At 38.7% G+C, this 57,671-nt stretch carries 49 protein-coding genes, 4 tRNA genes and 1 pseudogene (1 of these 54 running past the window's edge); 26 read left to right on the forward strand and 28 right to left on the reverse strand.

Annotation, left to right across the window (positions count from 1 at the left end):
* Positions 1 to 149 precede the first annotated feature (149 nt).
* The 7 genes from DO88_RS12505 to murB all read right to left on the reverse strand — a co-directional run bounded on the left by DO88_RS12505 (position 150) and on the right by murB (position 3,389).
* A tRNA-Thr gene (locus DO88_RS12505) sits at positions 150 to 225 on the reverse strand.
* 11 nt (positions 226 to 236) lie between these two features.
* Positions 237 to 311, reverse strand: a tRNA-Gly gene (locus DO88_RS12500).
* 44 nt (positions 312 to 355) lie between these two features.
* Positions 356 to 440 (reverse strand) — tRNA-Tyr (locus tag DO88_RS12495).
* A 40-nt stretch (positions 441 to 480) separates the two neighbouring features.
* A tRNA-Thr gene (locus DO88_RS12490) sits at positions 481 to 556 on the reverse strand.
* Positions 557 to 682: 126 nt separating this feature from the next.
* Entirely contained in the window at positions 683 to 1,393 is a 711-nt protein-coding gene (locus DO88_RS12485) for a type III pantothenate kinase (RefSeq protein WP_033038557.1), read from the reverse strand.
* Positions 1,390 to 2,382, reverse strand: a complete 993-nt coding sequence (gene birA / locus DO88_RS12480) for a bifunctional biotin--[acetyl-CoA-carboxylase] ligase/biotin operon repressor BirA (protein WP_033038559.1) — start codon at positions 2,380 to 2,382, stop codon at positions 1,390 to 1,392. Before birA ends, DO88_RS12485 begins: the two co-directional genes overlap by 4 nt.
* Positions 2,382 to 3,389: a UDP-N-acetylmuramate dehydrogenase gene (gene murB / locus DO88_RS12475; RefSeq protein WP_033038561.1), complete on the reverse strand. Its 1,008-nt coding sequence runs from the start codon at positions 3,387 to 3,389 to the stop codon at positions 2,382 to 2,384. Before murB ends, birA begins: the two co-directional genes overlap by 1 nt.
* Before the next feature lie 142 nt (positions 3,390 to 3,531).
* Between murB and DO88_RS12470 the strand changes: the two genes are divergently transcribed.
* Positions 3,532 to 5,373, forward strand: a complete 1,842-nt coding sequence (locus DO88_RS12470; protein WP_033038562.1) for a M1 family metallopeptidase — start codon at positions 3,532 to 3,534, stop codon at positions 5,371 to 5,373.
* A gap of 53 nt (positions 5,374 to 5,426) precedes the next feature.
* Here the strand turns inward: DO88_RS12470 and DO88_RS12465 are convergent, their stop codons facing one another.
* Positions 5,427 to 6,020, reverse strand: a complete 594-nt coding sequence (locus DO88_RS12465) for a DUF2057 domain-containing protein (RefSeq protein ID WP_007378046.1) — start codon at positions 6,018 to 6,020, stop codon at positions 5,427 to 5,429.
* A gap of 92 nt (positions 6,021 to 6,112) precedes the next feature.
* On the opposite strand from DO88_RS12465, the gene DO88_RS12460 reads away from it, so the two are divergent.
* The 3 genes from DO88_RS12460 (at position 6,113) to DO88_RS12450 (ending at position 9,611) form a co-directional block, all read left to right on the forward strand.
* Positions 6,113 to 6,484 carry a histidine triad nucleotide-binding protein gene (locus DO88_RS12460; protein WP_007378045.1) on the forward strand — a complete coding sequence of 124 codons (372 nt, stop codon included), beginning with the start codon at positions 6,113 to 6,115 and terminating at the stop codon, positions 6,482 to 6,484.
* Positions 6,485 to 6,703: 219 nt separating this feature from the next.
* A complete protein-coding gene (locus tag DO88_RS12455; RefSeq protein ID WP_007378044.1) occupies positions 6,704 to 7,360 on the forward strand; it encodes a helix-turn-helix transcriptional regulator in 657 nt (218 codons plus the stop codon).
* 94 nt (positions 7,361 to 7,454) lie between these two features.
* A complete protein-coding gene (locus tag DO88_RS12450; RefSeq protein ID WP_033038564.1) occupies positions 7,455 to 9,611 on the forward strand; it encodes a response regulator in 2,157 nt (718 codons plus the stop codon).
* Between the two features lie 40 nt (positions 9,612 to 9,651).
* Here the strand turns inward: DO88_RS12450 and DO88_RS12445 are convergent, their stop codons facing one another.
* The 6 genes and pseudogenes from DO88_RS12445 to DO88_RS12415 form a co-directional block, all read right to left on the reverse strand.
* Positions 9,652 to 10,227 (reverse strand): hypothetical protein, encoded by a 576-nt coding sequence (locus DO88_RS12445; RefSeq protein ID WP_033038567.1) that lies wholly within the window; start codon positions 10,225 to 10,227, stop codon positions 9,652 to 9,654.
* Entirely contained in the window at positions 10,227 to 10,655 is a 429-nt protein-coding gene (locus DO88_RS18550; protein WP_198022403.1) for an AHH domain-containing protein, read from the reverse strand. Before DO88_RS18550 ends, DO88_RS12445 begins: the two co-directional genes overlap by 1 nt.
* Positions 10,656 to 10,721: 66 nt before the next feature.
* Positions 10,722 to 10,904, reverse strand: coding sequence for a hypothetical protein (locus tag DO88_RS12440; RefSeq protein WP_033038569.1), 183 nt, complete (start codon positions 10,902 to 10,904; stop codon positions 10,722 to 10,724).
* A gap of 93 nt (positions 10,905 to 10,997) precedes the next feature.
* Positions 10,998 to 12,234, reverse strand: a pseudogene (locus DO88_RS19210) (sugar phosphate nucleotidyltransferase).
* A gap of 75 nt (positions 12,235 to 12,309) precedes the next feature.
* On the reverse strand, positions 12,310 to 13,083 hold the full coding sequence (locus DO88_RS12420) for an amidohydrolase (protein ID WP_033038576.1): 774 nt from the start codon (positions 13,081 to 13,083) through the stop codon (positions 12,310 to 12,312).
* Complete coding sequence (locus DO88_RS12415; RefSeq protein ID WP_033038578.1) at positions 13,071 to 14,213, reverse strand: methionine aminotransferase; 1,143 nt, start codon at positions 14,211 to 14,213, stop codon at positions 13,071 to 13,073. The genes DO88_RS12420 and DO88_RS12415 overlap by 13 nt, the downstream gene beginning before the upstream one ends.
* Before the next feature lie 108 nt (positions 14,214 to 14,321).
* Between DO88_RS12415 and DO88_RS12410 the strand changes: the two genes are divergently transcribed.
* Genes DO88_RS12410 through DO88_RS12400 form a run of 3 tightly spaced genes read left to right on the forward strand, consistent with a single transcriptional unit; the run spans position 14,322 to position 16,173 of the window.
* Positions 14,322 to 14,951 (forward strand): methylthioribulose 1-phosphate dehydratase, encoded by a 630-nt coding sequence (locus DO88_RS12410; RefSeq protein WP_033031169.1) that lies wholly within the window; start codon positions 14,322 to 14,324, stop codon positions 14,949 to 14,951.
* Positions 14,948 to 15,634, forward strand: a complete 687-nt coding sequence (mtnC, locus tag DO88_RS12405) for an acireductone synthase (protein WP_033031171.1) — start codon at positions 14,948 to 14,950, stop codon at positions 15,632 to 15,634. Before DO88_RS12410 ends, mtnC begins: the two co-directional genes overlap by 4 nt.
* Positions 15,631 to 16,173 carry a 1,2-dihydroxy-3-keto-5-methylthiopentene dioxygenase gene (locus DO88_RS12400; protein WP_008136549.1) on the forward strand — a complete coding sequence of 181 codons (543 nt, stop codon included), beginning with the start codon at positions 15,631 to 15,633 and terminating at the stop codon, positions 16,171 to 16,173. The genes mtnC and DO88_RS12400 overlap by 4 nt, the downstream gene beginning before the upstream one ends.
* A gap of 63 nt (positions 16,174 to 16,236) precedes the next feature.
* On the opposite strand, the gene mtnA is transcribed toward DO88_RS12400, so the two are convergent.
* A complete protein-coding gene (gene mtnA, locus DO88_RS12395; protein WP_033038580.1) occupies positions 16,237 to 17,262 on the reverse strand; it encodes an S-methyl-5-thioribose-1-phosphate isomerase in 1,026 nt (341 codons plus the stop codon).
* A gap of 129 nt (positions 17,263 to 17,391) precedes the next feature.
* Between mtnA and mtnK the strand changes: the two genes are divergently transcribed.
* Entirely contained in the window at positions 17,392 to 18,609 is a 1,218-nt protein-coding gene (mtnK, locus tag DO88_RS12390) for an S-methyl-5-thioribose kinase (protein WP_033038583.1), read from the forward strand.
* 45 nt (positions 18,610 to 18,654) lie between these two features.
* On the opposite strand, the gene DO88_RS12385 is transcribed toward mtnK, so the two are convergent.
* Both DO88_RS12385 and DO88_RS12380 read right to left on the reverse strand, forming a co-directional pair.
* A complete protein-coding gene (locus DO88_RS12385; RefSeq protein ID WP_033023783.1) occupies positions 18,655 to 20,136 on the reverse strand; it encodes an FMN-binding glutamate synthase family protein in 1,482 nt (493 codons plus the stop codon).
* A gap of 177 nt (positions 20,137 to 20,313) precedes the next feature.
* Positions 20,314 to 22,095 (reverse strand): DUF885 domain-containing protein, encoded by a 1,782-nt coding sequence (locus DO88_RS12380; protein WP_033038586.1) that lies wholly within the window; start codon positions 22,093 to 22,095, stop codon positions 20,314 to 20,316.
* A 356-nt stretch (positions 22,096 to 22,451) separates the two neighbouring features.
* On the opposite strand from DO88_RS12380, the gene DO88_RS12375 reads away from it, so the two are divergent.
* From DO88_RS12375 to mdoH, 14 genes are all read left to right on the forward strand, one after another.
* Positions 22,452 to 23,438 (forward strand): GGDEF domain-containing protein, encoded by a 987-nt coding sequence (locus DO88_RS12375; protein ID WP_033038588.1) that lies wholly within the window; start codon positions 22,452 to 22,454, stop codon positions 23,436 to 23,438.
* 83 nt (positions 23,439 to 23,521) lie between these two features.
* Positions 23,522 to 24,277, forward strand: coding sequence for a bifunctional demethylmenaquinone methyltransferase/2-methoxy-6-polyprenyl-1,4-benzoquinol methylase UbiE (gene ubiE / locus DO88_RS12370; protein WP_007378026.1), 756 nt, complete (start codon positions 23,522 to 23,524; stop codon positions 24,275 to 24,277).
* An 11-nt stretch (positions 24,278 to 24,288) separates the two neighbouring features.
* Positions 24,289 to 24,963, forward strand: a complete 675-nt coding sequence (locus DO88_RS12365) for a ubiquinone biosynthesis accessory factor UbiJ (protein WP_007378025.1) — start codon at positions 24,289 to 24,291, stop codon at positions 24,961 to 24,963.
* 9 nt (positions 24,964 to 24,972) lie between these two features.
* On the forward strand, positions 24,973 to 26,574 hold the full coding sequence (gene ubiB, locus DO88_RS12360) for a ubiquinone biosynthesis regulatory protein kinase UbiB (RefSeq protein WP_033038589.1): 1,602 nt from the start codon (positions 24,973 to 24,975) through the stop codon (positions 26,572 to 26,574).
* Between the two features lie 80 nt (positions 26,575 to 26,654).
* Positions 26,655 to 26,903 carry a Sec-independent protein translocase subunit TatA gene (gene tatA / locus DO88_RS12355; protein ID WP_033038590.1) on the forward strand — a complete coding sequence of 83 codons (249 nt, stop codon included), beginning with the start codon at positions 26,655 to 26,657 and terminating at the stop codon, positions 26,901 to 26,903.
* A gap of 5 nt (positions 26,904 to 26,908) precedes the next feature.
* Entirely contained in the window at positions 26,909 to 27,241 is a 333-nt protein-coding gene (gene tatB, locus DO88_RS12350; protein WP_007378022.1) for a Sec-independent protein translocase protein TatB, read from the forward strand.
* Positions 27,242 to 27,289: 48 nt separating this feature from the next.
* A complete protein-coding gene (gene tatC, locus DO88_RS12345) occupies positions 27,290 to 28,030 on the forward strand; it encodes a twin-arginine translocase subunit TatC (RefSeq protein WP_007378021.1) in 741 nt (246 codons plus the stop codon).
* Position 28,031: 1 nt separating this feature from the next.
* On the forward strand, positions 28,032 to 28,550 hold the full coding sequence (locus DO88_RS12340; protein WP_033038592.1) for a hypothetical protein: 519 nt from the start codon (positions 28,032 to 28,034) through the stop codon (positions 28,548 to 28,550).
* A complete protein-coding gene (locus DO88_RS12335; RefSeq protein ID WP_007378019.1) occupies positions 28,550 to 29,335 on the forward strand; it encodes a TatD family hydrolase in 786 nt (261 codons plus the stop codon). Before DO88_RS12340 ends, DO88_RS12335 begins: the two co-directional genes overlap by 1 nt.
* Complete coding sequence (locus DO88_RS12330; RefSeq protein WP_033038595.1) at positions 29,335 to 31,188, forward strand: diguanylate cyclase; 1,854 nt, start codon at positions 29,335 to 29,337, stop codon at positions 31,186 to 31,188. Before DO88_RS12335 ends, DO88_RS12330 begins: the two co-directional genes overlap by 1 nt.
* Positions 31,189 to 31,200: 12 nt before the next feature.
* Positions 31,201 to 32,211, forward strand: a complete 1,011-nt coding sequence (gene hemB, locus DO88_RS12325) for a porphobilinogen synthase (protein WP_007378017.1) — start codon at positions 31,201 to 31,203, stop codon at positions 32,209 to 32,211.
* Between the two features lie 128 nt (positions 32,212 to 32,339).
* Entirely contained in the window at positions 32,340 to 35,063 is a 2,724-nt protein-coding gene (locus DO88_RS12320; protein ID WP_033038597.1) for an ExeM/NucH family extracellular endonuclease, read from the forward strand.
* A gap of 307 nt (positions 35,064 to 35,370) precedes the next feature.
* Complete coding sequence (locus tag DO88_RS12315; protein WP_007378015.1) at positions 35,371 to 36,990, forward strand: glucan biosynthesis protein G; 1,620 nt, start codon at positions 35,371 to 35,373, stop codon at positions 36,988 to 36,990.
* Positions 36,962 to 38,923 carry a glucans biosynthesis glucosyltransferase MdoH gene (gene mdoH, locus DO88_RS12310; RefSeq protein WP_033038599.1) on the forward strand — a complete coding sequence of 654 codons (1,962 nt, stop codon included), beginning with the start codon at positions 36,962 to 36,964 and terminating at the stop codon, positions 38,921 to 38,923. Before DO88_RS12315 ends, mdoH begins: the two co-directional genes overlap by 29 nt.
* A gap of 369 nt (positions 38,924 to 39,292) precedes the next feature.
* On the opposite strand, the gene fusA is transcribed toward mdoH, so the two are convergent.
* The 9 genes from fusA to DO88_RS12270 form a co-directional block, all read right to left on the reverse strand.
* On the reverse strand, positions 39,293 to 41,377 hold the full coding sequence (fusA, locus tag DO88_RS12305; RefSeq protein ID WP_007378013.1) for an elongation factor G: 2,085 nt from the start codon (positions 41,375 to 41,377) through the stop codon (positions 39,293 to 39,295).
* A gap of 732 nt (positions 41,378 to 42,109) precedes the next feature.
* Positions 42,110 to 43,063 (reverse strand): ribosome biogenesis GTPase YlqF, encoded by a 954-nt coding sequence (gene ylqF / locus DO88_RS12300; RefSeq protein WP_033038601.1) that lies wholly within the window; start codon positions 43,061 to 43,063, stop codon positions 42,110 to 42,112.
* A 221-nt stretch (positions 43,064 to 43,284) separates the two neighbouring features.
* Positions 43,285 to 43,533 (reverse strand): hypothetical protein, encoded by a 249-nt coding sequence (locus DO88_RS12295; RefSeq protein WP_033038604.1) that lies wholly within the window; start codon positions 43,531 to 43,533, stop codon positions 43,285 to 43,287.
* 90 nt (positions 43,534 to 43,623) lie between these two features.
* Positions 43,624 to 45,168, reverse strand: coding sequence for a class I SAM-dependent DNA methyltransferase (locus tag DO88_RS12290; protein ID WP_033038606.1), 1,545 nt, complete (start codon positions 45,166 to 45,168; stop codon positions 43,624 to 43,626).
* A complete protein-coding gene (locus DO88_RS12285) occupies positions 45,165 to 46,247 on the reverse strand; it encodes a PDDEXK nuclease domain-containing protein (RefSeq protein WP_033038608.1) in 1,083 nt (360 codons plus the stop codon). The genes DO88_RS12290 and DO88_RS12285 overlap by 4 nt, the downstream gene beginning before the upstream one ends.
* Positions 46,247 to 47,305, reverse strand: a complete 1,059-nt coding sequence (locus tag DO88_RS12280; protein ID WP_033038610.1) for a hypothetical protein — start codon at positions 47,303 to 47,305, stop codon at positions 46,247 to 46,249. The genes DO88_RS12285 and DO88_RS12280 overlap by 1 nt, the downstream gene beginning before the upstream one ends.
* Complete coding sequence (locus tag DO88_RS12275) at positions 47,299 to 48,915, reverse strand: restriction system-associated AAA family ATPase (RefSeq protein WP_033038612.1); 1,617 nt, start codon at positions 48,913 to 48,915, stop codon at positions 47,299 to 47,301. Before DO88_RS12275 ends, DO88_RS12280 begins: the two co-directional genes overlap by 7 nt.
* Positions 48,912 to 50,660, reverse strand: a complete 1,749-nt coding sequence (locus DO88_RS18555; RefSeq protein ID WP_050482430.1) for a restriction endonuclease subunit S — start codon at positions 50,658 to 50,660, stop codon at positions 48,912 to 48,914. The genes DO88_RS12275 and DO88_RS18555 overlap by 4 nt, the downstream gene beginning before the upstream one ends.
* A gap of 1 nt (position 50,661) precedes the next feature.
* On the reverse strand, positions 50,662 to 50,904 hold the full coding sequence (locus DO88_RS12270; protein WP_033038615.1) for a type I restriction-modification enzyme R subunit C-terminal domain-containing protein: 243 nt from the start codon (positions 50,902 to 50,904) through the stop codon (positions 50,662 to 50,664).
* A gap of 508 nt (positions 50,905 to 51,412) precedes the next feature.
* On the opposite strand from DO88_RS12270, the gene DO88_RS12265 reads away from it, so the two are divergent.
* Entirely contained in the window at positions 51,413 to 51,949 is a 537-nt protein-coding gene (locus DO88_RS12265) for a YaeQ family protein (protein WP_033030971.1), read from the forward strand.
* Between the two features lie 21 nt (positions 51,950 to 51,970).
* On the forward strand, positions 51,971 to 52,576 hold the full coding sequence (locus DO88_RS12260) for a PGAP1-like alpha/beta domain-containing protein (protein WP_033030961.1): 606 nt from the start codon (positions 51,971 to 51,973) through the stop codon (positions 52,574 to 52,576).
* Here the strand turns inward: DO88_RS12260 and DO88_RS12255 are convergent.
* A complete protein-coding gene (locus DO88_RS12255; RefSeq protein WP_007579816.1) occupies positions 52,573 to 52,782 on the reverse strand; it encodes a hypothetical protein in 210 nt (69 codons plus the stop codon). The two genes, DO88_RS12260 and DO88_RS12255, sit on opposite strands and share 4 nt — an antisense overlap.
* Before the next feature lie 335 nt (positions 52,783 to 53,117).
* On the opposite strand from DO88_RS12255, the gene DO88_RS12250 reads away from it, so the two are divergent.
* On the forward strand, positions 53,118 to 53,591 hold the full coding sequence (locus tag DO88_RS12250; RefSeq protein ID WP_007377885.1) for a Dps family protein: 474 nt from the start codon (positions 53,118 to 53,120) through the stop codon (positions 53,589 to 53,591).
* A gap of 226 nt (positions 53,592 to 53,817) precedes the next feature.
* Here DO88_RS12250 and DO88_RS12245 read toward each other — a convergent pair whose 3' ends face one another.
* Positions 53,818 to 56,760, reverse strand: a complete 2,943-nt coding sequence (locus tag DO88_RS12245) for a TonB-dependent receptor domain-containing protein (RefSeq protein ID WP_008136503.1) — start codon at positions 56,758 to 56,760, stop codon at positions 53,818 to 53,820.
* Between the two features lie 252 nt (positions 56,761 to 57,012).
* On the opposite strand from DO88_RS12245, the gene DO88_RS12240 reads away from it, so the two are divergent.
* Positions 57,013 to 57,671, forward strand: partial view of a LytR/AlgR family response regulator transcription factor gene (locus tag DO88_RS12240; protein WP_033038617.1) — the 5' portion only. Its footprint extends 94 nt past the window's final position; the window shows 659 of its 753 coding nt (coding positions 1–659); the start codon lies at positions 57,013 to 57,015; its stop codon lies beyond the right edge, outside the window.

Genomic DNA, 57,671 nt, shown 5'->3' on the forward strand with positions numbered 1-57,671 from the left:
TTCAAACTTTTCTTTTGCCATGACGGAACCTATCAGTTTTGTGTATCTAAATTACATATGAAAATAATCCACCAGAGGTAGATTAAGTTAATTTTTTCAAATAGTATTTTCTGACAGATAAAGGAAGTAATCAAGGAGATTCTTAGGACTGGTGCTGATAGGCAGAGTCGAACTGCCGACCTCACCCTTACCAAGGGTGCGCTCTACCAACTGAGCTATATCAGCAACACAAGAACTGGAGCGGGCAGCGGGAATCGAACCCGCATCATCAGCTTGGAAGGCTGAGGTAATAGCCATTATACGATGCCCGCATAAAAATCTGTTCTTAAACTACCTCTAACCGTCAAGAATAAAGTGGTGGAGGGAGCTGGATTCGAACCAGCGAAGGCTGAGCCGTCAGATTTACAGTCTGATCCCTTTGGCCGCTCGGGAACCCCTCCACGATAATTCTCTACTAATTCACTTCCGGTAAAAGGAAAGTGGTGCCGACTAACCGAGTCGAACGGTTGACCTACTGATTACAAGTCAGTTGCTCTACCAGCTGAGCTAAGTCGGCACTGCTTTAGTACGGGGCGAGATATTAGAGTAAGGTTTATTGGGATGCAACTATAAAATTAAAAAAAGTGTAAATTTTTAGTTTAAATGCTCAATATTCACGCGAAAACACGTTTTTTGCACTTTTTTATGTTGTTTTACTTAGTTCGCGCCAATAATGTAACCCCCTCATTACTAGCAATGAATCAAAAATACTTCCTGCAAATTGCTGTTGTAAAAGCAAGCCATAGCCACCAGCAAAAATTATTTGTACTTTTTGCTCTGTTTTTTTATCCGTTAAGTGCAACTTAGCTTGCTCAATTGCTCCAATGGTTGCGACTAAAGCACCGTTTTTTAAACCATTAGGCGTATTTTTACCCAGTTCATTGGTGAATGGAGTTTTACCGTCATCAAAAACACGTTGAGTATTTTGTGTAAGTGATGAGGTCATTAAATCAAGCCCGGGTAAAATCCAGCCACCTAAATGTAACCCTTCACTATTGAGCACATCAATTGTTGTCGCAGTACCCGCATCAACAACAATGCATGCTGTGTTTGGATATAACGTAAAGCCTGCAATAAGCGCAAGCCACCTGTCTATGCCTAAGTTAGCTACATGCTCGTAAGCGCATACAAGATTTCCAAGCGTTTTGGTTACCTTGGCTTCAAAACAAATAATATTATTGCTAGCCGCTTGCGCGAGAATATCGTTTAGTAAATCACTGCGCCCTACACATGCATAAATCACTTCGGTTATTTGTAACCAAGGCAGGTTATTTATATCTGCCGGTTGTGCTTGCTCGTTATGCCACAACACAGCTTTTAATGATGTATTTCCTACATCGATCAATAATCTCATAATTGCGCCTTTCTAAGGGAAACTTCCCCACCGTAATAACTTTTTACTTCCCCGTCTTGGCGAATTCGTATTCCACCTTGTGGGTCAATTCCTTCACATATCCCACGCCAGCTTCTGTGCCCTGTGTTTAGTTCAACATATTCACCAGCAAACGCATTGAGCGAATTCCATTGCTCATACATTCCTTGCAAGCCCGCTTGACGATACTGCGACAAACGCTGCTCTAAATAATAAGTAAGTGATGCCACCAGTGAATTTTTATCAAGTTGTTGAGTATGTTGACTTAGGTCGGTCCACGCTTGGTCTATATGCTGACTAAAGCTCTCAGGCATTTGTAAATTAATACCGATACCAATCACTAACTGACAAGGTCCTTGCGGTTGTCCATCTAATTCAACTAATACACCTGCAAGTTTTTGCTTATTTATATAAATATCGTTAGGCCACTTAAGTTCTACGTCAACTTGGTATAACGCTTTAATAGCATCATAAACAGCAAGACCTACTGCAATTGATACGCCCATTGCAGCTTGTAAGCCGTCATCTAAACGCCAAAAGTAACTGTAATACAAATTAGCGCCGAATGGGGATTGCCAAACACGGCCGCGTCTACCACGTCCTGCTTGCTGCATTTCAGCAACAATAACAGTACCAGACTCAAGCGCTGTTTTGGCCTGTATACGGCGCATAAGCTCGCTGTTAGTCGAATCAATAATAGGGTGTACTTCTACATCGGCAGTATTTGCACCTAGCGCTTTGTAGTGCTGATCAATTTGCGTTTTATTTAAAAGGCCCACCTGACTATTCAAACAATAGCCTTTGCCAGTCACTTTAAAAATATCCAAGCCCATTTCTTGTAACGTTTTAATATGTTTACTTACCGCAGCTCGGCTAATGCCAAGCTGTTCACCCAGCGCTTGGCCAGATACAAAAACACCTTGCTTTAAAGCATTTAAAATAGCGAGTTTGTTTCCATCAGGTGCTTTCATTACTTAGGCTCCGCGTTAATATGGCATTCGCTGCGTGCATCCATTAAACGTACTTCATGCTCTAACATAATGTTGTAACGCGTATAAACCACTTGCTGAATGTGTTTAATTATTTTTATTAGGTCGCTGCCTTCACTATTTCCGTGATTAACAAGTACTAGTGCTTGTTGTTGATGCACTTCAATACCTGCCTCGCGGTGCCCTTTTAAACCACTTTGATCGATTAACCAACCTGCCGCGACCTTGTGATGACTTTGCCCATATTCGTAATGAGGTAAATCAGCAAATTGCTTTAATAGCTCAGCTAACTGCTGGTTGGTTATTATAGGGTTTTTAAAAAAGCTACCCGCATTGGCAAGTGTATATGGGTTAGGTAATTTGCTATTGCGAGTTTGTATTACTTGATCGAACACAGCCTGCGGCGTAACAACCTTAAGTTGCTGCAAAGAGCCATAACTCAATACTGGTTGCCATTTTTTTGGGAGCGCTAAATGTACCTGCGTGATCACCGCTTTATTTTTAAGGGCATGTTTAAATATTGAGTCTCTGTAAGCAAATTCACATTGTTCGTTATTTAATGAATGCATAGTGTTAGTGGTTATATCAAAGTACTCTACCAACTCAACAAACTTAGCTATTTCAACGCCATAAGCACCAATATTTTGTACCGGCGATGCGCCAACGGTGCCCGGTATAAGTGCTAGATTTTCAAGCCCGGGTATATTTTTCTCTAATAAATAGCTAACTAGTTGATGCCAGTTTTCGCCTGCGGCAATACTTATTAGTGTGTCGCTCTCACGATCGGTAATTTTAATTCCTTTTAAGGCTATCTTTATAACCGTACCCATGTAGTCATTTAAAAATACGGTATTACTGCCCTCGCCTAGCAAACAAAACGGCGCGCTAAAACTTTGCGTTTTAAGTTGTTCAAGCTGAGTAATTTCAACAAAATTTTGGCATTGGCTGTTTAATGCGAATGTATGTAAGGAGTGTAATGAATGCGCCACAAAGCTCTCTAAAAATACCGGTAACTAATCGCAATAGTTTACCTCATCGTCGCAAATGTGGCACTAGATTGTAAAAATCACTCAACCCGCCGTGTCAATCGTGATATAAAACCTGCACTTTTTATTTGTGTTCAGAGTAATGATGAAAATTAAACCTCTTTTTTTAAGCCTCGCTATGGCGGGTATGTGTTCGCAAGCAATGGCTAATGCGATTGACCAAAACTCGTATGCTAACCTTGATGATGTTGTTACTACTCACTTAAACCTTGATTTAGATGTCGACTTTGCCGACAAGCAGTTAGAAGGTTTTGTAGAGCATACTCTTCAGTGGAACAACAGCAAAAGTAGAACTCTCGTTCTTGACACCCGCGACTTAGACATTGATAAAGTAATGTACAAAGATCAAAGCGGTAACTGGAAAAAAGCGACTTTTGATTTAGCTAAGCGAGATGACGTTAAAGGCTCAAAGCTTACCATTGTGTTTAAAAACCAAGCTGAAGTAGTTCGTATTTACTACAACAGTCGTCCAGAAGCTTCAGGCCTGCAATGGTTAACACCAGAGCAAACGGCAAGTAAAACGCATCCATTTATGTACAGCCAATCGCAAGCAATTCATGCACGTAGTTGGATCCCAGTGCAAGATACACCCGCAATGCGTGTAACTTACTCTGCACGAATTCATACACCAAAAGATATACGTGCTGTAATGAGTGCCGACAACAAAGATGCGCTTTATAAAGATGGCGACTACATTTTTGATATGCCACAAGCAATTTCACCTTACCTAATTGCTATTGGCGCAGGTAACTTAGAATTTAAAGCAATGTCGCACCAAACTGGCATATTTGCTGAGCCTACAATTTTAGATGCCTCAGTTGCTGAATTTGACGACACCCAAGCCATGATCGACAAAACAAACGCGATGTACGGCGAATATGCATGGGGTCGCTACGACTTATTAATGCTACCACCAAGTTTTCCGTTTGGTGGAATGGAAAACCCACGCTTATCATTTATTACTCCAACTGTTGTTGCTGGTGATAAAAGCTTAGTTAACCTTATTGCTCACGAGCTTGCTCATTCTTGGTCAGGTAACCTAGTAACTAACGCAACGTGGGAAGATTTATGGTTAAACGAAGGTTTTACCTCGTACGTTGAAAACCGCATTATGGAAGAAGTATTTGGTCGTGACCGTGCGGTTATGGAACAAGCACTTGATTCAGCGTCTTTACGCGCACAAATTAAAACAATTGATGCACCAGATACACGCCTTAATTTAAAGCTTAATGGCCGCGACCCAGACGATGCGTTTAGCTCAGTGCCTTACACTAAAGGTCAGTTATTTTTAATTTACCTAGAAAACAAATATGGTCGCGATAAGTTTGACCCGTTTGTAAAAGCGTACTTTAAAGAGTTTTCGTTTAAATCACTTACTACCGCGCAATTTGTTACTTACTTAAAAGCTAACTTAATTGAAAAGTATCCTGGTGTTGTAAGCATGGATAAAGTAAACGAATGGATTTTTGAACCTGGATTACCAAGTGATGCGCCAAACCCTACTTCTGATGCATTTGATAAAGTAGATACAGCAACAGCAGCATGGCTAAAAGGCGACACAACTGCAACTCAACTGCCAACGGCTGATTGGTCTGTGCATGAGTGGCTACACTTTTTAAATAACTTACCACGCGATTTAAGCATAGAGAAAATGAGCGAGCTTGATAGTGAATTTAACCTAACGCAATCAACTAACGCTGAACGTGCGTTTGCTTGGTTTATGCTAGCAGTAGGTAATGGTTATCAACCAATTTATCCTGCGCTTAATAAGCACTTATCAGGTATTGGCCGTCGTAAGTTAATTGTGCCGTTATATAAATCACTTATCACTAACGGTAAAAAAGACTGGGCACAAAGCGTGTACTTAAAAGCACGTCCTGGGTATCACCCTCTTGCACAAGGTACTATTGACGCATTATTTGAATAAATAGCGTTAACTAGAAACTAAAAAGGGCCAAATTTGGCCCTTTTGTTTTTCTGTTATTTTGTCACTTTTTCTAAAAAAGCTTTACGCTCTACAGTTGTGGCTTGTTGCCACCAAAAATCAAGCATATTCGCTGCGCTTGGCATCCCCTGACTATTAACAGGCCCTAGTGGCTTATTTGATTTTTGAGAAACAACAGCCGAACTTACCATTGGTTTCATCGGCTTTACTTTTTCCATTTGATTATTGGAAATAACAGTTAAGGGTTCAGGCAGTGAGCTGCCTTTGGCTTGTAAACTCACCTCTGGTACTTCTGCAAATAGTTTCGCCGACACGGCGTTATCTGCCCGATTAAACACCAAAGTGTAATTTTTCCCAGCTTCAACGGTAACATCTACCCAAAACGGTTCTGACTCAATCACTTCATGATCGTCAAAGCCTTGTTCATATAAGTCGGTATATTTTAATTTTAGCTGATAAGTACCCGGCGCAAGCTCTAAATCATCAACCCGACTAAATAAAGAGCTTTCTATAACACGCTCTCCCACTTGTAATGGCACAAACTCTTCAGGGAAGTGAATATTTTCTGCCATACTCGATACACTAAATAACAGCACTGCCGCACTGCCCATTAATACTGATTTACGCATATTTACTCCTTTAGTTATTTTCAGTTTGACACTGCTATGAAATTTTGTCATTAGTGAGCCTAAATTTCATAATATTTAATTAGGGACATACCATGAGTCAAAATACAATTTTTACAAAAATAATTAATCGTGAAATTCCAGCAGACATTATTTATGAAGATGATGATACCCTTGCATTTAAAGATATAAATCCTCAAGCCCCATTCCATGTATTGATTATCCCAAAAAAAGCAATTGCCACTATCAATGATATAAATGATGAAAATTCATACTTAATTGGCAATTTATATACCGTAGCAGCAAAGTTAGCTAAACAACATAATTTTGCAGACAACGGCTATCGAGTAGTAATGAACTGTAACGAGCATGGTGGGCAAACTGTATACCATATACACTTGCATATGCTTGCAGGGAAAGAGATGGGCTGGCCTCCGTATCAAGATGTTAAAAAGAGTTTTATTTAAATGATGACTTTTATTGTACTCTTTTAATATACGTTAAGTGCCAAATGTTAATATTTCTCATGTTTAACAAACGAAAAACAATTACTTATTTGCAACATTTTATGTTTAAATAATCGTAAAATCGTACTTGTTTTCAAGTAAAATAGCGACTTTCTAATACAAAAGGTGTGGAAGTCGTGATAAACTTAATCAGTCAGCTTTATAAAAGAGTATAAAAATATGAGCAGTTCTGCCTTTTTGTTATTAGATCAAGAGCCAATTAATACTATTGGCATTAACGTTTTAGAACCTTTGTTAAAAACGCAAGGCCTTGACGTAACCACAGGTACAAACATTTTAGATATACCTGAAGGGACTCGATTACTGTTTATTGAAACATCAAGTAAAGATGCATGGGGAAAGCTAAAAGAACAATTAGTAAACCTACGCGTTAAATGCGATATCATATTATTTAACCTAGACGAAAATCCAGAACTAGCTAACCGTGCATTATTAAGCGGTATTCGTGGTGTGTTTTATACGACTGATAACGCCGATGTATTAATGAAAGGTATTCGTTTATTAATGGAAGATCAGCTTTGGTATCGCCGTGACATAATGTGTAACGCATTAAACCGTATGCTGCAGTTTAATAAAGATGCACTTCATAAGCTAACTGAAGGTGATATAGAACCAGTTAAATTAACTAAACGAGAAAAAGCAATTATCTCGTTAATGAGTAATGGTTCTAAAAATAAAGAAATTGCTGAAGAATTAAGTATTAGTCCGCACACTGTAAAAACTCATCTATACAGTGCATTTAGAAAAACTAAATGTCGTAATCGCATTGAACTATTGTCTTGGGCGCAGCAAAATATACCAGACGAAATTCGTTAAATACGCATTTCGTTTAAATATAAAAACAGACACTTAGGTGTCTGTTTTTATATTTACTACCCACTTGTTAAAACATCACTTGGCTGGAAACTAAATGCTCGACTCTTTCACTCTTTACTTTGCCAGCATAGCCATAGTGGTTGTAATGACCTTGCTTAATTTTTTAACATGGCGAACAAACAAGCAAACTCCAGGTACGCTGCTTTATATTTTTTACCCTATTTTATTACTGGGTTCTGTTATTGGTTTTACCCTTGTTGGTAATACACATAATTTAGTTATTATTAGCATTGCCAGTAGCATGATGTTTGCAGCTTCAATTGTGCATTGCCTATCACTCAGCCAATTTTTAAATTATCACGGTATTGGCTTCAAATTAATCTGCTCATTTACTGCTTTTAGCGCTGTAATGCTCGGTTATTACACCTTTTATGATCCCTCTTTACACGAACGAGTTATTGCATCTGATATACAACATATAGCTGAAGCTATATTTTTATTATTTATATTTATCAAACATGCCCGTGCGCCCTATCCTAATGGCAGTATTGTATACATTATTATATTGACTCTCGTTGCTTTTAGTTTTATTGGCCGCTCGTTATTTATGGACGATATTGAACAAAGTAATCTATTAATTAATGGCTGGTTTAGCTCACTATTATTTTTAAATGGCGTCATTGCACCCATGTTCTATGCTGCAGGCATGGCCTTATTGTGTAATGAACGCAGAGAGCAGCATCTCAATAAACTAGCCGATAAAGCGCAAAAAGACTTAGAAATACGCGGACTATTTCTCTCAACGATTAGCCACGAAATACGCACCCCACTGAATGGCATTTTAGGCAGCGCTCAGCTTGTCATGAACCAAACAAGTGATACTCGTAATAAAGCTTATTGCGAGGCAATTATAAACTCCGCCGAATCACTCAATTTACTCGTAGATAAAGTACTTGATTACGCAAGCCTAGATCAAAGTGATGAAGCACTTTATGAAGAAGATATAGAATTTAAAACATGGCTCAATAATTTATGTCTATTACTGAGCCCACTTGCCGAGCAAAAACATCTTAAATTTGAGCTTGTGTGCAATATTCCAGAGCAAGCTTGTTATTACTGCGACCAACAAAAACTTAGGCAAATTATTATTAACTTAGTGGGTAATGCCATTAAATTTACCGACCACGGTGTTGTGAAAATTCAAGTTGATTTAATTTTAGAGAAACAACTTGAACACACCATAAAAATAAGTGTGAAGGACTCTGGCCCAGGCATAGAAAACGACGAGATAGCTTACTTAACAGAACCTTATGTACAAAGTAGCGCAGGTAAAGAAAAAGGTGGAACCGGCCTAGGTTTAGCCATTACCAGCCGTTTGCTTGAAAAGCTTAGTAGCCGGCTCGAAATTGCAAGCCAACTCGGTACAGGCAGTGTATTTAGCTTTATCGTTACTTTTACTTTGGGCGAACTAAGTTTAGTAGAGCAGCGACACCAGACTAAAGATTACCTAACAGGCCTTGATGTATTATTGGTTGAAGATTTAGATTTGAACCAAAAAATTGCTATCGAATTTATGGCCGACGATGAGCACAAAATTAAGCTCGCAAAAGATGGGAAAAGCGCTATTGAGCTTATGCAAAAACATCACTTTGATGTAGTGTTACTTGATATGAATTTACCTGACTTAACAGGCCAAGAAGTACTTAAACGCCTAAAGCACATAGATCATAAGAATCAACGAACTCCCGTACTCGCTTTTACTGCAAGCCTTAGCCCCGACGAAGTAAAAGAATATTTAGAATTAGGAATAAAAGATATTGTTGGCAAACCTATTAAACACCAAAAGCTTCGCCAAGCACTTAGCGACTCTCAATCAAACCAAACGGCTAGTATTACTGCAGAACTTATTGACACTTTGTACGACGAAACCGCAGCAGAGACACTAACCACTTCGTTTAGTGAAGATGAAGTATCGTCTATTTATAACGAATTTGTACTTTCAGCACGAAATAAACTCATTCGTTGCCAAGAGCTTACTACTCAGCATCCAGAGCAATGTATTAAGCTTTTACATCGCCAGGCAAGCACAGCCTTACAGTTAGGTTTTAATCGTTATGGTATAGCGCTAAAAAAAATAGAGCGCCGCTTACTCGATAAAAAACCACACAACGACATGCTTGATGAAGCGCTAGATCTGTGGCAACAAAGCTTAGAGCAATATTTAAAGTTTGTGCGCGGGCAGTTAGAGTGAAATTAAAAAAGCGTTAAGGTTTTTTAAATTTCACTTTAAGTTAATCAAATTTTGCTACCTCTTCAAAGTTAAGACCTGTGAAACCATGTGCTTGCAAGGCACAAAAGAGGTTTAAAGAAACATCTTTATCATTTTTACGAGAATCAAAAATATATGTACCTTCAAATCGATCTTCTGGCATTTTAAATATACAGCTATGCTTAGGTAATTTTTCTTTTTTGAATATCGCTTTTTGTAATCCAATATTTAAGCTTGGCAGCATAAAAGTACTCATTTCAACATCTAAGATGCCCTCTATTTTTCGAGTGACATTATAAAAGTACCAGTTGTCATCACCTACATAGAAAGGCAATAACTCTCCCGAATCTTCAAAAATCTCCGCCAATTCATTTGCTACATGATCCCTTATAGCAAGACCCTGTAAATTTATTGCTGCCATATCACCTATAGGAGTCTTTTTTTCTTGATTATAATGCGCACTAAAATTTATTAATGTCGACTCTTTTGATGAACCATCAGGCTTCCATAGGTCAGGTTCACATAAAGCTTCGCTATCAGGAAATATGACTCTGTAATGATTAACATCCGGCGTTATTTTATAAATTACTTTACTCATTAGTACCCATAAACTCCATTCTGTAACGATATAGCGATTGCTTGTAATATCGCGGCACACTCGCTACGTGTATTTGCTAACGATAGTTGATTAGTAATATTTAGGTAATATAACTCTGTATGAATTTTTGCATGATTAGAAGCTTCAGGCATAGCAGGGTGTGGAACGTAATTTTCATTCTTAGGTAAAAAAACACCATTACTTGGATCATCTATTCGGATTTTAAATTTTGCAAGTATCTTTCTGGCAGCCCGAGCCAATTCATGAGTTCCAGAGACAATAGCATGGGTGGCCGTATTAGGTGGTTTTTTCCCAGCTCCTGTTGCAGACATATATCGTGTCATTCGCTGCGGCCAATGTTTTTCTACTAAAAGAGCCTCAGCCGTTGTATTGTTTGCCATTTCTGCATAACGTGAATATGCTAACAAACCAAATTTAACACTTCTAGTCGCTATTTTATTATAAAGACGCGCAGCATGTTGAGCAACCTCAGCTTAAGTAAGCCTACGTTCGGTCTCTTTTAAAGTTTTATCTAACTCATTTGAAATAAGATTTTCAGAATCTCGAAACTTATAAATCACACCTGATTCACGAATACTATCACGTAACCCTTTCAGGAGTTCAGCAGGCTCGATCTGGATAGCCGTCGGCAAAGGTTTATCCATATAATTATTCATTAAACGTCCCTATAATTAAAACTACCGGCATAGTATTTCAAATTAATTTTTATTTCAATCAGTAGCTTTGTTACTCTAAATATGACTACATCATTAAGCAACCACTGTATTTAAATGCCTATCTCCATATTTATCATCAAATCGCTCTATATCGCTTTCATTAAGTACAGCACCGGTTTGCACTTCAATGACTATTAACGGCTCTTTTTGATTATTAGCCAAGCTATGAATTTTTTTGCGGCGATATAACACGATTGAACTTGCATTAGCGTATGCGCTTGCTCATTAATACATACATCTACAATACCCGAAACCCAATGTTCAGCGCGATGCTGATGGCGCTGCGTCGAAAGCTTAGCACCACTGTTAACAGTAATTTTCTTAACTTTAAAGGCAGTGCCTTCAACCAAAGTACGGTAATTTCCCCATGGGCGAAAAACCACTTGATGATGGTTAAGTTTATCGGTCTGTGTTGTAGCAATTTGCCTAAGTAACAAAGGCAGAGAATCTAGCTAATTTTGGCTTGCAATTAACGTGGCATCATGGGTATGAATAATCGCTAAGTCACTTACTCCAAGCGTGGCAATAGTGTGTTCAGCCTCGTTAATAACTAAGTTATTAGTACTTTTTTTAGCCACATAATTAGCATTTAAACTATTACCGTTTTCATCTTTTTTTGTAAGTGCATCAAGGGATGAAAAACTACCTACATCACTCCATTTTAAATCAACAGACATAACAACTACGTTATTACTGCGCTCTAAAATGGTGTAATCAATTGAATCGCTTGGGCAGTGTTCAAGCGCACTGCTGCTTGGGCGGGTAAACCCTAAATCTTTAGTAAATAGTGCTACAGCGACACTCATTGCTATTTTTGGCGCAAACCGTTCCAGCAATAGCCGCGCCTTGTTTTATATAGCCATAGCCAGTATATGCCTCTATAGGCGTAAGAGAAAACGTCACTAACTTACCTTGCTCGGCAAGCTTTACAGCTTCAGGGAGCTTAGCCGTTGATATATCAAGTTTTCAATACATAGTGGGCGGCTAATGCGATGGCTGGAGCGGTATTTTTACCTTTGGGTTCGAGTAATAATGCAGTAGGAATTGAGCTTTCAGCCTGCTCGGCGGCAATAAATCGGTGCTGCTCATTACACACTAAAATAGCATTATCAAACAACTCATTAAAAACACGCGCCAATGTACTTTGCAGCAATGACGTGTTTTCATTTAGTAGTGGTAAAAATTGTTTAGGCATTGCTTGGCGAGAAAGCGGCCACAAGCGAGAGCCTATGCCACCAGCTAAAATTACAGGAGTGATTAAAGTGTTCATGATGTATATTAGCCGCCAACAAAAATATCAGCGACTATTTTAACACTTTATTGGCTCTGCGCTAAATTAACGTGTCTATATTAATGTAAAAGGGTCTGCATCTAAATAGGCAGGAAACGCTGCTTTAAACTCATCCAGTGGTGCTTTTTCAAGTGTTATAGTAACTAGTTGCTCGGTGTCATCTTGCGCTTTAGTTAATGCATCGCCTTTAAAGTCGTATACTGCTGTACCGCCATTGTGCGCCACGCCATTACCGTCGTCACCCACTCGATTAACGCCTACTACGTAGCACAGGTTTTCCATTGCACGCGCCATAAGTAACGTATCCCAAATATGGCGGCGCACAGCCGGCCAATTTGCTACGTTTATCATTACATCGTAGTCGTTATTATTACGTTGAAATACCGGAAAGCGCAGGTCGTAACATACTTGTGGTAATAGTTTAAAACCGTTGATTTCAAAAACTTTACGCGCTTGCCCTGCTACAACGTAATCGCCCTCGCTGCCTAAGCGAAATAAATGGCGTTTATCGTAATAACTCACCTCACCATCGGGTTTTACCCAATAAAACCGATTCGCTTTTTTATCGCCTTGTGCAACAAGTACCGAACCTGCAATAACCGCATTATGTTTATGAGCCTGCGCCTTTAACCACGTCAGTACTTTACCGTTTTCGGGCTCTGCACAATCTAAATTGATAGCAAAGCCAGTCGAGAATGTTTCGGACAGTAAAATAAGATCGGGCTGATGCATAATTGCTTCAAGCTGCTTATTAAACATGGCTAAATTAGCATCTTTATCAAGCCAATAAAGCGAGCTTTGCAATGCTGTAATGGTTAAAGTTGACATAATATTTGCGCAGCCTCTATGAGAGTGTTGTCGTTTTTAGCAAAGCATAAACGAATTACTTTGTCGGTTGGTGCCTTTTGATAAAACACACTTAACGGAATAGCCGCAACACCTGCTTGCTCAACTAACCAATGGCAAAAATCAACATCGTTTAAATCCGATACATCACTGTAATCTAACAATAAAAAGTAAGTGCCCTGGCTAGGTAAAATTTTAAAACGGCTGTTACTTAAATGACTCGCTAATAAGTCGCGTTTTTGCTGATAAAACCCGCTTAGCTCATCTATATGCTCACCTTGCTGCTCGAGCATATCGGCAAGCGCATGCTGTGCGGGGGTAAAACTTGAAAACGTAACGTACTGATGAATTTTTCTAAATTCGACAGCTAAATCGGCAGGTGCAATACAGTAACCCATTTTCCAGCCCGTGCTATGAAATGTTTTACCAAAACTCGATATAACAAAGCTTTTGGTAAATAATTCATCATCGCGTAATACACTTAAATGCGGTTGTTCATCAAACGTAATGTGTTCATATACCTCATCGCTTATTACATATAAATTGTGAGTGCTAACCAACTCTTTAAGCTTTTTTATATCATGTGGCTGTAATATTTTACCGCTAGGATTATGAGGTGTATTAATAATAATTGCACGGGTATTTTTAGTAATTGCTTGGCTTACTACTTGCCAATCAATAGTGTAATTTGGCGCACTTAAAGCAATGTGTACTGACTTTCCACCAGCGAGTTCAATTGCCGGCTGGTAAGAGTCATATGCAGGGTCAAATACAATCACTTCATCACTGGGGCGCACAATTGTTTGAATAGCTACAAACAATGCCTCTGTTGCACCCGAGGTAACAGTAACTTGATCAGCTGCGTTTATATCAACTGCATATTTGCGCTTTGCTAAATCAGCAATTTGTTGCTGTAATCTTGGTACGCCACTTGAAGGTGAATATTGATTAACGCCCTGCTGCACATAATAATTTAACTGCGTTTTTAAAAGATCAGGAGCATCAAACTCAGGAAAGCCTTGAGAGAGATTAATTGCCGAAAACTCATTAGCCAATCCGCTCATTTGGCTAAATATACTAACGCCTAAATTTGGTAATTTACTTTCAAACACGAGATGCCCTTAATGATGGTTTTGCGCTTAAAGCGATGCTATCATTGCTTAAAACAGAAGTATAGCCGTCTAAAAACAATTAACTTTACGCTCATTAGTGAGGAATGTATGCAAAACAATACCGCTATTTCACAACTTATTGAAGCCGGAAAATGGGTTAGCCAAAAAGGCTGGGTACCCGCAACAGGCGGAAACTTTTCAGCTCGTACTAGCACTGGCTTTGTTGTTACAGCAAGTGGGCACGATAAAGGCTCACTGACGCAAGCGCATTTTTTGCAATTAGATCACCAAGGCGAGCGCCTAGCAGGAGCTGTAAAACCATCGGCAGAAACACAATTACACCTAAGTTTGTATCAGCTTATACATGATGCACAGTGTGTTTTACATACTCACTCTGTAGCCGCTACCGTACTGTCGCAAATTACCCAAGAGCATCAGCTTGATTTAACAGGCTATGAAATGCAAAAAGCACTGAGCGGCTTTACTTCACACTTAGAAACGCTGAGCATTCCTATTTTCGATAACGATCAAGATATTGACCGATTAAGCCTGCTGGTCAGTGACCATCATTTACATACGCCTATAGAGCACGGCGTACTGATACGTGGTCATGGTTTATATGCAGTAGGACGTAATATTGATGAAGTTCGTCGCCACTTAGAAGCCTTAGAGTTTTTATTTAGCTGCGAACTAGAACGCCTAAAAATAATAGGTATTCAAGCGGGAGTAACTAAATGATTAAAGCCATTTTAACCGACATCGAAGGCACAATAACCCGTATTTCGTTCGTTAAAGAGGTGTTATTTCCTTACGCGGCAAAACAGTTACCTACCTTCATACGTGCCAATGCTAATAAACCGGATGTAGCCGAGCAAATTAATGCCGTAAAAGCCCTTATCGAAAAGCCAAACGCCGATATAGAAGAAGTCATTAGCGCCTTACTTACCTGGATTGATGAAGATAAAAAAATCACTCCACTTAAGCAGTTACAAGGCTTAATTTGGCAAACAGGGTATGAACACGGCGATTTTAAGGGTCATTTATACCCAGATGCATTTGATTTTTTACAAGCTCAACACAACAACGATATTACTTTGTATGTGTACTCATCTGGTTCGGTAAAAGCGCAGCTGTTGCTTTTTAAATACAGTGATTATGGCGACATTCGCAGCTTTTTTTCTGACTTTTTTGACACCAAAGTTGGCGCAAAGCAAGAACGAACTGCCTATAACACCATTGTTGAACTGTTACCGTTTCAGGCAGAAGAAATACTCTTTTTAAGTGATGTAACCGGTGAGCTTGACGCCGCGCAGGCTGTGGGTTTAAAAACACTACATTTAATTCGTGATGGGCAAGCAAGCACTAAAGCACACCCTTATATTAATGACTTTAGTCAATTTAAATTGGAGCAATTAGTATGAGCCAATTAACGGTGTATGCCGACAACAATGCAAACAAGGCACTTGTGAGCACATCAAATGCTGATGATATTACAAAGCAGCTAGCTAAAGTAAACGTACGTTTTGAACAGTGGCAAGCAAATGCAGATATTAATCAGCACACCACCCATGAGCAAATTATTAGTGCGTACAAAAGCGATATAGATCGGTTAAAAACTGAAAATGGCTATCAAACAGTAGATGTTATATCTCTAGCTAAAGGTAACCCTGGCGCATCAGAGCTGCGCAAAAAATTTTTATTTGAACATACTCATAGTGAAGACGAAGTACGTTTTTTTGTAAAAGGCCAAGGGCTATTTTGCCTGCATTTAGGCAATAAGGTTTATCAGGTACTTTGCCAACAAGGCGATTTAATTTCAGTGCCTGAACTTACCCCGCATTGGTTTGATATGGGAAGCGATCCTGAGTTTACTGCCATTCGCTTATTTAACAATACAGAGGGCTGGGTAGCAAAAAGCACTGACTCGTCTATTGCAGAGCAATTTCCACTATTATCGTAAGTTGGTCATTCAAAACCTTGGTCCACACTAATAAACATAGCGTGGACCAAAAATACCGCGAAGTTACTTAAGCTTTATGAGACCGCCATTTTCTACCTGACTTTGGTTATAAACCCCCGTGTCTAACACCCACCCTGTAACCAGTTTTGCCGGTGTTATATCAAATGCAGGGTTATATACATTGGCATTAGTGGGTGCCCACAAAGCCTCACCAAAGCTACCGCTAACTCCGCGCACTTCTTGAGGATTACGTTGCTCTATTTCTATATCATCACCACACGCGGTGTTGGTATCAAGCGTAGTAATAGGCGCAACTACATAAAATGGAATGTTATGAAAATACGCAAGTACGGCTAAATTATAGGTACCCACTTTATTAGCAAAATCACCATTGGCGGCAATACGATCAGCCCCTACCACTATTTTATCTACCTTACCTGCAGCCATTAAACTTGCCGCCATATTATCGCAAATTAATGTGTAAGGTATTTTCCAGCGCTCAAGCTCAAAGGCCGTTAAGCGGCCGCCTTGTAATAATGGTCGTGTTTCATCAACCCACACATGTACGTTGCCATGTTTTTGCTGCGCTTTGTAAATAACACCCAGTGCAGTACCAATACCAGCGGTTGCAAGCGCCCCTGTATTACAATGAGTTAATATGTTGTCGCCACTATTTATAAGCTCGGCACCACGATTTGCCATTCGTTCACACAGCTCAATATCTTCAATAAACAACCGCTCAGCAGTACTAACAATACCGGCAACATAATCGCTTTGCGTTAAAGCTTTTCGCAATGCCGCCATACAATGCATTAAATTAACCGCCGTTGGACGAGTGGCTTCTAGTTCATTGATTGCTTTTTCAAGCTCACTTTTCACTACCCCTTGCTCAGCTAAATACGCCACTAACAAGCTCGCGCTTAAACCAATAAGTGGAGCTCCACGTACTTTTAAGTTAATGATCAGCTCTTTCATGGTTTCTACATCATGGCACTGATGCCATACCTGCTGGTGAGGTAGTAAATATTGGTCGAGCACACTAAGCGACCCGTTTTCATATTTTAAACTGCTTGCGATTAAATTTTGCATAATGCTTAAGGTATTAAAAATGCGTGACGTTATTTTACACCACTTTGAATAACTCTCAAGTTAGACTTGTAGACATCTAAACATTTAAAGGTATAGAATGCTTAAAAGCTGATTTTTGAGATTAAAACCATGACTAACTATGTTGCTTTTAACGCACAGCGCGCTATCGATTACGTATCGACATTAATTGAATCTAAACAATGTAATTTTTTTGATTCCGGACAAACCTTATCTGCGTATGAGTTTGGTGATGGCAATCTTAATTTAGTGTTTAGAATTACTGATGAGCAAAACAATAGTGTTATTTTAAAGCAAGCTCTGCCTTACGCGCGTTGCGTGGGTGAGTCGTGGCCATTAACACTTGATAGAGCCCGTATAGAAGCACAAGCTTTACTTAACCATGGTGCTATTTGCCCTACTTATACTGCTAATGTTTTACATTATAGTGAAATACAAGCCCTTACTATTTTAGAAGATTTAGGTAATTTACAAATATTGCGTACTGCACAAAATAATGCAGAGCAATTTCCTAAATTGGCACAGCATGTAGCTACCTACTTAAGCCACACCGGCTTTTATAATTCAGATTTTTACTTAACCGCGCAAACTAAAAAAGCGCTCGTTAGCCAATTTACTAATCCTGAGCTTTGCCAAATCACTGAAGACTTATTTTTTAGCGACCCGTACATTGGGCACGAACGCAATAACTACCCAGATCAACTACAAAGCGAAGTTGATGCAATACAAAAAAACAGCGCATTAAAGTTAGAAATAGCAAAATTAAAAGCTAATTTTTTATCTAACCCGCAAACATTACTTCATGGTGATATGCATAGCGGCAGTATTTTTGTTGATTGTAATAATACAAAGATGATCGATCCTGAGTTTGGTTTTTTTGGTCCTGTTGGGTTCGATATTGGCTCTTTTATTGGTAATTTACTTTTAAATTACTGCGCACAATACGGGCATATTGAAGATTTTGTGGCTCGTCGTAATTACCAAACACATTTACTTAGCTGTATCGTAGACACCTATAGTTTATTTGAGCAGCAATGGCTTGAATTAATACGCACTAAAACAACAAATGAATCACTAGCGCCAGTAGGCTATGCGCAATACTTTATGAAAAACGTATTGCAAGATGCTGTTGGTTACTGTGGTGCTGAGCTAATTAGGCGTACTATAGGGCTTGCGCACGTAAGCGATATAGATAGTATTAGTGATGAGAATGCGCGCCTTACAGTGCAAAAACAAACATTAGCACTAGGCGAGCAACTTATTTTAAATGCACAAACATGCAACAACAAAGAAGCATTCTTTAGTTTATTAATAAGCCAATTAAACTAACAAACATTAAAAAGGCGCTATTAGCGCCTTCTAGTTAGTTAAAACTTACTTGTAGTTTTCGTAAATTTTATCAAGCGGTTCCGAAAGCCCACTTTCTTGCACTATACGTACATGCTCACGTTTTAATTCGCGTGCACTAGTCACACCACAAGAATGAGCTATTAGCCCAGCGCCATAATGAATGTATTTATTATAGTTAGCTACTCGCTGCGCTTTATCAGCTACATCTAAGCCGCGTTGCAAACGCTCGTTATGCGTAGTGATCCCGGTTGGACAAGTATCTTTATTACATTGCATTGCTTGAATACAGCCCAGTGCAAACATATGACCACGAGCCGATACAACAAAATCAGCACCGAGCGCCAATGCCCAAGCAACCTTTGAAGGAACAATTAATTTACCAGAAGCGATTATTTTAATACGATCTCGAAGCCCATGTTTTTCAAGCATATTAACTACAAGCGGTAAACTTTCGCGCAGTGGTAAACCCACCGAATCCATAAGCGGTTGCGGTGCTGCGCCCGTACCACCATCAGCACTATCTATGGTAATAAAGTCAGGTGCAGACTCGATACCACGATGATTTATTTCAGCGAACAACGTTTCTAACCATCCGTATGCACCAATAACAGCTTTAAACCCTGTAGGCTTACCTGTCGCGTTACGTACAGTGGCAATCATATCAAGAATATCGGCTGGATTTTTAATTTCAGGGTGACCATTGGGGCTAATCGAATCTTGCCCTTCTGGTATCCCCCTAATTTTAGCTATTTCGGCATTAACTTTGCGCCCTGGAAGCATTCCACCCTTGCCAGGTTTAGCGCCTTGGCTCATTTTTAGTTCGAACATTTTGACTTGTTCGTGAGCCGCTATTTCTTTAAGTTTTTCAGTACTTAAATTACCGTGCTCGTCTCGTGCACCATATTTAGCGGTACCAATTTGAAAAACAATATCAGCCCCACCTTCTAAGTGATAAGGGCTTAATCCCCCTTCACCGGTGTTCATCCAACAACCTGCTAACTTAGCTCCTTTTGATAAAGCACGTACAGCGGGTTTTGATAACGCACCAAAGCTCATACCTGATACATTAAATAGCGAGTTGGTGGTGTAAGGTGTTTTACAGTATGGACCCAAAGTAACATTACTCGGGTCGAGCGCTTCTTCATCTAAAGTAGGAAACGCACAGTTCATAAACATAACTGTACCCGTTACTTCTAAGCTTTGCGTAGAGCCAAATGCCGCAGTACGGTCAACATCTTTTGCAGCACGATAAACCCAGCTTCGTTCAGCTCGATTAAATGGCATTTCTTCTCTATCTTGCGCAAAAAAGTACTGCCTGAAAAACTCCCCTTGGCGCTCAAAAAAATACCGAAAACGCCCTATCACGGGGTAATTTCGCCTTATAGCGTGCTTAGTTTGTGTAATATCGCGAAAATAAAAAACAATTACAGTAAGCACAACGCACCCGAGTAAAACTATAAACATACTTGCAAATATATCGATACTAAACATTATAAAATTGCTCATTTATGACCCTTGGTGATTTTTAAAATAAGACCTAATAAGTACTGACCGCTTTAATGAACTAAATGGCTCATCATAATTACTAACCTGCTTACTTAAAATAAATACAACTACTTACCAACAGAGCACTAACTTACATAGCTATAAAAACAACTCAGTACCCATTTTTAAAAATTATACTTATTTACTTTCCAGCTTAACTGATTCATTTTTTATATACATACGTACTTGTGTTTCTAGCACTGATAAAGGTACTGAACCATGGCGTAATATTTGATGATGGAATTCACGAATATCAAAATTTTTCCCAAGCGCTTGCTCTGCCTCAGCGCGTAAACGTTTAATAGTTAACTCACCAATTTTGTATGACAGTGCCTGTGCTGGCCACGATATATAACGATCGGTTTCCGTTTTAACATTATGCAGCGAAAGCGCGGTGTTTTCGCTCATAAAGTTCATAGCCCGATCTCTACTCCAGCCATACATGTGCATTCCCGTATCAACAACTAAACGTGCTGCTCGCCACATTTCATAAGTTAAGCGACCAAAACGGCTATATGGGTCTTGATAAAAGCCAGCTTCTAAGCCCAAGTATTCAGAGTAAAGCCCCCAACCTTCGCCAAATGCCGAAAGGTAAGCATCACGACGGTAGCTCGGTAGATTTTCAAGCTCGGCATTAAGTGATATTTGTAAATGATGCCCTGGCACTGCTTCGTGCAGAGTCAACGCTTCTAAAACATAGAGAGGGCGCTTATCTAATGCGTAAGTGTTCACCCAATAATAACCTGCTTCATCATCTCGATTAGAGCCAGAATAACGGCCTGTTGTGTATTTAGGAGCAATATTGGCTGGTACGGGGGCTACGCCATAAGGTTTACGTGGCAAGGTATGAAATAGCTTAGGCAGCTGTGCATCCATTTTTTTAGCAATATAAGATGCTTCTTTTAAAAGCTGCTCTGGTGTTGTGGCATAAAATTGTGGATCCGTACGTAAAAAGTGAATAAATTCGGCGAATGTGCCTTTAAAACCTACTTCAGCTATTACGTCCTCCATTTCACTGCGAATTCGAGCGACCTCTTTTAATCCAAGTTCATGAATCTCTTTAGGCGTCATGTCGGTAGTAGTGTAATACTTAGCTCTGTTTTTATAAAATGCCTCGCCATTAGGTGTATCTGATATACCAATGCTTGTGCGTGCACTAGGTCGATACTGCTGCGTAAAAAACACTAAATAATTTTTATAAGACTGTATAACATCTTCTTTTATAATGTTTTTAGCTTTTTGTTGTAGTGCCTTAAATTCACTATCGCTCAAGCCAGCAGTATTAGTTAAAAAAGGTTTATAAAACTCAGATGTAGTTATATCGTCAACAATGTAAGCATTAATTGAATCTTCGTAACCCTCTAGCACAGCTTTAGGTTGAGTAAGGCCCGTTTCTATCCCTTTTTTCATCCAATATATGTTTTGTTCAAAAAATCGTGGAACTTGCGCCAAACGTGCAAGGTATGTATCGAAATCTTGCTGATTTTTATATTGAGAGCTATTGATGATATATGATAATCCAGAGTGAAAACCATACTCTGATGTAAGCGGCATATAATGCGCATTGAATATATACTCATCAACGCTGTTTTGTACTTGTGCTCGAATAATGCTGAAGTTTATTTGATTTTCATCACTTAATTTATCAATGCTGACGGTATCTAAATCGGCAAGTAACTGTGTTTTATTCTTATATTCTTGCGCTAAAAATTCGGGCGATAGATTTGGTAACAAGTAACCTTTAACCCCTTTTGCATTGCTATAAGGATTAATGCTTTGTCTGTAATCAACAATGCTTTTGGCTATCTGCGTAAACTGTTGATCTGCATTTTGCGTTGTTATTTGACATGCACTTAATGAGCATAAAAACATGAAACCAAGTAAAGAATGGCGCATTGGCCGCTGTAAAAAATGATTCATTGTAATTTAACTTGACGATGTAATAGATATCACAAAGCTATCGTAGGCTAAATAAATAGCAAGTAAATGAGACCAATCAACGGTTATAAACCTTACTAAAACTAAGTGTATTTCGAGAGTAAAGTATATCAACAGAAGTAAAAACAAGCTTAATTGATGAGAAAAGCAGCTATTGAGTTGTTAAAATGAAAATTTAAGTTCCGTAGCTCTTTTTTTACTTTTAAATAACCGCCATAACGATTACTGTAGTAAAAAATAATAAAAGCTCGGATGCATAACCGCCTCACGGAATGAGATATTTAAATTAACTCTTATGCGTACTCAGTTGGTATTTAAAAATGATGTTCCATGATTCCATGGCAATTGCACAAGAAAAAATGACTAAAGTGTGTGTGTTTTTAGAGCGTTATGCGCTGCCGCCAACCCCGCTTAATTTTCAAGTGATTTATACCTATATTAGCCAATCCAATATAAACCTTAAAAATGCACTAGAACGTGCGATTGCAACAGAAGAAAATATAGACAGTGTTTTAATTGAACAATTATATTTTCAATTTTTAAATGAAGGGCACACAACTCAAGTCTCGATGATTCAAAATGTTGACGGTATTATCGGGTCACTTTCTCGAAATGCTCAAGCAACAGAAAAACAAATTATCCGCTTTGCTGATCAAGTAAATGAATGTGTGCATACGCTTGATGAAAACAGTATAGAACAAAGCCGTAAAGCCCTTAAAATCCTCAATACACAAACCGTAGAGTTACTAGAGCAGCATAAACAATTTAAGAAAGAACTTAGCAAAGCTAAAAAGTTACACGAAAAAACGCAAAAGCAATTAACTCAGCTCCGAAAGCAGCATATAGTAGATAGCCAAACGGGCCTTTATAAACGTCATTATTTAACTCAACAAACCCAAGTTTGGACAAATCAAGAAAAATCCATTTGTGCCATTGCTGTTCAAATAGATAACCTTGATCACTTTGTTGATAATTATGGTGATATTCTTGGTGAAGTTATTTTGAATAAAGTCGCTAAGCAAGTACAAAAGTATGTATTCCAAAGCGGTTTACCTGGACGGACTGCTAAAGACCAATTTACTATATTACTCGCCGACATTGATCCTGAAACGGCAACTTTAATAGCCGAAAAAGTACGTAATGGGGTAGAAAAGTTGCGATTTGTTAGCTCAAAAAGTGGCACAAAACTACCCGCTATAAACTTATCATTAGGGATTGCACAGCATCAGCAACAAGATGATTTTAATCAACTTGCTAAAAAAGCCTCAAATGCAGCTTTTAAAGCTCGATCTCTTGGGCAAAGTTGTTTTATTGCTGGGCATTAAATCACCTGATAAATCATATTCAAATTGCACCTGCAGTACACAATAAAGTACACTAGTGCTTATTGCCACGATAGAGATTAATCATGAACGAAACACCGCAAAAGACCACGCATTTTGGCTATAAAACGGTAGCTGAAAACGACAAAGCCTCAATGGTTGCAGACGTATTTCACTCAGTTGCAGCAAAATACGATGTAATGAATGATTTAATGTCTTTTGGTGTGCACCGCTTATGGAAACGTCAAACTATTGCCAGTTCTGGTGTTCGCAAAGGCCATCATGTACTTGATTTAGCTGGCGGCACTGGTGATTTAACGGCTAAATTTAGTCAATTAGTCGGTGAAACAGGTCAAGTTGTTTTAGGCGATATTAACTCCTCAATGCTCAAAGTGGGCCGTGAGAAGCTGCATAACTTGGGTCTTGTTGGTAATATTGACTACGTACAAATGAACGCCGAAATGCTGCCATTTCCAGATAATAGCTTTGATGTGATCACTATTGCTTTTGGTTTACGTAATGTAACCGATAAAGACAAAGCACTTCGTTCTATGTACCGTATTTTAAAGCCAGGTGGTCGCTTACTAGTGCTAGAATTTTCCAAGCCTGAGCATGAAGTACTAAGTAAAGCTTACGATTTTTATTCATTTAATTTATTACCAACAATGGGCAAACTAGTTGCTAACGACAGCGAGTCGTACAAATATTTAGCCGAATCGATTCGTATGCATCCAGATCAAGATACCCTTAAAGCAATGATGGATGACGCTGGCTTTGAACAAACAACTTATCAAAACCTAACAGGTGGTATTGTTGCACTTCACCGTGGTTTTAAATACTAAGGCAGAGTGATATGGCGCTTGAACAAGTAACTGAAAAAAATAATGATAGGTCAACTACATCTACTTTTTTCATGTTGCCTAACTTTGTACTTTCGCTTATCGAGCATGTACTTAATCAAGCACTTAAACTCGACCCAAAGCTTTCAAAAAAACTAAATGAAGTTAAAGAGCTGCGTTTAGTTGTTGAAGTAAGAGATTGGCAACAAACAATCCAACTCGTTTTTGCTGATAAAAAACTACATTTATATACCGCACAAAGCAGTGATAACGCTGATTGCATGATAAGCGCCGATATAGATACGCTTATTGCGCTAAAAAATCCAGCGATGCTTACCCAGCTAATACGCCAAGATAAACTCGACCTGCAAGGTGATTTGAATATTGCCCAAACTTACAGTAACGCATTTTCGAGTTTAGATATTGATTGGCCAGAACAACTATCAAAGCATATTGGCGATGGCCCGGCCCAGCAACTTTATTTACACTTAACCTCGCTCAAGCAGCAAAGCAGTAAAGTAAAAAAGCAGTTAGCCACTACACTTACTAGTTTATGTCAGGATGAGCTTGCTATAACTATTCATCCCTTAGAGCTTGAGCAATTCAAACAACAAAACCGAGTAATTAAAAGCCAAGTTGCTGCTATTGAGCAGCGTATAAACGCCTTATTAAACATCGTAACCCGCTAAGGATTTTTTGTGTCGACTGCACGATTGTATTACATCACTAAAACACTACTTAGCTACGGGTTAGATGAGTTAGTCCCTAAGCATAAAACGCCCTGGTTTGCCAAAATAATGCGTGGAAGCTTTTTTTGGCTACGCAATCAGCATAAAGAAAAATCAGTAGGGTTGCGTTTACGTCTTGCATTACAAGAGCTTGGTCCTGTATGGATTAAGTTTGGCCAAATGCTCTCCACCCGTCGCGATTTACTACCACACGATATAGCCCTAGAGCTCGCGTTTTTACAAGATCAGGTACAACCTTTTGAAGGTGAACTTGCACAAAAAATCATTGAAAAAGCACTCGAAATTAATGATATAAGTGAATTATTTAGTGAGTTTTCACAATCACCGCTGGCCTCGGCATCTATAGCGCAAGTACACACAGCAAAACTTATTGATGAGCACAACATTGAGCAAGATGTTGTAATAAAAGTTATTCGTCCAAATATTCATGAACAGATTCATGCTGACTTAGCGTTAATGGAAAAGCTCGCTAAAGTACTTGCCAAAGTACATAACGAGTCAAAACGCCTGCGCCCTGTAGAAGTTGTTAAAGAGTATAAAAAAACACTCCTTGATGAACTCGACTTAATGCGAGAAGGCGCTAATGGCATTCAGCTTAAGCGTAACTTTGAAGGTTCTGATTCTCTTTATATCCCTGCAGTTTATAGCGATTATAGCCGCCATAATGTATTAGTTATGGAGCGTATTTACGGCATACCTGTCTCTGATACTGATGCACTATTAGCACAAAATACAAATATGAAATTACTTGCTGAACGCGGTGTAGAGGTGTTTTTTACACAAGTATTTAGAGACAGTTTTTTTCATGCTGATATGCATCCTGGCAATATATTCGTCTCTCGCGAACATCCTGAAAACCCAAAATACATTGGTATAGATTGTGGTATTGTTGGTACGCTTAATAAAGAAGATAAACGCTATTTAGCTGAAAATTTCATTGCCTTTTTTAATCGTGATTATCGCCAAGTTGCCCAGCTACATGTTGATTCAGGTTGGGTACCACCCGATACCAGCATTGAAGAATTTGAATTTGCGATTCGTACAGTGTGTGAGCCTATATTTAACAAGCCACTTGCTGAAATTTCATTTGGTCATGTGCTTGTTAATTTATTTAATACCGCACGCCGCTTTAATATGCAGGTACAACCTCAACTCGTACTACTACAAAAAACTTTATTGTATGTTGAAGGGTTAGGCAGACAGCTTTACCCGCAACTGGATTTATGGAAAACAGCTAAACCCTTTTTAGAAGACTGGGTAAAACAACAAGTCGGCCCATTATCTGTATTGAAACAAATGTATGCTAATTTACCTTTTTGGGCAGAAAAAATGCCCGAGCTACCGGATTTAATTTATCAAAATTTAAAGCGAACTCCTCGCACTCAAGTACAAATACAAAAGGTATCTCAAAAACCTTTAATCTTGGGCTTGTTTGGTAGTGCGACAATAATCATGTCAGCTCTTTGTTATTTACAGCACGATTTAATTGCTGCCAGCATCGCTATTAGCTGCTCTGCTGTTAGCTTTATAACTGCATGGCGCAGCGCATAAACTAAGTGCTATTTGCGTTATTGAGCGTATAATTAGTATTTAAAATATACATTTAATCATTTTATAGACTGGAGATAACCATGGGTTTTGGTGGTATTAGTATTTGGCAATTATTGATTGTACTAGCAATCATCGTTCTTCTTTTTGGTACTAAAAAGTTACGTGGAATGGGTGGGGACTTAGGCGGTGCTGTTAAAGGCTTTAAAAAAGCCATGTCTGATGAAAAAAGTACAGAACAAGACACTACCGAGCAAATCCAAAAATCAGAAAATGCAGTTCCAAACGATCCAGCTAACGCTGAAAAAACCAAAGATAGTAATAAGGTTTAATTAGCATGGGAATGTGGGAGCTTGTTATTGTTCTTATTGTTGGTTTAGTGGTTTTAGGCCCTGAACGCTTGCCTGTGGCTATAAGAACAGTGAGCCGCTGGATTAAAACAGCCAAGTCGCTAGCTAATTCAGTTAAAGCCGAAGTCAGCGAAGAGCTACGCGTACATGAGCTGCATGAAAACCTTAAAAAAGCAGAGCAACAAAACTTAAAAGACTTAAGCCCTGAACTGCAAAACTCGTTGAGCGAGCTACAACAAGCAGCTCAATCAGTTACCCACAGCTATAAAAAACAACCGCCAAAGACAGAAAACAACCAACATATTGATGAAAAAAAGTGAAATTAATTTCCTTTTCAATGGTCAACTTACTAAATGGTATAAATAATAATGGTTGAGCAAGTAAAATCGGGGTTTGTGGCTCACTTAATTGAGTTACGAGATCGACTTATAAAAGCACTATTGAGCATTTTCGTTATTTTTATTGCCATAGTGTATTTTGCAAATGACATTTACGCTTTTGTTGCACAGCCGCTAGTCTCACATTTGCCAAGCACTGCAACGATGATTGCAACTGATGTGACAGCACCTTTTTTCGCCCCTTTTAAACTGACTTTATTTGTCGCTTTATTTGCATCTATTCCATGGATATTACATCAAATTTGGGGGTTTATCGCACCAGGGTTATATCAGCACGAAAAGAAAATGCTCATGCCTATTCTCGCCTCTAGCATAATACTGTTTTATGGTGGTATAGCCTTTTGTTACTTTGTAGTACTGCCAATTATTTTAGGCTTTTTTACAAGCGCAGGTCCTGAGATGATGACTCTTGCGCCCGACATAAGTAGTTATTTAGGATTTGTATTAAAATTATTTTTTGCTTTTGGTGTCGCGTTTGAAATTCCAGTTGCCATTATGCTGCTATGCTGGAGTGGCGCAACAACGACAACAAGCTTAAAAGAAAAACGCCCTTATATCGTGGTAGGTGTTTTTGTAGTCGCGATGTTTTTAACACCGCCTGATGTATTATCACAAACATTACTAGCGTTTCCGATGCTGCTTTTGTTTGAACTAGGCTTAATTTTAGCGAAATTTTATACCGCTAAACCACAACAAGAATCTGAGGAATAAAATGAAAAAACAACTACTCTCACTATTGGTTTTATTAAGCGCACCCACATTTGCTGCGCAAACAGAAATTAACACTCAAGCATTACAAGCATGTAGCTTTATTGAAAACGACTTTAACCGTTTACTATGTTACGACAATACTATTGCGGGTAAATCGCTAACCAAGCCATCAGTTGCAAAAGTTTTAGCACCACCAACAACAAATACTAACGTGCCAATACATACTCCAACACAGAAAGCGCCATCTGTTGCAAATGCCGATGATTTTGGTTTAGAGCATAAAGAGATATACAAAGAAAAAGATACTGAAATTAAAGCTACAATTACTTCAATAGAGAAAGCAGCTTATGGTGAGCTCATTATTAATTTAGATAATGATCAACAATGGCGTCAAATTGGCTCTGATAGTGTGCGCTTAAAAGAAAGTGATACGGTTGTTATAACTCGTGGTGTTTTTAACTCATTTTTATTAAAAAAAGCGAACCAAAATCGCTCTATTCGCGTTAAGCGCACTAAGTAATGTCGTACACCTTAATTGATGCTGGTGTTAATTTAACTAACCATCAGTTTGATGAACAGCATCAAGAGATTATTAACCGCGCCAATAGTGCAGGCGTTAACAACATGCTTATTATTGGCTGTGACATAGCAGGGAGTGAACAATCTCTTGAGCTGGCTATAAAGTATCAGCAATACTCTACAGCCGGCATACACCCTCATGATGCAAAATCAGCCACCAGCGAATTAGAGACTCAATTAAAACACCTTGCAAAGCACGATGAGGTGGTTGCTATTGGCGAATGTGGGCTTGACTATAATCGCGATTTTTCACCTAGAGATATTCAGCGTAGCGTCTTCAGGCGCCAGCTTGCTGTAGCCGAAGATTTAAATTTACCTGTTTACCTACACGAACGTGATGCCAATGAAGATATGCTTAAAATACTTAATGAATTCAAGGTACGCGGTATACTTCACTGCTTTACCGGTAATGCTAGCTCGTTAAAAAGTTATCTAGATTTGGGGCTTTACATTGGTATTACTGGCTGGGTATGCGATGAAAGACGTGGGAAAGAGTTACAACAATTAGTCCCTCACATTCCTTTAGAACGCTTGCTACTCGAAACTGATTCACCTTTTTTAATTCCGCGCTCGATTAAGCCTAAACCCAAATCACGTAAAAATGAACCCGCATTACTTCCACATATTTGCCAAACTGTCGCTCAACTGTATAAAATTGAAGCTGAAACTGTAGCAACTCAAACTACAAAAAACTTTAATCACATTTTTGCTCTAGAGACACGTTAATGATAGTTGCAAAAGTTTTATTTAGCCTACTTACCCTAGTATGTGTATTTAACGCTTCTGCAAATCCCATTGTAATAAGCCAAAATTTTAAATCCCAAAATATCATAAATTTAAACTATTCTTTTGAACCAACTTCGCTTTTAGAAGCTCGAAATAGTAATTTGAAAAATTGGCATTCACTTAAAAACAGCTCATTAAACTTAGGGTTAGAACAACGACCAGTATGGCTTACATTTACAATAGAAAACACACTCAACAGTGAAGTTGAGCCACTACTTTCAATAGATAATCCTCTCTTAAATAAAGTTCAGGTTTTTCATTTACACAATTCTGACCTGCTTTCACAAACACAAATAGGCGACGCCTTTGTGCTTTCTCAGCGACTAATAAAAAGCGAATCTTTATTAGTTAAATTAACATTGCCTTCAAACACAACAACAACTGTGATCCTCAAAGTTACGGATAGTGCGGGGTTACGAGTACCTTTAACTTTGTGGCAGCAAGATAGTTATTTAGCTTACAAAGGTAAACTAAATTTAATATATGGTTTGCTCATTGGTTTTGTATTTTCGTTAGCCTTTAGCTGTCTTGTTTTATATGGGTTCTCACGCAAGCTCTATTTTGCTTGTGCTGGTATGATAACGTTGACGTTAGGTTTATTACTCTCCTATTTGTGTGGATTTGGCTTGCGGTTTTTTCATCCAAACCTAACGGGTATTCAGCAACTAATGAGCTCTATGTTACTGATGCTTATTACCTTGTTGTTTTTACCTTTACAGCAACTCATTTGCCAACCTAAACGCTCTACGCTGTTAAAGGTACAAACGATAATAACCAGCCTATTTGCCATTTCATTACTATGTGTTTGGCTGCTACCTAACTTAATCGTTACTTTATTTAGCCTTGTAACTATTCCTATTATTTTGTGCTTTTATATTATCACTACACTTATATGTACTCGTAGTGACCCATCCAAACAAAATAAAGGCCTTTTACTGACTTTAATCTTCTTCCTTATAGTTATGGCCTACTTTATTGCTACAGCAATGGGCTGGTATTCCCTTGGTCAGAATAGTTTAGTTATTGTCTTTATTTGCTTTTTTAGCTGTATTTTTTGTTTGTGCTATACCGTAATGGAAAAGTTTATTTTGCAACGCGACCAACAAATAGTTACGCAGCAAACCTTGATTGCTAAAAATACGGCGCAAGATACACTCTTAAACGAACGTCTAGCGTTACAAGAGAAAGCTCGCCGAGAGTTAGAAGCGCTTGTCGACGAACGAACCTTTGAACTGCAAGTAACCTTAAGAGAGCTTGAAGAGAAAAATAGAGAGCTTGAGCAACTTAATACTGAAGATGCTTTAACCGGTATAAAAAACCGTCGTTTCTTTGATAAGAAATTAATAATGGAGCTTCGTCGTTCTCGCCGAGAGCAAACGCCATTAAGTATTATTATGCTTGATATAGACCGCTTCAAAACAATTAATGATACGTATGGTCATTTAACTGGCGATCAGGTTATTAGAGCGGTGTCAGATATTATAAAAAATAATCTAAAGCGTCCACTTGATGAAGTTGCACGCTACGGTGGCGAAGAATTTGTAGTGCTGCTTCCAAATACACCAAATGAAGGCGCGTTAGATATTGCAGAACAAATACGCGAAACAATTGCGCAAAGTACTGTAATTGTTGCTGGCACTGACATTAAATTTACAATTAGTGCTGGTGTTTACACTAGCGTCGCAGATGATCTTAACACCCCCGAAATATTTACCGAGCACGCTGATAAAGCCCTCTATTACGCTAAACAGCACGGTCGTAATCAAGTAATTAATTTTCCAATTCCACAGTAGGAGTATTCTAATATGGCCCAATCAGGACTAGACCTTTTTCCGTATACTCGTATGCGCAGAATGCGTAGAAGCGATTTTTCTCGTCGTCTAATGGCTGAAAACCAACTTAGCGTAAACGATTTAATCTATCCCGTTTTCGTACTTGAAGGTAAAAATCGTCGTGAAGCGATTGAATCAATGCCCGGTATTGAACGTTTATCAATAGATTTATTGCTTATTGAGGCAAAAGAGCTCGTTGAGCTCGGCGTGCCAGCCATTGCAATCTTTCCGGTAACACCTACAGATAAAAAGTCATTATTCGCCGAAGAAGCTTACAATGAAGATGGTTTAGTGCAGCGAACTGTTCGCGCTTTAAAAGAAGCTTACCCTGAACTCGGTGTAATTACTGATGGTGCACTTGACCCATTCACTACACATGGGCAAGACGGCATCATTGATGACTCAGGTTACGTCATCAATGATGTAACAACTGAAATATTGGTTAAACAAGCACTTTCTCATGCACAAGCTGGAGCCGATGTTATCGCTCCTTCAGATATGATGGATGGCCGTATTGGCGCAATTCGTGAAGCGCTTGAAGCGGATGGCTTTATCCATACTCGCATTATGGCTTATTCAGCTAAGTATGCCTCTAGCTATTATGGTCCTTTCAGAGATGCAATAGGTTCTGCAGGGAACTTAAAAGGCGCTGACAAAAAGACCTACCAGATGGATCCTGCAAACTCTGACGAAGCAATACGTGAAGTTGCATTAGACTTACAAGAAGGCGCTGATATGGTTATGGTTAAACCTGGCATGCCTTATTTAGATATTGTACGTCGCGTAAAAGATGAATTTGGCGTGCCAACTTTCGCCTATCAAGTTAGCGGCGAATACGCTATGCACAAAGCCGCAATCGATAATGGCTGGCTGAACGAGGAAGCAACAATAATGGAATCTCTCTTGGCATTTAAGCGAGCTGGTGCTGATGGTATTCTGACTTATTTCGCTAAACAAGCTGCACAATACTTAAAAAGTAAATAATGTAATACAATAGTCACAATTTCGCTATTTTTGCTTTCATTTTATTTACTTATTGTATTTTATTTGTAATAAATTTTCCTTAAACTAAGTGTCCCATTTGGGACACAATACACGGGAAAAAAATAATAATGTTTAAAACAAAAATAACGCCACTAGCGCTTGTTATAGCAAGCCTTAGTGCACCAGCCTCCGCTAATCTTATCATTTCGGAATATGTAGAAGGAAGTAGCAACAATAAAGCAATTGAGCTTTATAATAACTCGACTGATTCGTTATCACTTGCTGGCTATAAATTAAATTTATATGTGAACGGTAAAACAACGATACAATCTACGCTCGACTTATCAGCTACTTTACCTGCCAACGGAACCTATGTAATCGTAAACCCAAGTTCAAATGATGAGCTAAAAGGTAAAGCTGATTTAGAGCATAGTGTTACAAGCTTTAACGGTGATGATGCATTAGTTCTAATTCAAGGCGACACTGTCATTGATAGTTTTGGTCAATTTGGTACGGATCCCGGCTCTTATTGGTCTGAAGGTGGCGTACAAACACAAAATAAAACACTTCGTCGCAACGATAGCGTCCTCGTTGGCCGTACCTCGCCAAGCGCTCCTTTTGACCCAAGCGAAGAATGGGTGCAATTTGACCAAGATGATTTTTCTGGTTTAGGCGTATTTGGTAGTGACTCAGCTCCAGTACCAGAACCTGAGCCACTAGATCCATTAGTATGTGGTGCGGATAAAACATTGATTAGCGCTATTCAAGGCGATGGTGCAGCAAGCCCTCTTGTGGGTAGTGTTGTTGAACTTGAAGGCGTTGTAACAGCAGACTTCCAAGGCGACGATGAGTTAAAAGGCTTTTTTATAAGCTCACTTGCTGCAGATATAGACGCTAACCCACTGACTTCTGAAGGCCTGTTTGTTTACTTTGCAGATACTGACGTAAGTGTAGGCGACCATGTACGTGTGCAAGGTACTGTTGAAGAATATTTTGATGCAACACAAATCGGCAGCGTAAGCCAAGTAGCTATTTGTGATACTGGCTTAGCTTCAGCCGCTACAAAAATAACTTTGCCTTTAGCTGATGCAACTTATTTAGAATCGTTTGAAGGTATGCTAGTAACGCTAGAACAGCCATTAGTTGTTACCAATAACTTTGGCCTTGGTCGATATGGTGAAGTTGAAGTCGCGACTGAGCGCTTGTATCAAGGTACGCAAGTTGCGTTACCTGGTGATACTGCTAACGCAGTTGAAGCCGAAAACTTAACTAAGAAAATATTAATCGATGATGGCTCAACTGTTCAAAATCTAGATCCTACAGCCTATCCAACACCTGGTTTATCAGCAGAAAATACATTACGTACTGGTGATACAGTAAATACAGTGACTGGTGCACTTGCTTATAGCTTTAGCCTTTACCGAATTCACCCAACTGTAGCACCTCAATTTATTGCAACAAATGCACGTAAAGACGCACCTGAACTTAATGCTGAGGCTGATTTGCGTGTAGCAAGCTTTAACGTACTTAATTACTTTAATGGTGATGGCCAAGGTGAAGGGTTCCCTACGAGTCGCGGTGCAGATTCTGAAGCTGAATTTATTCGTCAAGAAGCCAAAATTGTAAGTGCCATTAGCGCAATGCAAGCTGATGTTGTTGGTTTGATGGAAATCGAAAATGATGGTTTTGGTGAATTTAGCGCTATTGCTAGCTTAGTTAATGCATTAAACGAAGCTGATGCAGCTAACCAGTATGCATTTGTTGACTTTGGTCTTGATCAAATCGGTACAGATGCAATCACGACTGCGTTAATTTATCGTGCTAATAAGGTAGAAGAAGTCGGTACTGCCGCTATTACTACTGATGCACCATTTGATTTTAGTAATCGTACTCCTATCGCACAAAGCTTTAAATCTTTAGCAACTGATGAAGTATTTACTGTAGCCGTAGCGCACTTAAAATCTAAAGGTGGTTGTGGTAGTGCAAGCGGCGCGAACGAAGATCAAAATGATGGCCAAGCTTGTTGGAATGAAATACGTACACAAGGTGCGAATGCATTCGCAGATTGGCTTGATAGCAAACCAACGGGTGTTGACGACGAAGATACTATTCTAGTTGGCGACATGAATGCTTACGCAATGGAAGATCCAATACGTGCGTTTGCTGATAAAGGATATAAAAATGTAGTCGCTGAGCTTGATGGCAATACTCTTGCTTACTCTTATAGCTTCTCTGGCCGTGCTGGTAGCCTTGACCATGCAGTAGCTAGTGCATCATTACTTAGCAAAGTAGTATCAGCTAAAGATTGGCATATTAATGCTGATGAACCAATTTCGCTTGATTACAATGTTGAATTTAAAAGTGATGCTCAAAAATCAAGTTTATATTCTCAAAGCGCATACCGCGCCTCAGATCATGATCCTGTAATTGTTGATATAAAATCTGAAATTACGCTAACACCAGAAGAGCAAACACCCGTTATTACAGCGAATCAAACGTTTGCTATTGATGAAAATAGCGCGATTGGGACAGTAATTGGTACGCTTGATTTTAGTGACCCTAATGCAGATGAGTCACCAGTTGTTAAATTTATTGTATCAGGAAACAGCAGTGTTTCGATTAACAACCAGGGACAACTTATTGTAGCCGGTGAGTTAGATTACGAGTTTGAAAACCGCATTACCTTATCTGTTCAAGCACAAGATAGTGCTGGTAACGTATCTAAAGCTGAAAATGTAGCTATTAAAGTTAATAACCTACGTTCAGATGACGATAACGATGCAGGTTCATTATTTTGGTTAACACTTCTTTTAGCGCCGCTATCAATCGTGCGTAGATTTAAAAAGAAATAACTAATTTAGATACCCTTAAAAAGCCGCAATCGCGGCTTTTTTTATTTTTATACAAATGTAATTCAGACAAGCTTCAGTAAACACCTCGTAATATCGCCTTATTATATAAATCATCCTCAACTAACTAACCAAGTAAGAAGCAACTACATAGCCGTGGGTGTTTTTTACACGAAAAGTGGTCGAGATCTTTTATGCCTCTTACTTAGCTTTTTGATTTTTAATGTATTTATTTAGGTTTAAAAATTGCTTAAGTAAATAACTTAGTCTCAACCCTAAAAATAAGTCGTGTTTTTATAAAGGAATGAAAATGAAACAATTTACCCATCGATTATCAACATGGCAAAAGAGCTCAAAGCCACTCTTGGGTCTACTTATTATATTTTCGGCTTGGGGTAACAGCAATCAAGCATTTGCAGCTACAACAGAAGCAGCCATTCCACAAAGTAGTTTATTTGACGTTATAAGCGCGCGTGCTAAAAAACTAGCAAGTGAAGAATATATAGCTCCAAAAAACATTGAACTCGATGCTCTCAATAATATTGATTATCAAGATTATCGCTCTATCCGCTTCAAACAAGACAAGTCAGTGTGGAAAGACGAAGGTCTTTACGAGCTACAGCTATTCCACCCCGGTTTTTTATATAAAACACCCGTTACAATTAATACTGTTAATAGTGATTCAAAACGCACCCGCCTCCCATTTAGTACTGACTTTTATCAGTACGATGGCACTGCTGCTCCTCTAAAAGAAGAAATTACTAAAAGCATTGCCAATACTCAGCTTGGTCACGCTGGCTTTCGATTACATTACCCACTAAATACCAATGAGTACAAAGATGAAGTAATGGTATTTCAAGGTGCATCTTATTTTCGTATTGTTGGCCCAAAGCAAGTTTACGGATTGTCTGCTCGCGGTTTAGCGATTGATACTGCAGAAGCTTCAGGCGAAGAATTCCCAATGTTTAAAGAGTTTTGGTTAGTTAAGCCAAAACTAGATCAAACTAATATTGTTATGTTTGCACTACTTGATAGCCCATCAGTGTCGGGGGCATATAGGTTCGATGTAGACCCAACCACAAATACGGCTGTAAAAGTAAATATGCAAATATTTGCACGTAAAGACGTTAAAAAACTAGGTATTGCCCCCTTAACGAGTATGTTTTATCACGGTGAAAACAGTACTAAATTTTTTGATGACTACCGCCCTGAAGTACACGATTCAGACGGTTTATTAACACAATCGCAAGATAATAAATGGGTGTGGCGCCCACTTAACAATCCCGCGCAACTAAGCGTCACTTCTTTTACATACGAGAACCCAAAAGGTTTTGGTTTAGCGCAACGCGATCGTGATTTTAATAACTACTTTGATACAGAAGCTCATTACCACGACCGCCCTAGCCTTTGGATTGAACCAGAAGGTGAATGGGGTAATGGTCGAGTTGAGCTAGTAGAGATACCAACTGACACAGAAACGAATGACAATATAGTAAGTTATTGGGTACCTGAAAAACCCTTCAAAGCGGGAGATTCATTAAAACTAAGCTATAAAATGACGACTTTTAATGCCCATTTAAACCAACATGAAAAAGCACGCGTGGTGCGTACTAGAATTGGCAGTGCAGCACTACCAGGTGAAGACAATCCTCCACCAAAAAGTCACCGTCAATTTACTGTTGACTTTTCAGGCCCAGAGCTTAACCAGCTCTCTAAAAAGCTAGATTTAAAGGCTGATATACAGCTAACAACAGGTGAAGTGAGTGATGTAACAATACAAAAGCTACCTGATACATATGGATGGCGTGTGGCCTTTAAAATCGCCCCACAAGACGGAAAACCAGTAGATATGCGTTTATCGCTAAAACTACGTGAAAAAGAAATTAGTGAGGTATGGAGCTATGTTTGGTATCCAAATGACATCAAGTAAGCAAAATAAGGGAACGTCAATGCCTTTCAAAACAGTTCGTGTATGGCTGTTTGCTATTGCAGCTCTTGGCATATCAGGTTACGGCATATCTATTATGTTTGAAATTTTAAATTCAAACGGTATGACCTTACTTGAATATGCATTACTCGCCCTATTTTCAATTACGTTTGCGTGGATTGTTACTGCATTTTGTAGCGGTACAATTGGTTTCTTACTGCAACTACTGCGCATCGATCCACTAACTTTAAAGCGTATTAAGCCAATCTCTTTCGACAGCCAAGCACTTGCTAAGCAAAAAACAGCGGTTGTTATGCCAATCTATAACGAAGATACTCATCGTGTTATCGCAGGCTTTGAAGTAAGCCTAGAATCACTAAAAGAAACAGGGCAACTAGATCACTTTGACTTTTATTTACTTAGCGATACCCAAGACCCACAAATAGCCAAAAACGAGTTAAGTGCATGGCATGCATTGTGTGAGCGATTAGGCAGTACAGCTAAACACGTTTTTTACCGTCGCCGCGAAGATAATAAACACCGCAAGGTAGGCAACCTAACTGATTTTTGTGAACGTTGGGGCAGCCAGTACGACCATATGATTGTACTTGATGCTGATAGCGTAATGACCGGAAAGTGCATGCTAGAGCTTACTACAAGCATGCTAAACAACCCGCAAGCAGGCCTTATTCAAACAATTCCTATCCCCGTTCGTCAAGATACTTTTTTTGGCCGCTTTTTACAGTTTGCATCCGTACTTTACAGCCCAATGCTAGCGACTGGTTCTGCTTTTTGGCAAACCGATAAAGCAAACTATTGGGGCCACAACGCAATCATTAGAGTTGAGGCGTTTATTACCTGTTGTGGTTTACCAACACTTAAAGGTAATGCCCCATTTGGTGGTGAAATACTAAGTCATGACTTTGTAGAAGCCTCTTTGTTACACAGTGCTAATTGGGACGTATTGCTACTATCAGACATTGAAGGGAGTTATGAAGAAGTTCCAAGTAACATTTTAGATTATGCTGTACGCGACAGACGTTGGGTACAAGGGAATATCCAACACCTTGGTTTACTGTCCTCATCAAAATTAAAGTTAATGAGTAAGTTTCATTTTTTACTGGGAGCAACGGCCTATATTTCATCGCTAATTTGGCTATCAATGCTCGCACTAAGTACGATTGATGCCGTAACACGTGCGCTTAATAGCGATGTTTACTTTAATCGCGCGTACCAATTATTTCCGACGTGGCAAATTGCCAAAACCGAACTGATTGATTCACTACTTTACTTAACAATCATAATTTTACTACTACCTAAATTAATGGGTGTTATTGTTACATTAGTGCACAGAAACAAACGCTTTGGTGGTTCGATTAAGCTGATACTAGGCTCAATCATTGAAACCGTATTTGCTATTATTGTTGCACCATTAATGATGGTATTTCATGCTTACTTTGTTATATGCGTATTTTTAGGTAAAAAAGTAAAGTGGGATGCACAGCCTCGTGAAGGTCGAATGGTTCCTTGGAGGGAAGCGTTTGGTTATACGCTATTTTCAACTATCGTCGCTATTGCATGGGGCAGCACAGCGTATTACTTTACCCCTGTATTCTTTTGGTGGTTGTCGCCAATACTATTAGGCTTAATACTCGCAGCACCTATAGTCCGTTACTCAAGTAGCATTAAGCTAGGCGTGTTCCTTAGAGAGCTAGGTATATTTATTTGCCCTAGTGAAGTAGATAACGATGCTACTTTAGAAGCGCTTAAGGTTCATCTCAAAAAGATTTCTGTACCTCAAGAAGGTCAATATCCAACAACTATTCCAACACTGCCAAAAGAGCATGTGGTTACAATGCCCATTCAAAGCTTTAATAAGCCACACAAGCTAAAGATGAAAGCGCTAAAAGCTAAAGCGATAAAAAAGTTTAATTAGCGCTAAATAAAAGAGCCGTTAAAAACCAAAAAAGGAGCAATAAGTTGCTCCTTTTTTATTGTCTAATAAATATTTTTCCGTATTAAAATAGTTAACCTGAGCTCTGGTTAAGAGATTTACCAACGTTTTGAATTATAGTGATATTTAAATTTATTTTCTCTAGCCAAAGATTTTCAGTGAAAACAAGGCGAATTTACGCGTCAATCGTTGGCCTATTACAAGTAAATTCAACGCAGTAAGCGCTGAAAATAGCTGCTTGAGATAGATTTATTATCCAGAGTTCAGGTTAGCTAAGATCCCCCATCAAAAATTATAGGCAATAAAAAACCCGCAACATGTGCGGGTTTTTTTAAAGAGTTAAAGAGCTAATTACTTAGCAGCTTTTTTCTCTTTTTCTGCAGCTATTACAGTTTCAGCTACGTTAGCTGGACATGCAGCGTAGTGTGAGAACTCCATAGAGAACTGACCACGACCCGATGTCATTGTACGTAGTGTACCGATGTAACCGAACATTTCTGATAACGGTACATCTGCTTTAATACGGATGCCTGTTAAACCAGCTTCTTGGTCTTTCATCATGCCACGACGACGGTTAAGGTCACCGATAACATCACCAACGTGATCTTCTGGAGTGAACACGTCAACTTTCATGATTGGCTCAAGAAGTTGTGCGCCCGCTTTAGGGATAGATTGACGGAAAGCGCCTTTAGCAGCGATTTCGAACGCGATTGCAGATGAATCCACGGCATGGAAGCCACCGTCGAAAAGTTCAACTTCAACGTCAAGTACTGGGAAGCCAGCTAGAACACCTTCGCCCATCATTGACTTAAAGCCTTTCTCAACTGCAGGCCAGAATTCTTTAGGTACGTTACCACCAACAACTGATGATTTAAACGTGAAGCCTGAAGCAACTTCGCCTGGCTTGATGCGGTAGTCGATTTTACCAAACTGACCAGAACCACCAGATTGTTTCTTATGCGTGTAGCTATCTTCGATTTCACGAGTGATAGTTTCACGGTAAGCAACTTGTGGTTGACCAACAATAAGGTCTACGCCGTAAGTACGCTTAAGGATATCTACTTTGATATCTAAGTGAAGCTCACCCATGCCTTTAAGAATAGTCTCGCCTGAATCTTCATCAGTCTCAACTTGGAAAGATGGATCTTCTGCAACCATTTTACCGATAGCAACACCCATTTTCTCATTACCGCCTTTATCTTTAGGCTGTACAGCAATCGAGATTACTGGAGTTGGGAATACCATTGGCTCAAGTGTTACTGGGTGCTTAGGATCACATAAAGTGTGACCAGTTTGCACGTTTTTCATGCCTACGATAGCAATGATGTCACCAGCTTGTGCGCTAGTTAATTCGTTACGGTCATCTGCTTGCATCTCAACCATACGGCCAACACGCTCAGTTTTACCAGTAAACGAGTTAAGGATAGTGTCACCCTTATTTAGTTTACCTGAGTAAATACGTACGAATGTTAATGCACCAAAACGGTCATCCATTATTTTGAATGCTAACGCTTTGAAAGGTTCATCTGCAGAAACGATTGCAAATTCGCCATTTTCGTTACCTTCTTCATCCATAAGAGGTTGAGGATCAACTTCTGTAGGAGATGGTAGGTAATCAACAACAGCATCAAGAATAAGCTGCATACCTTTGTTCTTAAACGCAGAACCACAGTATGTAGGGAAGAAAGCAAGCTCACGTGTACCTTTACGGATACAACGCTTGATGTCTTCTACAGAAGGTGCTTCACCTTCCATGTAAGCTTCAAGTAGTTCATCGTCTTGCTCAAGGGCAGTTTCAACAAGCATTTCATAATACTCGTCAGTTTTTTCTACCATGTCTGCAGGAACGTCTGTAATTTCGTAGTTTTCAGGAAGACCAGTGTCATCCCAAACGTATGCTTTTTTAGTTAAAACATCTACAACACCAACAAATTCATCTTCAATACCAATTGGTAAAGTCATGATTAGTGGTACAGCACCAAGTACTTTACGTACTTGCTCAGTTACACGGTAAAAATCAGCACCCATACGGTCTAATTTATTTACGAAGATAATACGTGCAACTTCTGAATCATTAGCATAACGCCAGTTAGTTTCTGATTGTGGTTCAACACCACCAGAACCACAGAACACACCAACACCGCCATCTAATACTTTAAGTGAACGGTAAACTTCTACTGTGAAGTCAACGTGCCCAGGAGTATCGATAACGTTAAAACGGTGATCTTTCCAGAAACAGCTTACAGCCGCAGACTGAATAGTAATACCGCGCTCAGCTTCTTGTTCCATGAAGTCAGTAGTAGATTCACCATCATGAACCTCACCTGTTTTATGGATTTGACCAGTAAGCTTTAGGATACGCTCAGTAGTCGTGGTTTTACCCGCATCAACGTGCGCGAAAATACCAATGTTTCTGTACTTCGATAAATCTGCCATTAATTTTACTCTTAATAAAGTCGATAAATTATTCGGCAGGAGTATAACATTACTTAAAGCGAACATCACCATGCAAGCCGCTTAAAATGCAATCAATTCAATATATTTTTTTTATGCGCAAGGTCTATTTTGTATTTCAAGTTGAGAATCGCATGTAACATAATGAAAACACTATTTTTTTCTCGCCCTAACTTTAGGTACATAAAGTTATTTCGTTATTTTGGAACAACACACTACCATAGCTTAAACAGCTAAAACTTTAATATATACTCAGAAATTACTAATCTTTAAAAACTAATACTTGTTTAAACTAAGAGCGATTTAATCACCGCATATATCACCCAAGATGAAGAAAAATTAAATAGTCGCAATTTTTTTATGCTTTACATCAGCTTACAAGTTGCACAACAAGATAATAAGAATTATTTGCATTTGGGTATTGACAGGCACTTGAATCTAACTGATAATCACTATCAACAAGACGGCAAACATACTGGCTTGTAACGGAATGAATTGATTTGTTTCTCGACCCTGAAACAACGTGTGGCGCACGTTAACAGCTATGGTTACTTGTTATGAACCGCAACGCCCCTTGATGTTGATAATAAGTAACCGCCCTACTATTTTACTTGCTACATTGCTCATATCGGTGACGGTAGATATGAAACTAAAAAAGCCCTTACGGGCTTTTTTTATGTCTGTAATTTAGTTGGTTAAATTAAACTAAATCAATTAACGACGGTTTTTACGTGCGCGTGCTCGGCGTTGTTTTTTCTCTTCTTCTTTAGCTACCTTTTTAGCTTCTGCTGCAGCGCGTAAACCAGCAACCATTACTTCTTCTTCCTCACGCATTTGCGGGGTTTCCATAGTAATACGGCCAATAATACCGTCGCGTAATTCGTTGATTAGTATTTCAGACATTTTGTATGTGTCTATTTGATTGCCACCACGAATACAGCCACGTTTTTTACCCGCCATTTCGACAAACTCCCAGTCACTTTCAGGCAGTTCAGCGATTTTATAGCGCGCTTTTAAAAGCTCAGGATAAGCACGTAATAAATATTCAGCGGTATAACTTGCTACTTCTTCATACTCAAGTGCGGTATCACGAATGGCACCTGTAGCGCCTAAGCGATAACCTGAGTTTTCGTTTTCTACTTTTGGCCAAAGCATACCTGGCGTATCGTAAAGCATAATACCGTCTTCAAGCTTAATGCGTTGTTGCGCTTTAGTAACAGCAGGCTCATTACCTGTTTTTGCAACTATACGCCCAGCCAATACATTAATTAACGTAGATTTACCCACGTTAGGAATACCCATGATCATGGCTTTTATTTGCTTATCGGCGCCTACTTTATGCGGCACTAACTTTTTACAAAGCTCATTAATACGATGCACTTCAGCTGCTTTATCATGACCAAAAGAAATCGCTTTAACACCGTTTTCTTGCTCAAAATAGTCTTTCCAAATTTGCGTCATTTTAGGATCAGCTAAATCAGCTTTGTTCAAAATTTTGATGACCGGCTTACCTTCACGCAAGGTTGCCACCATCGGGTTTTCGCTACTATAAGGAATGCGCGCATCTAGCACTTCAATGATCACATCCATTTGCGGCATTATTTCTTTAATTTCATTGCGGGCTTTATTCATATGCCCAGGGAACCACTGTATTCCTGCTCTACTCATTTGATTTATATGACCTTTAATTTTAGGCCTCAGGCCATGGGTACTAATGTGGGTACTAAAAGTAAAACTATGCTTTTGTACTTTTCGTTTATGCGAAGAGTTTACTACAAAACCGACCTTGAATTCCCGTAGAAAATAAAAACGATAAGCTTAAAGTGATTTATAAACTTTAGATACCAACTATAAAAATCAGTAAATAGTTATAATAACCAAAGCCTTAGCTAAAGAACCCCTTTAAACATATCAAGAATATAGTTTAGATATAACAATGCTCCAATTATTGCACTTGGAAATTTTAGATACCATTTAACATCGCGGCTTAAAATCATAATAGGTAGACTAAGCAGTACACCACCAAACCATCCTTTGAAACCTCCTATAAAGTCACCATCCATAGAGCCTATTACAGCAAATGTAGCTGCAAAACCAAGTATTATAATAAAAGGTATTTTTTCTAATAACTTACCCATTAAAACAACCCTGTTTAGTAATTTCAGGTTTATGCTGCACTGCTCATTCATTTTGTTGCATTTTGATTAACTAGTCCAAGCTCTATACGTTTAACTTTCAGTACTTGAAGGCAGCCCTGCAGCTACATCCCTAAAAGCAACTAATGCTGCTTCTAAGTGATCTATTATCTCTTGTTGTAAGACGTCTGGTGGAGGCAAGTTATCAAGGTTATCTAAACTATCATCTTTAAGCCAAAATACGTCAAGACTCGCTTTATCACGGTTAATTAGCTCGTCATAACTGTAATATTTAAATCGTTCAGTTTCTTTGCGAACATGACGGTTTTCTGGGTTATAACAAGTAATGAAATCTTTTAAATCATTCAGTGTCATAGGACGCTGTTTTAGCGTGAAATGTTTATTGGTTCTTAAATCATAAAACCAAATACCTTTGGTATGAATTTTTTCATCATGGGCAGCATTGTCAAAAAATACAACATTAGCTTTAACACCATTAGCGTAGAAAATACCTGTTGGTAGCCTTAAAATAGTATGCACATCACAATTGTTTAACCACTTGCGGCGAATACGCTCTCCTGCACCACCTTCAAATAAAACATTGTCAGGTAAAACTACCGCTGCTTTACCCGTATCCTTCAAGCTAGAAACAATATGCTGTAAAAAGTTTAACTGTTTATTGGTGGTGGTCGCCCAAAAATCTTGTCGCACATAGGTTAACGCATTTTTATCTTCACCACCTTCAGCATTAGTAATAGTCATGCTGCTTTTTTTACCAAATGGTGGATTAGCTAACACGTAATCTACTTTATCCTCGTCTTTTACCTGTGTAAGTAAAGCATCAGCGCGTTCAACGTCAGGCTCACCATCTATGCTGCCGATGTTGTGTAAGAATAAGTTCATTAAACACATGCGACGAGTAGAGGGGACGATTTCATTACCACTGAAAGTCTTATCACGTAAAAATTGAACTTGGTCTTTATTCAATTTTGATTTTGCAATGGTGTTCTCATCATGCTTGGATGGATTCCAATGGCTCATGCCTTTTTCTATCCATTGTTCATCACCGAATGTGATCCAATCACTTGCGGTTAAGAAAAAGCCACCCGTACCGCATGCAGGATCTGCAATGGTTTTTTTCGGCTCTGGTTGAACACAAGCCAGCATTGCATCTATTAATGCTCGAGGCGTAAAGTATTGGCCAGCACCACTTTTAGTATCTTCAGCATTCTTTTGCAATAAGCCTTCGTATAAGTCACCTTTTGCATCTGAATCTAAGCTGATCCAATTCTCATCATTAATCATCTTAACAATACGAGCTAGCTTTGCAGGATCGGGGATTTTATTTTCTGATTTATAAAAAATAGCGCCAATCATGCCGTCTTCATTGGCCAAATTTTTTAAAACTTTACGGTATTGCTCTTCTAGCTTTTCACCCGTTAAGCCTTGTAAAGTTCCCCAATTAAATTCAACGGGCACTTTAGTATCGCGAGAATAAGGCGGCAACGCATACTCATGTGCCATTTTTAAAAATAGCAGGTAGGTTAACTGTTCTAAATAATCACCGTAGCCAACACCATCATCTCGTAATGTATGACAATAATTCCAAACTTTTTGTACTAATGCGGGTGCATTCATTTTTTACTATCCAAGCCTGATTGACTGCATTCAGGATCACTGCTGCCTAAAAGAGCGGGATTATACCGACTTTTGGCAGAATTAATCGCATCTTGTAAGCGTTGATGCAATATTTCCCGTTTCGGTAACACTGCTAAGTATTCAGCTACGTGAATACCCGCGTCATCCATTTCCAGTAATTCGATTTGCTCTTGGTTTTTTTGCGCACACAAAATAATACCAAGCGGTGCTTGCTCACCCACTTGGCGTTCATATTTATCTAGCCAGCGTAAATACAACTCCATTTGGCCTTTATAGTGGGGTTTAAATTTCCCTAGCTTTAAATCAATAGCCACTAAACGCTTTAGTTGACGGTTATAAAACAATAAATCGATATAAAAATCATCACCATCAAGCTGAATACGTTTTTGCCGAGCAATAAACGAAAAACCAGCCCCTAGCTCAAGTAAAAACTGTTCAAGCTCGCGCAAAATGGCATCTTCTAAATCTTTTTCGAGGTAATGGTCATTCAGTCCTAAAAAATCTAACACGTATGGGTCTTTAAGTAGCAGCGCCTCAGAAACAGGGTGTTGCGTAGCTAATTTTTTTAACTCCATTTTTATTAGCTCTTCAGGCTTTTTAGACAAGGCCGTACGTTCAAATAACATACTATTAATACGATCATCTAAGGTACGCGCGCTCCAACCTTCTACCGCACACATTTGCGCGTAAAATTCACGTTGTAAAGGGTCTTTTAAATGAATTATTTGTTTAAAATGCGTCCAGCTCAATTTTGCACGCAGTGCGTGCACAATCTGTTGCTCAGGGAATATTTCGTAAAATTGCACCATATATTGCAAATTACGCTTGCCCCAGCCTTTGCCTAGCTCACTGGTAAGTTGGGCCGATAAGTTAGCAATAACCTGTTTACCGTACTCAGCGCGCTCACCCTTTAACACCGCTTGGTGAATACGTTGGCCAATTTGCCAATATAACATGGTTAATGATGCATTAACCGCAACCGCAGCTTGTTGTTTAGCTTGGGTGATTAAGATTTGGATATCTGAAAACAGTTCAGGCTCAACAGTGAGTTTTGACATCAAGCAGCCTCTATTTGTGGTAGAGTATTTCTGACTAAAGCAACAACTAGCGGATTACCAGATTCAAAATGAAATCGTAACATCCCAGCCACCTTATCTTTAAGGTAACCAAGCCCTTGCTCAGGATTTCTTTTTTTATAATATTCAAATTTCACTAGTCCGGCTAACACTTGATCATTAGAACTCTTGCGTTCTAAATCTAGGTGCCGTAAAAAATCACCGATATCGCTCAATACAGCTTCAAAGTTCGGAGAAAGTACAGTCTCTTTGAGACGCTCTTCAATTGAGAAGACTTCATTCCACGTTCTTGTTTCTTCAATATCTGGAGAAATAGAAATATTCCAGTCCGGTTTTTCATCTAGCAGTGTAATTGGTTTTGTATTAATTAAGCTAATTTCCGCTTTAATAGTTCCATAGGGGTTTAGCGCTTTTCTTCTTATGTTATCTTTGAAAAGCAAATCCTGTTGGAGTTTATAGCTCTTATTGCATTTGCCACCCATAGGGACTAGGTTGAATAAATTAGCTGCTGAAGTTATGTATTTATCCTTCAGCAAATAATGATCTTCATCTTCTCTTTTTTGCCCTGGGGCTTCAAAAGTTTCATAACCACAAAATGGACAAGTTTTTACAGTTAACGAATCGTAAATAGCCTTGTAATGGGCATCTCTAGAACCTGTTTCTGTTAGTAATCTAAAACCTTCAAGGAAAACTAATTTCAGGCAATCAGTAAGTGGTTTAATTTCAGGCTCAATCACTAATGAGGCGGTTGTTCCAACCAAAAGCCCTGCTATATCATTCTGATTATTAATTAATAATAGTGTCTTCTCACGTTGTTCCGCTGTTAATTGTGCTGATATATTTTTCACTCTTTCTAAAAGAGCTTTTACTCTGGTGCGAGATTTTAATCTCTCCCGATGTCTTTGCGGTAAAATATCAGGCCATTCAGGCATTGCAGTCGCCTGATTTAAACTGTTAAAAATAAAGGAAATTGTTTCGTATATACATTCATGCACCCAATTATTATCTTGTGCAGCGCTAATGGGATAGTTAACTAGCATTCATTATCCTCGCTTGAAATATATGCTAATTTTGCTGCTAACTTCATTCGCTCCGTTGATTCACCTAAGTTGGCTATGGCATCTTCAATTTGCTTTTTCGTGCCTTCAGTCATTAACTTTTTAATCTGATCTCTTGGTAATCCTGATATTTGTGGTGAAATATCAAAACATTCCGCAAGAATAGCATCAAACTTACTACCATAAGTCTGGATTCTTGGCGGTCTCGATTCAATTTTGCCTTTTTCGTTTTTACTAAAAATAAGAACATTATTCCGGTCCATATCAGATGGAACAAATGGTGAGTGAGTTGTTATTAAACAATCTTGCATTGCAGCTCGTGATTTTTCTGAGCGTCGCCCCTCATTTTCACATTGCGCTTTACTCGTTGTTGGCAAGTTCATGATTTTGGAAATAAATTCTACTCGCCATTTTGGGTTAAAGTGGCTTTCTGGTTCATCAAGTAAAAATAACACGTTAGGAAATGATGCCATGCAAATAGTGCCTAACAATTGGGTTAATTGATGCTCTCCATCTGATAGCGATACATAATCAACAGGCGCTTCGCTTTTTTGTGAAATAAACTCGACACGCTCAAAACGAAATACTTTCTGCCGCTCCATAGGCTCTGGTAATCGCGATGCAAACCGTCGTTGCTCAACCCCTTTTTTGAAGGCTTCTCGATCTTGTTTTGGGATAATTAGGTCATTAAGCATTGCGAGCTTATGGAAGCAAGAATATAGCTCTAAAGCACCGGACTGCCAATAGTATTCAAAGGCTTGATAGGTCGCACCTTGAACGAGAAAATCAAAAGTGTAGGTTAAGTTTTTAGCATCGTAATCAAAGCTAGTCGCTGAACGTTTTAAATACTCAATATACTGTTGAAGCTCTTTTGTCAGTTGAACTTTGCTCTTTGCAGACGAGCCATATTTTAGCTGCACAACACAGCGAAATGATCGCAGTTTTTTAAGGTTCGGTTCATGTATCAAATGTTCACGTACATTTTCGGGGTTTAGCAATAAGTTTGCAATTAACACTTCTAGATTAGTACTGTAATCAATTAGCAGCATTCGTGAGTCTAAAATAGGCAAGGCTAATTTATCTTTATCTAAGGCATTTTGGCTGACCTGTTTAGCATAACCTGCGCGACTGACAAAAAAGGGAATGCTTAGCGTTTCATTATCACCAGACGTATAACCTATTACCTTCGATGGTAATAGGGTTTTAACTTCACTTAGGTCAGTCACCAAAGTCCAATCGTCATCTACAAATTTTTCAATGGCAATATCCATTTTTTTGCTCGCCATTTTTCGGCGATAAAGCTTGACCTTCCTTACTTCCCCCCCAGATACTAACGAGTACTCTAGCTCAAACTGAATTTGATTATTTGGTGTGCCTTGTTCTTCATTTGGCAAATATTTTCGAAAAACGGCCTGAAATATTTCGGCAATAATTTGTAAAACTTGTGATTTACCGGTGCCATTAGGTCCAATTAAGCATAAAGGTGAAAAAATATCGGTTTCAACTAGACCATTACGAAAATTGATTATCACGCCATTCAATAAACCGCCACAGGTATCAGCATCAATGATATTTAATCGGATAAGTTTCATTTTTCTTCCTTGATAAACATTATGGTATTCAATTTCTGATCAAATACTTGTTTAAATAATGGTTTCTTTGCACTTAACATCTCAAATATACAGTCTTTTAACTGATCATAGTCACCTTGAAATGCTGTTTGTAATTCTTCAAACGTAAAGCTGTTGCCTTTGTAATTATCCACCCACTTGGCAAGTTCTTCGACTGTTATTTTTTTCATGGCTGATTTTGTCTTAATTTGTTTAGTTTTGGGCCTTTTTGCCAAGGCTTCACGCTCTTGTTTGATTTTTTTGAGCAATATTGAAGCGGGTTCATCATTAGAATTCTGCGGTACAAGCTGGCCAGAAAAAGCCGACTTTAATATGTTTTTACGCTGAGCTTCAGATTGCTTTAAACCAAGTGCTGTTGCTGCTTTTTGAAGCTCAACATTTTCTAATTCAGTATTCAGACTCTTAACAATAGCTAATTGCTCTATAACTGGTGGTAAGGGAATAGCTTCCTTAGATAAAATTTCTAAGTTTATGTTTTTTTGTGCTGTCGCAGGCGCTTCATCATCAAGCTTATGCTTTAGGACTCTAAATACATATTCAACATACTCGATTGGCATACCTTCAACAATTGTCGAAAACCCAACAATGCTGTCAGGAAAGCAAGCATCAATGTCTAAAATAGCTGTTTCACCTATATTCGCAGCAATAGTTATACACATTGTACCTTTTGGCCAGAGTTTACTCTGCTTGAGCCCTTCTTCACTATATGCTTTCTCGGTATGCCTTACGTATTGGTCTGCACTTCGAATCTCACCTGTTTGAACAAATGGATAAGCACCACCATACAAATGCTCTGCATTCCTAGGTCTATGCTTTGACTTTCCTCGATCGAGCCAACCGATTTGAGATAAGCTAGCCCACACCCAGCCTTCAGGCAATTTGGGTAAGTTGGTAGTGTCGGGCTGTACGGGTTCGGGGTATTTATCTTGCCCGTTTTTAGGGGGCGTTTTGCCTTTTTCGGCAAACTCGGTAAGCTTTTGTTGCTGCCACTGTTCGCGGCGCTGTTTTAAAATGCGTGATAACAATTGCTCGCCAGTTTCTTGCACCCTATCGCTATTTTCGGAACGCCATTGCTGAGTCAATGAACCTTCAACCGCACTTTTTAATAGCGATTGGCGGTATTGGGTAAGTTTGGTTTGTGCGGCTTTGAGTTCTTCTATCCCGTTGTCAAACTCGGACAATAGCTCTTCGAGCTTTTCTACCAATCTATCCTGTTCTTTTCTTGTTGGTAGGGGTAATGGGATGCTTTGAATCGTTTTTGATGAAAGATGCTTTACGGTCACAGCAGATGTATTTTGATTTATTGCATCTAAATAACCATGCAATAAGTATGCTAAAAACTTTTGATTATAAAAATTTTTATTTGCAGTCAATTTGCAAACTCGTTGATTTAACAGTGCAATGCCGCTTCGCCAAAATCCGGAGTGGAAATCACCATCCATACCTACTAGCAAATCGCCATTATTAACAATGTAGTCTTTAGAGTAAACACCTTCATACGTTGTATCGGTTTTACCTGAAACGATATCTCTAATCCTAATAAGAGGTAAGCCTTTCCCTGTGTTAAAACCACTTGATGAAAATGCATAGCCATTGACTACTTCCACTACATCTTGAAGTGTTACTCTTTCCCACGATTCATGTTTATTAAGTAATCCAGATGTATCTTCTGTGACTAATTCATTTATATCTTTAGAAAATGCCATATTATGCAATTAATTCCTGATTCATTTCAGCCAATAGACTATAGAATTCATTATCTTGGCCGTTGCAGATTGAGTCGCTAACGGCAAATAAGCCCCAGGCTTTCTGTAAACCGCTTTGGTTGGAAAAGGGCCTGTAGCCAAAGTCATCTAGCTCAATCGCACAAATGGCGGCAATATGACCTTTTATCAAACGTAGCATTGGATTTGCGGCTCCATAAATACAGTGGAATGCTGGTGCTGGCATGATGAAGTAAAATCCTTTTTTCTATCTAGGTTTCTATATTTTTAAGCTTAGAAAGCTATAGGCCAGCGAGTTTAAAGCTTACCAGTTTACCCTGTCCAGCCTATCAACAAGCTGTTATTTCATTAAGCTTTAAGTACTCAACAAACTCTTGGCTCGTTAGTATTTAACCACTTATTGCTTTATTTCTTACGGTGAATAAAAGTAGAGTATGAGAAAGTTACGGAACATTCAACTTAATGCTGCAAAACACACATAAAATCGCTTTTAGTAAGTGCGACATAGAAGCACAGGTAGTGAAATCCGGGTTTTATGTTGTTTCGTTTATACAGTACTTAAGAGAGTATTACTGGTTTAGTTTGGGCTTTACTCACCGCATATAAATAAACTAAAACCATAACGCACCATATAAATAGTGGCAAATTTTAAGTGATTTAGGTATATGTACTATTTTTACAAGTGCCAGTCGTAATTGCGCTATACTGGCGCAAATTTTTTCAGATTAGTTGTTATGGCTCTTAAATCCACCATTATGAAAGTGCAATTATCGCTTAGCGATATGGACCGCCACGTTTACCAAGATTTTAGTTTAACCTTGGCACAACATCCGTCAGAAACCGACCAACGGTTAATGATTCGCTTACTCGCTTTTGCACTCAATAGCTGTGATGGTTTAGAATTTACCAAAGGGTTAAGTGCAGATGATGAGCCTGAACTTTGGCATGTAAGCTATAGTGAAGAGATAGAACTATGGATTGAACTTGGCTTACCAGATGAAAAACGCCTTAAAAAAGCCTGTAATAAATCTAAAAAAGTGGTGCTATATACTTATGGTGAAAACAATCAAGCAATTTGGTGGCAAAAACACCAACCTAAATTGTATGAATTTAAAAATCTAAGTATTTTTAGCCTTGATTATGCAGCAACACAAGCACTTGCTGCTTTGGTTGATCGTGGTATCAAGCTCGCCATTACCATTCAAGATGGTGAAGTGTGGGTAAACACCGATACAACCAACATTGAAATAAAACCACAGCAGTTAATGTAACTACTAACATTTTGAGGGCGTATGAAAGTTAAACACGTTATTGTTTTACATGGCTTGTATATGTCTGGCTTTGTTATGCGCCCACTGTGCTCTCGCTTGGAAGAATCTGGTGTTAAGGTATTAAACCTTACTTATAATACGCTTGATCCAAACCGCGATGCTATTTTTGCTCAAATTGATGAATTTATTGCAGGTGAACCTTCTGCACTCGTATGCCACTCAATGGGCGGATTAGTCGCTCGCGCATACCTAGAAGCTAATTCAGTTGCAAGCCAACACATTACAAAAGTAGTTACTTTAGGCACTCCTCATCAAGGTAGCCATATAGCGCAAAAAATGAAGCAAAAAGGGTTTGAGTCTTTTTTAAAAAATAGCGTTGAATTTTTGCTTACACAAAATGGTAACTGGCCGTTTAAAGCGAAGCTTTTTAGTATTGCAGGTGACTTACCCATTGGTTTAATGCCCCTTATAGTTAAAGGCAGTAAATCAGATGGCACTGTATTACTTGATGAAACTAAGCTCAAAGGTATGGCTGAACATAAAGTGTTCCATTTAAGCCATACCAGTATGATTTACTCACGCGAAGTGGTCGACTACATTTTAAAATGCTTAAGCGAGAAAGATTAATCCTCAGCATTGGCTGCTATTTTATAACTAATTAAAAATACCACTGCCAGTATCAGCGGAATGGGCGCTGCTATGTAACCAAAAAAGTCTGAATTAGCAAAGCTTGCACCTGCTAAGTGCGCTACTAGCCCAAGTACAAATGCGATGACTGCAATTCCTACCACGATTAACTCTGCTTTATTTTGTTTCGCTGTTTTTGCATGCATGTTATCTCTCCTAATTATTTCGACAACATTATTATGCGCCGTTAGGATGGATGATTTTTGACCTACATCAATAAAAAAATAGCTAAGTTATTACCTTGAATAAAGTTTGTTTCAGATCATGATTTATATACTTTTAAGTTTTATTTATTTTTGAGGGGTAGTATTTTTATTAATCAGTCCCACTTCTATTAATAGTCTAAAGTGAATACAGATACCAAGAACAGTTGATAGGTTAAAACGATTAACCAGATAAATTTAAACGATTTTACTAATTTATCGAAATTAGTAATACTTATCACAAGTTCACAAATCAACGGTTATTCAAGGAGCAAGTTATGTCACAGGTAAACGCAATAGGTCTAAACAGTGCAAAAAGTGATGACATCGTAAAATCACTCAATACGCTATTAAGCAGCTACCAAATTCAATACATGAATGCGCGTGGTTTTCACTGGAATATTAAAGGCCGTAACTTTTTTGAGCTACACGTTAAATTTGAAGAAATTTATAACTTATTACTTTTAAAAGTAGATGAAGTTGCCGAACGTATTTTGACGTTAGATGGCGCTCCATTACATGCATTTTCTGATTACCTCGAAGTAAGTAAAATTAAAGAAGCTAAAGGTATTAGTGATGGTGTTACAGCCGTAGAGAACCTACTCGCTGGTTACAGTACGTTAATTCACATGCAGCGCGATATTTTAAACCAAGCAGGTGATGCAGACGATGAAGGCACAGCCTCACTAATGAGTGATTACATCTCAGAGCAAGAAAAACTGGTTTGGATGTTAAAAGCGTACTTAGATTAATTTTAATCTAAAAAAGATAAAAGCCCTCATAGAGGGCTTAATTAGGGATAAATCGTCGAATAATCAAACGTTTCGATTATTATATTAACCCCTTATTCAATCTAAACAACGCACCTGTTACCAGTGGCGTTTTTTTTGACTTAAGCGGGTAATAAAAAAGCCTCAGTGACAACCGAGGCTTTTTATTGTGAATAACAATACTAGAAGCTAATACTGCTATTGTTGATTAAAACTTACTTCTAAAACCAATGTATATAGTTTGACCGATTGGATCATACGTACCCGCATCAGTTTCAGTACCCGTATCAGAACCACTAATACCAGAAACGATACGCGGTGGCTCTTTATCAAATAAGTTATTAGCCCCTGCATATAACTCCATTGAATCACTGATATGATAGCTTGCTTGCACATCATGGTATGTTACAGAGCCAACACCAACTGAGCCAGCCGGAATATTCAAGCCACTTAAGAATTGATCGTCAAAATCTGCGCTTCCAGTAAATGTCATACTCCAATTAAAGTCGAAGTCATTAACTTTATAGCCAAAGTTCCAGTTTGCTTTATGTTCAGATGCGCCAACTTCACCAGCGAATACATCTTTATCTGCACCTGGTAATGGAATACTGTAACCATCAATTAAATAGGTATATGCTAGGCGAGTTTTGAATGCACCAGGCCCTATATCAGTAGCGTAAGTTAACGTTAAGTCGACACCTTCAGTCCCTAAACCACCGCTGTTCGACACACCACTGTCGATAAATTCTAGCGAACCTGCACTGTTATTACCCGATGGAGCACCGCGACGTGTAATGAAATTACAGAAACTATCATCACCACCACCATAACATTGCTCAAGGATAAACTGGCGAGGGGTAGAAACTATTGCATCATCAATTTCTATATCAAAGTAGTCAAGTGTGATATCTAAACCCGATATTAAGTTTTCAGGTGTAAAAACAACCCCCACTGTCACTGAGTCACCCACTTCTTCTTTAAGATCGGTATTGCCACGGTTAAAACCACTGATACCTTGTAAATCAGATTGGTTAAGCGTAAACGCACCATTGGTAGCAATATTGCTGGCAACACCAACATCTGCACGACATGAATCGCCTGATGCACCACCACCACTACTTGTAATTCCTAAACAAGGATCGTTTAAGCCGCTTGGAAATGTTTGTGAAGGTGGAGAAAATAATTCATCAATATTAGGTGCACGGGTTGAGCGAGCTCGAGTTGCACGTAAACGTAAGCTATCTGTCACTTCCCAATCTAAACCTACATTCCAACTCTCAGTATTACCTACTGTAGAGTAATCAGATAAACGCACTGCTGCATTCATCGTGACTGAATCAAGTACTGGAATATTTGTTTCAACATAATATTCAGTTACATCAAATGAACCTTCTGTTGCTGGAATTGCATTACCCGCATTAAGGCCAGATTGTTGTAATGCATCAAATTCACTACGAGAAAACTCTTCACGATATTCAAAACCGGCAGCAATCCCCACTGTACCTGCTGGTAACTCAAATAAGTCACCAGAGATGTTACCACCAATAATTTCTTGTTCTACAGAAGTAGAAAGTGAACTAGGAGCGCGTACAAAATCAATAGCATCTTGCGATAGTGAATTAAAGCCAAAAATATTAACCGGCGCACAGCTGAAGCCGCGAGCTGTTTCATCAATACAGATTGCTTCGTTAGTTATGCCATCGCCATCTAAATCAAAGCGATCGTTAACAGCCTCTAAACCTTGACGGAAACTTTGTACGTTAACCAAACCACCTGATACTTGTGACTCTTTTGTTTTACCATATACATAATAAGTGTCGTAAAACCAATTATCATTGATTTCACCTTGAAAACCTAATGCAATACGGAACGTATCACGCTCTGCACGTGCTCCACGGTTACCAATGTCGCTCAAACGCTTTGCAAAGAAAATATCTCGGCTACCGTCACCATCTGTATCTGTTGCTGCATTATAAATATCATCAGGTACGAAGGCATTGCGCAATAACTCTCCATTAACTTCAAATTCAATAGGAACACGGCCATTAGCGTAAATATCATCAGATGCAAATGGGAATGGTTCTAACTCTGAGCGAGTTGTGCTAGATGCATATGTCCCTTCATAGAAAAAACTGTGTTTATCATTTAGTTCATAACTACCATTTGATGCAAATAAGTAACGCTCTGTTGGAATCGCGATTGTACGAACACCACTTCGGTTAAAGCCATTTGCAGCAACACCATCGCCACCATTAGTGCTAAACGAGTCTTGTAGATTATTATTTTGATCAAATGTAAAACGAGTATCCCCTGCATCAAATCGACCTTGAGGTGGGAATGATGAGAAGAAAGGACGTACGGCATCAAAAATAGCATTTGGATTAGCGGCTGGATCATCTTCAAAAAAGATTTGTGAAAATTGGTCCACGGCAGAACGGTCACGATCACGAGAATAAACAGCACCCTGATCAGAATAACCTAAGTGGAACATTGCATGGCCTTTGCCATCATTGCTGGTTAAACCAGATGTAAAAGAAAATTGTCGAGACTGGTCATCTCCTTCTTTTGATTCGCCAAATTGGCCTTCAAATTCGATACCTTCAAAGTCATCTTTTAAAACAAAGTTAACCACACCTGCGACTGCATCTGAACCATATACTGATGATGCGCCACCAGTCATAATTTCAACTCGCTCAATAAACTGGCTAGGAATAGTGTTTAAATCTACTGCTGAGCTACCAGGTAAACCCGATACATAACGGCGACCATTAACAAGTACTAATGTTCTTTCTGATCCTAAATTACGCAAATCAACCGTTGCAACACCAGCACTTGCTGTGTTGAAGTTTGAATTAGTACGGCTAATAGCTGGTGAACCGAATGCAGGGTTATCTAATAATAGATTTTGAATATTAAGAGAACCAGATGCATCAATTGCTGCACTATCTACAACCTGAATTGGCGCAGAGGACATAGCCTCAGCTGAACGAATACGAGAACCTGTTACTTGAACTCGTTCTATTTTTTTTATTTCATCCTCTTCGGCTGCAATACCTTGAAATGAAAATCCCGCAAGTAATACGCTGCTTAGCGCTACTGTTAGCGACGATTTTTTAAATAATCGCCCACTACCATTGTTAGTTAATACCATGTAATTCCCCTGAATTATTTTTTCTTGAATTGTTATTTTTGTAACTAAATAGTTACCTCGCGGACAACACTAAGAGGATTAGCATTGAGACTCTATACGCTTTTCTTACAAGGCATCTATATTGGTACAAGCTGCAAGTTTGGCGGGATAAGTGAGAAAATCACGATGACTTTATAAAAACATTATGTTTTCGTAACATTTTTTTCCATTAAGTACGGTCTTTATTAATCTGTACAACGAGGATATAAAATAATGGCTGCTTCTTTTCATGCATTAACATTTGTTAGCAATACTAAATTTGCAACATTTTTAACAAGTAGAGTGCAAGAACATAGACACTTTGAATCTCAATCCCTAACACAAAAAAACAGATTAGATCAGATAGATACAGATCAATACAACGTATTATTTTACGAACTAACCAATCTGGCTGATCCTATGCAAATAGTGCATTTAACTGAACTTGCTAAAAAGCTTAAGTTAGTCATTATTGCTGAGTCGGGCCATTTTGCGAGTTTTGCTTTTGAAGTGGGCGCGGTTGATTTTTTAATATTAGATTCAACTGCACCACGTATTGATAAATGCTTTGAGAAGCTTATACATCTTTGCCCGATTGCAAATGAAACAGAGCGTCAATACCGAGAAAAGAACCAACAAAAAAAATCATCATCACATATAGTAGTTAAAGATGTAGGTAAAGTAAGATTAATTGATATCAATGATATTATTTGGATAAATGGTGCAGGCAATTATGTAGAGCTGCATTTTACCCAAGGTAGTACACCGGTGTTACACCGCGAAACCATGAAAAATATTGAGCAGCAGCTAGAGCCTGAAGGGTTTATTCGTATTCATCGCTCAACGCTGGTAAGAAAACAAGCTATTTGTGAACTGATGCCTACTGACAGTGG

The organism is Pseudoalteromonas sp. S3431, from assembly GCF_000690035.1.
Lineage (GTDB): Bacteria > Pseudomonadota > Gammaproteobacteria > Enterobacterales > Alteromonadaceae > Pseudoalteromonas > Pseudoalteromonas fuliginea.

Excerpts from the sequence above, each read along its gene's own strand:
- hemB (WP_007378017.1), top strand. The coding sequence starts at position 31,201 with ATGGCCCAATCAGGACTAGACCTTTTTCCGTATACTCGTATGCGCAGA.
- DO88_RS12320 (WP_033038597.1), top strand. The coding sequence starts at position 32,340 with ATGTTTAAAACAAAAATAACGCCACTAGCGCTTGTTATAGCAAGCCTT.
- DO88_RS12485 (WP_033038557.1), bottom strand. The coding sequence starts at position 1,393 with ATGAGATTATTGATCGATGTAGGAAATACATCATTAAAAGCTGTGTTG.
- DO88_RS12330 (WP_033038595.1), top strand. The coding sequence starts at position 29,335 with ATGATAGTTGCAAAAGTTTTATTTAGCCTACTTACCCTAGTATGTGTA.
- DO88_RS12455 (WP_007378044.1), top strand. The coding sequence starts at position 6,704 with ATGAGCAGTTCTGCCTTTTTGTTATTAGATCAAGAGCCAATTAATACT.
- DO88_RS18555 (WP_050482430.1), bottom strand. The coding sequence starts at position 50,660 with ATGGCATTTTCTAAAGATATAAATGAATTAGTCACAGAAGATACATCT.
- mdoH (WP_033038599.1), top strand. The coding sequence starts at position 36,962 with ATGTTTGGTATCCAAATGACATCAAGTAAGCAAAATAAGGGAACGTCA.
- ubiE (WP_007378026.1), top strand. The coding sequence starts at position 23,522 with ATGAACGAAACACCGCAAAAGACCACGCATTTTGGCTATAAAACGGTA.
- tatC (WP_007378021.1), top strand. The coding sequence starts at position 27,290 with ATGGTTGAGCAAGTAAAATCGGGGTTTGTGGCTCACTTAATTGAGTTA.
- DO88_RS12385 (WP_033023783.1), bottom strand. The coding sequence starts at position 20,136 with ATGAGCAATTTTATAATGTTTAGTATCGATATATTTGCAAGTATGTTT.
- DO88_RS12380 (WP_033038586.1), bottom strand. The coding sequence starts at position 22,095 with ATGAATCATTTTTTACAGCGGCCAATGCGCCATTCTTTACTTGGTTTC.
- tatA (WP_033038590.1), top strand. The coding sequence starts at position 26,655 with ATGGGTTTTGGTGGTATTAGTATTTGGCAATTATTGATTGTACTAGCA.
- DO88_RS12375 (WP_033038588.1), top strand. The coding sequence starts at position 22,452 with ATGGCAATTGCACAAGAAAAAATGACTAAAGTGTGTGTGTTTTTAGAG.
- DO88_RS12295 (WP_033038604.1), bottom strand. The coding sequence starts at position 43,533 with ATGGGTAAGTTATTAGAAAAAATACCTTTTATTATAATACTTGGTTTT.
- DO88_RS12260 (WP_033030961.1), top strand. The coding sequence starts at position 51,971 with ATGAAAGTTAAACACGTTATTGTTTTACATGGCTTGTATATGTCTGGC.
- DO88_RS12440 (WP_033038569.1), bottom strand. The coding sequence starts at position 10,904 with ATGAATAATTATATGGATAAACCTTTGCCGACGGCTATCCAGATCGAG.
- DO88_RS12315 (WP_007378015.1), top strand. The coding sequence starts at position 35,371 with ATGAAACAATTTACCCATCGATTATCAACATGGCAAAAGAGCTCAAAG.
- DO88_RS12245 (WP_008136503.1), bottom strand. The coding sequence starts at position 56,760 with ATGGTATTAACTAACAATGGTAGTGGGCGATTATTTAAAAAATCGTCG.
- DO88_RS12280 (WP_033038610.1), bottom strand. The coding sequence starts at position 47,305 with ATGCTAGTTAACTATCCCATTAGCGCTGCACAAGATAATAATTGGGTG.
- DO88_RS12460 (WP_007378045.1), top strand. The coding sequence starts at position 6,113 with ATGAGTCAAAATACAATTTTTACAAAAATAATTAATCGTGAAATTCCA.
- DO88_RS12465 (WP_007378046.1), bottom strand. The coding sequence starts at position 6,020 with ATGCGTAAATCAGTATTAATGGGCAGTGCGGCAGTGCTGTTATTTAGT.
- DO88_RS12265 (WP_033030971.1), top strand. The coding sequence starts at position 51,413 with ATGGCTCTTAAATCCACCATTATGAAAGTGCAATTATCGCTTAGCGAT.
- DO88_RS12275 (WP_033038612.1), bottom strand. The coding sequence starts at position 48,915 with ATGAAACTTATCCGATTAAATATCATTGATGCTGATACCTGTGGCGGT.
- DO88_RS12340 (WP_033038592.1), top strand. The coding sequence starts at position 28,032 with ATGAAAAAACAACTACTCTCACTATTGGTTTTATTAAGCGCACCCACA.
- DO88_RS12445 (WP_033038567.1), bottom strand. The coding sequence starts at position 10,227 with ATGAGTAAAGTAATTTATAAAATAACGCCGGATGTTAATCATTACAGA.
- DO88_RS12255 (WP_007579816.1), bottom strand. The coding sequence starts at position 52,782 with ATGCATGCAAAAACAGCGAAACAAAATAAAGCAGAGTTAATCGTGGTA.
- DO88_RS12420 (WP_033038576.1), bottom strand. The coding sequence starts at position 13,083 with ATGTCAACTTTAACCATTACAGCATTGCAAAGCTCGCTTTATTGGCTT.
- mtnC (WP_033031171.1), top strand. The coding sequence starts at position 14,948 with ATGATTAAAGCCATTTTAACCGACATCGAAGGCACAATAACCCGTATT.
- DO88_RS12270 (WP_033038615.1), bottom strand. The coding sequence starts at position 50,904 with ATGCCAGCACCAGCATTCCACTGTATTTATGGAGCCGCAAATCCAATG.
- DO88_RS12410 (WP_033031169.1), top strand. The coding sequence starts at position 14,322 with ATGCAAAACAATACCGCTATTTCACAACTTATTGAAGCCGGAAAATGG.
- DO88_RS12250 (WP_007377885.1), top strand. The coding sequence starts at position 53,118 with ATGTCACAGGTAAACGCAATAGGTCTAAACAGTGCAAAAAGTGATGAC.
- tatB (WP_007378022.1), top strand. The coding sequence starts at position 26,909 with ATGGGAATGTGGGAGCTTGTTATTGTTCTTATTGTTGGTTTAGTGGTT.
- mtnK (WP_033038583.1), top strand. The coding sequence starts at position 17,392 with ATGACTAACTATGTTGCTTTTAACGCACAGCGCGCTATCGATTACGTA.
- DO88_RS12450 (WP_033038564.1), top strand. The coding sequence starts at position 7,455 with ATGCTCGACTCTTTCACTCTTTACTTTGCCAGCATAGCCATAGTGGTT.
- DO88_RS12365 (WP_007378025.1), top strand. The coding sequence starts at position 24,289 with ATGGCGCTTGAACAAGTAACTGAAAAAAATAATGATAGGTCAACTACA.
- DO88_RS12335 (WP_007378019.1), top strand. The coding sequence starts at position 28,550 with ATGTCGTACACCTTAATTGATGCTGGTGTTAATTTAACTAACCATCAG.
- ylqF (WP_033038601.1), bottom strand. The coding sequence starts at position 43,063 with ATGAGTAGAGCAGGAATACAGTGGTTCCCTGGGCATATGAATAAAGCC.
- DO88_RS12400 (WP_008136549.1), top strand. The coding sequence starts at position 15,631 with ATGAGCCAATTAACGGTGTATGCCGACAACAATGCAAACAAGGCACTT.
- birA (WP_033038559.1), bottom strand. The coding sequence starts at position 2,382 with ATGAAAGCACCTGATGGAAACAAACTCGCTATTTTAAATGCTTTAAAG.
- fusA (WP_007378013.1), bottom strand. The coding sequence starts at position 41,377 with ATGGCAGATTTATCGAAGTACAGAAACATTGGTATTTTCGCGCACGTT.
- mtnA (WP_033038580.1), bottom strand. The coding sequence starts at position 17,262 with ATGCAAAATTTAATCGCAAGCAGTTTAAAATATGAAAACGGGTCGCTT.
- DO88_RS12285 (WP_033038608.1), bottom strand. The coding sequence starts at position 46,247 with ATGTCAAAACTCACTGTTGAGCCTGAACTGTTTTCAGATATCCAAATC.
- DO88_RS12470 (WP_033038562.1), top strand. The coding sequence starts at position 3,532 with ATGAAAATTAAACCTCTTTTTTTAAGCCTCGCTATGGCGGGTATGTGT.
- DO88_RS12290 (WP_033038606.1), bottom strand. The coding sequence starts at position 45,168 with ATGAATGCACCCGCATTAGTACAAAAAGTTTGGAATTATTGTCATACA.